This is a genomic window from Photobacterium sp. DNB23_23_1 (assembly GCF_052873815.1).
This window is the reverse complement of record NZ_JBNNXT010000015.1, coordinates 1-57,671: the sequence shown is the minus strand read 5'-3', so window position 1 is coordinate 57,671 and position 57,671 is coordinate 1. Positions and strand designations below refer to the sequence as shown.

The window sequence follows — 57,671 nt, the reverse complement described above, 5'->3', positions numbered from 1 at the left end:
TAAACAGATTGTTAAATTTTGACTGAGGTGTAAGAAATAGTGTCATGACGTTTTTTAAGTAATTCAATGCTATAAATAAGCTAAAAAACATTAAAATTCAAAATTAAACACTAAGCAGATGGCGAGTTGCGACACTAAATATGGATTACTATCTTCCACTTATATTGTTTTTCATTTTGTGACTGGCATAAAAAAACACCCAGTAAAACTGGGTGTTTAGGAAGAGATACAGCGTTAATGCGATATGACAAGAAAGATAAACTACTCTATTGTCGTTAGCACTTTTTCTACTTTTACTGCAGCCACTTTAAACTCAGGAATCTTGGCATGCGGATCTGTCGCGGTGCCAGTCAACTTATTTGCTGCCGATTCAACAAAGTGAAAAGGAACAAAGACGACACCTGGCTGCATTCGCTTGGTAACAAACGCTGGCGTTTCGATAGTTCCGCGACGAGTAGACAGTGTGAGCATCTCACCATTCCCAACACCTAGACGCTCAGCATCAGTTACCGAGATCATCGCTCTCGGGCCAGCTAGGTTATCTAACCCTTTCGTCTTACGAGTCATAGTCCCCGTATGGAACTGCTCCAACAGACGCCCCGTCGTCAATATCATTGGGAACTCATCGTCAGGAAGCTCAGCGGCATAGCGGAATGGGATGCCCACCATTTCAGCTTTCTCACCTCGGATAAAGTTCTCTTGGTGCATGATACGGGTGCCAGGGTGATTTTCATCTCGGCATGGCCACTGCAAACCATCTTTACCAACACGGTCCCATTTGATCCCAGCGTATTGAGGTGTCAGTTGGGTGATCTCTTCCGTGATGTCTTTAACCGATTGGTAATTCCAGTCACTACCCATCGCGTTGGCAATAGTCTGGATAATTTGCCAATCTTCACGAGCCTGACCCGGCGCTTTAATCGCTGGATTCAGGCGCTGAACACGCCGCTCGGTGTTGGTGAAATGACCAGCCTTTTCCGCAAAAGAGTAGGATGGCAAGACAACATCGGCCAATTGAGCGGTTTCGGTGAGGAAGATATCTTGCACCACCAAGAAGTCCAATGCCTCAATCGCTTCCAGCACGTGCTTTTGGTCAGGATCACTTAACACTGGGTTCTCACCCATGACATACAGACCACGAACTTGCTTGTGGCATGCCGCATCAATGATTTCTGTCAGTGTTAAACCAGATTCCGCAGGCAGATCCGGTCGGTTCCAGGCTTTGGCATACTTACTGTGGATCTCTGGGTTATAGACTTTCTGGTAACCAGGGAAGTAATTCGGAAGTGCCCCCATATCACAAGCGCCCTGTACATTTGATTGGCCTCGTAACGGGTTGATGCCCCCGCCTTCAATACCGATATTGCCACACAGCAGCTGAAGGTTAGCAATAGAACGGACGTTATCGTGTCCAGTCGTATGCTGGGTGATACCCATTGAGTAATAGATAGCCGTACGCTCGGCTGTACCAATCAACTCCGCCAACTTCAGCAAATCAGCTTGTTTAACCCCAGTAACGAGCTCAACTTTTTCAGGTGAATAAGCATCACTCATAACCTCGGATTTGAGTGCTTCGTAGCCCTCAACTCGCGCATCAATATAAGCGTGATCCTGCCAGTCATTCTTAATGATTTGCTGCATAATGCCGTTCATCAACATTACGTCAGAGCCCGGTCTATGGGCAACATACAATTCAGAATGATCCGCAATATCCACTTTTTTCGGATCAGCAACAACCAAGCGTGCAGTCCCTTTACGGATTGCCTGCTTGATGTGCGAAGCGATGATTGGGTGAGCCGAGGAAGTATCCGAACCGATAATAAAGATCAGATCTGAATGAGCGATACTCGGAATATCATTGGTCATCGCACCACTACCCAACGAGGCTTCAAGGCCTGTAACGGTTGTAGAGTGGCAAAGACGCGCACAGTGATCGACGTTGTTAGTGCCCAGCTCACGGCGAATAAATTTCTGGAACGCAAAATTATCTTCGTTGGTCGTTTTAGCTGACGAGAAGCCAGCAAGTGCATTGCCGCCCGACGCTTGCTTAATCGCCGAGAACTTATCGGCAATCAAGGTAATCGCCTCATCCCAACTTGCAGGCTGTAGCTTACCGTCTTTACGGATCAATGGCTGGCTTAGACGCTCTTCACTCTGGATAAAGTCAAATCCAAAACGCCCTTTCACGCACAGCATACCTTGGTTGACTGGTGAGTCCTTCGCGCCTTGAACGTAACGAATTTTATCCGTCAATTCGTCTACATACATGGTGACCTTACAGCCCACACCACAATAAGTACAAATGGTATCAACTGGCTTGAGCATCTCAACACGGCCTTGCGACTTATCGCGAGAATCCGTCAATGCTCCGGTCGGACAAACCTGCACACAAGCGCCACACTGCACACAGTTTGAATCACCCATGCTGTAACCTTTGTCAAAACCTGGGCGGCACTCTGGACGCTTGGCACTATTACCATCAGCATCTTTCAAGAAACCAAGTGCACCGTGAACAGCTTGTTCGTTACAGATGTCGACACACTGGCCACAGCTGATACAGCGGTTGGCATCAAAAACAATAAACTCGGAACTGTCATCAACGGCAAATTTCTGACAGTCAGACATATCCAAGTCATCTTTTTCGACCTTGTATTCAGTTGCGAAGTCACGCAATTTACAGTCGGTATTTGCCTGACAACCACACTCTAAGCAGCGGGCAGCTTCACGCATTGCTTCTTCGTTAACAAAGCCAGTTTCTACTTCAGCGAAGCTAAGTTCACGCTGCTCACTGGTAAGCTCTGGCATGATAGAACGCATGGCCTTCTGGATCCCTTCGAATTGCTTGGGATCAACCTGCTTTACCTTAGCGGCTTTTTGTGAGTTATATGGCTTGACGGGAATATGTTCCATATCGCCATTAAAGAAACGATCAATCGCTTCAGCCGCAACACGGCCATCAGCCACTGCTTCAATGGCTGTGGCAGGGCCACGACGGAAATCACCGATACTAAAGATATTCTCCACACCGGAGTGCATAGTATCGTCACTTGACTCAAGCGTTAGCCAGCGGGTAACAGGAAGTTCGATGCTGTCATTGTCCAAGAACGACAGATCTGGCTTTTGCGATACAGCTGAGATGACTGTGTCGAAATGCTCGACAAAGTATTCTCCCGTCGCTTCTGGACGACGACGGCCTGAAGCATCCGGTTCGCCAAGTGCCATTTTCTCAAGCTTCACATCCGTTACCCGGCCATTACTGTCAGCAATGTTTTCGACTGGATTGGTCAAGAAGTGGAATTTGACACCTTCGTGCTCAGCTTCAACAATTTCATAGTCTTCCGCTGGCATTTCATCGCGAGTACGACGATAGATAAGTGTGGTATCGGCACCATCTCGAACAGCAGTACGTGCACAGTCAATAGCTGTGTTACCGCCACCAATCACAGCCACTTTCTTGCCGGTGGTGTAATTTTGGGTGGTAACGTAATCTTTCAAGTAATCAACACCGAGGTAGCAGCCATCTTGATCACTACCCGGATAATTCATTTCAACCGCTTGGGATGCACCAACGGCTAAACATACAGCATCATACTGTTTAGTTAACTCTGATAGCAGGAAATCTTTACCCAAGGTCGTATTGGTTTCAACCTTCATGCCATTACGGCAAATCAGCTCGATTTCTTTATCAAGAATGGCTTTTGGCAGACGATACTCTGGAATACCGTAACGCAGCCAACCACCAGCCTGAGGCATGGACTCGAAAACAGTGACATTGTAACCTTCATTACTTAGGTAATAGCCACAGCTCAAACCACCAGGGCCACTACCAATGACAGCGACGTTCTTGCCTTTATCGGCTTTGCGCGGTGGGACATATTGCTCTTGGGCTTCAAGGTCAATATCCGCCGCATGACGTTTCAATTGGCGGATCGCAATCGGTTCGTCAACAATACCGCGACGACATTCTGTCTCACAAAAAGCCGGACAAACACGACCAATCGACAACGGCATTGGCAAGGTTCGTTTAATCACCTCTACCGCTTTCTGATGGTCGTTTTGGGAAATGTGGTACAGGTAAGACTGAATATCGACACCTGCAGGACATGCGGTTTGGCAAGGTGCCTCACAGTCTGCATAGTGATCTGACATAATGCGATTTAGCGACTCACGGCGACGTTCAGAAATAACATCGCTTTGCGTGGTGATAACCATTTCAGGTGCCGCTGTAACTTCACAGGCACGATGAATGCCTTGGCCTTCAATATCTACCACACATAAATCGCACGGTACTTTTTCGCCATTTTTATTTAGCCCACACAGTGATGGGATTTCAATCTCGAACTGTTGAGCGAGTTCAAGGATTGACAATTGACCGTCAGTAGCCAGAACCTGACCGTCTATCGTGACATTACTCATAGTTGCCTCTTTCTGTTGCTGGCGCTGTGCCTTTATTGTGAGTTTCAGGCTCTATATATCTAACTTCATGTTCATGGGAAGAAGCCGCACAACGCTCAGGATGATAACCAGTCGATTATTGATTTAGGTTTAGTCGATCATCTTTTTTTGTTATCAGGGCAGATTATCTGGCTACAGAATCAAATTCCTTGATTTGGAACATTTTGGATATTTATTTTGAAAAAAATTCATAAGAGGCAGACTAGCGAACAAACCTTGTCGGTGATAAAGCTCGCCCAAAGCTGGGCGAGCTATCTGACAACATACCACTAACGTATCCATTTAATGCAACCAAAGTGATCAACAATAGATAAGGCTAAAATGGAGCAGTGAGACTTTCATTAACAGTTCACACCAAACAATCTCACTCATTCTCATTGCCCCATGTTTTCTGACCTATGGGCTGCTGGCCTTCTCGTTGTTGTGAGTTGGAATATATATGCTGTTCAGTATCAATCGATTGCCAACTTTCATCCCAAGCGTAAAGGGTTTCACCCCCTAAGATATCTATCTTCTGTGCCGAGATATCATCTGCCCTAACCGTCAACTGCATAGTCAATAGCAAGGTGATGAGGAAGGAAAGCACCCAGCTTGGTGCCTCTTCTTTGACCTTCTTTCTTTGTTGTTCAGTCATTCCTTAACCCCTTAATGGTTTTGTGCCGTACTGACATTGTCACTAGCGCTACGCAAGGTCACTCTACGGTCGAAGAAATCACCTTCAAAGTTCTGCTCGCCTCTTAGTGGCACCTGATCACCGTATGCTGCTGCGTAAAGCTGAACACCCTCTACACCATGTGATTCCAAGTAATCACGTACCGCTTCCACGCGTTGCTCCGACAAATTTAGATTCCGCTCTGTGCTACCACGTCGGTCCGAGTAACCAGCGAGCTCCCAGCGAATATCTGGTGCCTGCTTCATGATTTCAGCAATCTCATCCAACTGGGCTTTAAATAGCGGCTCAATATCGGCAGAACCAGTTCTGAAATGCACATTCATTTCCAATGCCAAATCAAGCTGGCGCTCTTTGTGGTTCATCAGATCATACTTGTCTTGCTCAAGACGCGCGATTTCAATCTGCGCTTGGTTGTATTTCTGGCTGATACGTTCAAGTTCGGTATTACGGGCGACCAGCTCACCCAGTTCTTCATCTTGTGCCTGAATTTGGTTGTCTTGCCCAACAGCGGTACCAACAATACCGCCAACCATGGCGCCGACTACCGCGCCGATAGGGCCTCCGACAACGGCACCAAGCGCGGCACCAGAGCCGAGACCAATGAGTGATTCTTGCTCACCAACACGGTAGCTGTCGTTCAAGTTGCTATCGTTCGGAATGTCATTTGCTGTAGCTATAGGAGAAACCAGAGAAGCTATAAGCGTTGTTGTGATCAGTGTTGAGATAAGCTGCTTTTTCATTTTGATGTCCTCATCAATGTCATTCAGTTTTGATTTGCCTTGTTACTTAACGATTTCGTATGGGCTGTTTCGTTTCGATGAGGTTATTAAAGCAAGCCGATCTGGCAAATCTGAGCGCAAAAAAAGGCAATGTCATGATCAATTGTGGCAAAAAAATGGCAATTGCTCCGATTCTGTCTGCAAGCCTTTTCTATCAGCTAGATTGTTGTATAGTCAGCATCATTAACACGCTGTATGGGTTCTAAGCCATGAAAAAAACAGGTACTAGCTCATGAAAAAAATTGTCATTGTCGAAGATGAAAGAGCCATCCGTGAAAACTATATCGATGTACTAAAAAAGCATGGTTACGATGTACAAGGCTATGACAACCGCCCTGATGCGCAGGCTGCTTTTGAATCAGAGCTGCCAGATTTGGCCATTATCGATATTGGCTTGCAGGATGAGATAGATGGCGGTTTTACCTTATGCCAATCACTCCGTGCGCTATCACCGATCTTGCCGATCATTTTCCTCACCGCCAGAGACAGCGACTTCGACACGGTATGTGGTTTGCGTATGGGCGCCGATGACTACCTAACCAAAGATGTCAGCCTGCCCCATCTGATTGCCCGTATTGCGGCACTATTTCGCCGTAGCGATCTGATGCTGCAACCCACCGAGAAAGTAGAGCTTATTCAACACGGTGATCTTTCCATCGATAAAAACAAAATGCAGGTCTTTTGGCAGCAGCACCTTGTTGAATTAACTGTCACCGAGTTTTGGATGGTATATGCACTAGCTAAGCGTCCAGGTCATGTTAAAAGTCGACACGACCTCATGGACGAAGCGCAAGTAGTGGTTGATGACAGTACGATTACCTCCCATATCAAACGAATCCGTAAAAAATTCATGCAGTTCGATAACAAGTTTGACTGTATCAACACGGTTTATGGCATGGGCTACCGCTGGGGGGCTTAATGCAAAAAAATTTATTACGAAAGCTCTCAGCTGTCGACCTTAAACGACTAAAGCCAGTCTGTGGCCTACGCACAAAAATCACCTTAATTGCCTGCTTATTACTGACGCTCCCTTGGATTGGCTATAACTACATCCTCGAAATGGAAAAGCTCTTGCGCCAGGGCCAAGAGCAAACCTTAGTGGGAACCACAAGGGCCGTCGCCACTGCGCTGAATGAGCGCCCTAACCTATTTACCGACCAAGCCAGTTTTTTGCAATCGGTGCAAAAAGGCCGTGATCTTTATGCCTACGAACTAAGATCGGCAATCAAACTCGACGGACAGCTCAATGACTGGTCAGATTATTCCGAACAAGTTGTGCATTATGGTAGAGAGTATGTTCAGTTCAGTCGCTGGCCGTACCAACGAAGCAACCTTCGCTTCAACCATATGGTCGGAAAATACGATGGTTATCTATACGCCATGTTTGAGGTGAAAGATAACAAACCCGTTATGCGCCGAAAGGGCTCAGCACGAGTCGATAGAAATGATCATCTGATCATCGCAATAACCACACCCAGTGGTGAATTTCATCGCTATGTCATTTCCGTCTATGAAGACGGATGGTTCAATGCCTGGCAAATCAATGGAGACATCACTAACCCGGCCGATTTAGCCCTTGAAAGCCAAATCCAAGGGTATTGGCATACCACCGACAACGGCTACAACATTGAACTGCGTCTTCCTTTAGACATGCTGGGCAGCAAACTGGGTTTTGCCTTTTATGATGTTAATAACACCAGCAACCGTGAGATTGACACCATTATTGGCACATCGAACACCAACCAAATGAGCAAGCTCGGCACCGTACTTATCCCCTCACCAGAAATTGAAAATATCCTCAAAGGGATGGGACACACCAGTTCACGTATTTGGGTCATTGATCGACACCAGCGGATCTTGGCCCAAACTGGTGATATTCAGGAGTCAAACGGTGTGTGGTCGTCCTCCGTCAAATATGGCGATGAAACTGATTCGTGGTGGGCATCGCTAGAGCAAAAATGGCTCCACCCGTTGTACTACCGCTACCTTATCAATGAGCCCACCGCATTTCATGATGCGCTCAAAGATGCGGCCAAGGTTGAAGGGGTGCATATATACCAGGCCCTTCAAGGCCGTGGGTATTCGCTTTGGCGCCGTTCTAATGACGGCAAAGCCATGATTTTAGCGGCCGCCTACCCTATTTGGTTAGGTGACAACGTAATGGGTGCTGTTGTTGCTGAAGAATCGACCATTGGTATTCAAACGTTACGTAACCGTGCCCTTGAGAAGTTACTCAATGCACTCATCGCTATTATTGTGGTTGGCACCCTAACCCTGTTCTTATTCGCCTCTAATATCTCAAGAAGAGTGAGAAAGCTTAGTAATGAAGCCGAGAACGCCATTGATAGCCAAGGTAAAATTCAGCACACTATTACTGCATCGACCGAGAGCGATGAAATTGGCGACTTAAGTCGCAGTTTAACGGGTATGGTCAGCCGATTGGGTCAATATAACCATTATCTTGAGAACCTCTCGTCTCGCTTGTCGCATGAGTTACGCACACCGGTTGCGGTCGTTCGTTCTTCTATCGAAAACCTGTCAATGCAAGATCAAGATGAAGATTCTAAACGCTACATAGAACGTGCACAGGAAGGAATTCAACGTCTAAATACGATTTTATCGAGCATGACAGAAGCCACCCGCATAGAACAAAGTTTGCAGGGTGCGGAAAAAGAGGTATTCCCGCTCAATGAACTGGTTGAAGGGTGTATGCAGGGGTATCAGATGGCCTATGAGAACCAAAGCTTCAGGGTCGATACAGGTAACGCCCCTGTACTGGTTGATGGTGCACCAGATTACTTGGCACAGATGCTCGACAAGCTGATTTCAAACGCCGTCGACTTTAGCCAGAATGAGCAGCCTGTTCAGGTGACATTGTCACAGAGAGATTCTCAGGTTTGCTTGATGGTCAGTAATGAAGGTCCACTTCTTCCTGATGATATGGGCGATCAGCTACTGAACTCTATGGTATCCGTTCGTACTCAAAGCCAACAAGACAAACCACACTTAGGGCTTGGGTTGTTCATAGCACGCTTGATTACCGACTACCATCAAGGAAAGATTCTGCTTAGAAATCGCAAAGATAAACAAGGTGTTGAAGTCTGCGTCACGTTTCCTGTTGCGACGCCAAAAGGAGCATCAAAAGACTAGGCCATAACAGCAGCGGTAAACAAACCAATTGCCGCTGCTATTGCTACGATCGCTAACACGATCTCGAATAACATTTCTCGCATATTTAATTGCTCACGAACAAACAATGGAAACTTAGTCAAATATTGCCGCATAACCATATAACTCATAAGGTTTAATGAAAGCAGAATAGATTCATCAGCATGATGAAGAATAACCTAGCTATCATTAGTTGATAAACTCACCTTATAGATAGTACGCCTACCGGCTAAATATAAGCTGAACAGTTGAATGACGAGCCATTGATTTAGCGAATATCTGAAACAGAAAGCAAAACACTTAAGCCATTGTTTTAATGTCATTTAAAGTCAAATACAAACGCTTCAGCCAGGACACTGAAAAAGAACATAGTAATAAAAAATATGAATGACACAACCTGACAGCTTTCATTCAGCAATGAATAAGAAAAAACATAGACCAAAAGTCGTTACAATAAAATATAGAAAATAACCTCATCAATATTATCTATTAACAGAGCTTATTAATTTATTCATTTGCTTCATTCAATGAATCAGCATTCTTTTCCTCTTCCCGCCATACGTCACTTTTTGCATCACTTGTCTTAGCAAAAATTTCCAACTCTTTTTGCTCTATAGCCTGATATTGTTTTTCGCAGACTGAACGCGTGATCTTGTCTGTACCATAGGAAGACATACAACGGTCCATATACTCATCAAACCCCATTAGGAAAGATTCCGCAGAGATGCTGAACGAGGTTATCATCATCAAAGCAACTAGTGATACTGGGCGCTTGTGGAAGTGAGTCTTATGGACATTACAATTATTCATATCAACCTCAGCTGTATTGGCTGTGCCTTTCCTATAGCAAAGTTGATTTCTGAGTATTTTTCCAACCAGACTTTGAGATAAATAAAGGAGCCAGTATGGCTCCTTTATTTATCAATAAAAAACTCATTTTATATCAATACATTATTGATATTATAATTATTTAACCACGGTAATAGTTCTGAGGAACAAAGGGCATTTTTTCTACTGTCATCGGTAATTTCTTGCCACGAACTTCAGCAAAAATTTCAGTGCCAATCACAGCGAAATCAGTTTGAACATAACCCATTGCTACTGGTGCCCCTTTTGTTGGGCCAAAGGTGCCTGAAGTCACAATACCAATCTCATTACCATCAGCATCAAACAATTTGCTACCTTCACGCACAGGGGCTTTAGACTGACCCTGTAAGCCAATACGTTTACGAACAATATCTTTCGTTTTAATCTGCTCAAGAATGATATCAGCGCCAGGGAATCCACCAGCACGTTCACCATCAGCTCGACGTGGCTTACTAATACCCCATAGCAAGCTTGCTTCTACCGGTGTTGTCGTTGTATCGAGGTCGTGACCATACAAACACAGGCCACACTCAAGGCGTAGTGAGTCACGAGCACCAAGGCCGATCCATTCCACTTCCTCCTGACCCAATAACTCACGCGCTAGCTCTTCAGCTTTGTTGGCAGGCACAGAGATCTCATAGCCATCTTCACCGGTGTAGCCTGAACGGCTAACCAAACACTCAATGCCTAATAGCTCAACCTTGGCGGCATCCATAAAGACCATGTCACTAACAACAGGGTTCAAGCGTGCCAGCACTTGCGCAGCTTTTGGACCTTGCAATGCTAGAAGTGCGCGCTCTTCAATAATTTCCATAGTGACATCATCAGGAAGATGCGCTTGGATGTGTGCAATATCTTGTTCTTTACATGCCGCGTTAACAACAACGAACAGGTGATCACCAAAGTTGGTTACCATCAAATCATCAAGGATTCCGCCCTGCTCATTGGTGAAGAAGGCATAGCGCTGCTTTCCTGCCGGAAGATCAATAATATCGACAGGAACTAGCGACTCGATAACTTTTGCTGCATTTTCACCATGAAGACGCAATTGCCCCATATGGGAAACATCGAATAGACCAGCCGACTCACGGCAATGGATATGCTCTTTACGTACACCCAACGCGTATTGCACTGGCATATCATAACCAGCAAAAGGCACCATCTTGGCCCCCATTTCAATGTGAAGTGCGTGTAGTGGTGTTACCAGTAGTTCTTGTGACATATGATTTTACTCCATACACCGCGAGCAAAGCGGCGATACTCCATATCAGCTGTTACAACCATGTTAGACATGGTTTCTTATAGTAAACAAAGTTTCCTATCATTCAACCGTGCAACATCACACATTTGAACCACAGGTTAAAGTTTCTCGAATTAACATTTTTTCAAAACAAGAGGAACCTATTGTTAAGTTCCTCCTTTCGACTTGCGGCACATCAAATGTTAAAACCATCAATAGCGTTAACAATCAGAGCATCACTATATGACCCTGAAAAACCGAGACACTGGCAGCTAAACAAGCTAAGAACAAGATGTGTTTACTGCTCTGAACAGATTCGGGCCTCACCCAGCCCGTGACGGCGTCACTTATGAGGCGGTCACCCACAATATCAAAGCATCGTCCTCGCTAAGAGAAGTCAGCATGTGTCCCATATTGGCATCGTAATAAACTGAGTCACCTTGGTTTAATGTGACCGGTTCATAAAACTCTGAATAAAAAGTAATATCCCCTTCGAGTACCAACAGAAACTCTTCACCATCATGACGGATCCAATCGCTGTAGTCTTCAAAAGCCCGTGCCCGTACTTTTGATTTAAAGGGCATCATCTTTTTATTGGTCAACTGAGTAGCCAAAAGCTCATGTTCATAAGTTGTGGTTGGGTGCGGCTTACCCTGCTCTTTTCGAGTAATATCCCTGCGTCCTGTGGCTTTCAGTTGCTTAGGTGGAGCAAAAAGTTGTGGAATATCAATCTCCAACCCACTAGCGAGCTTTTGCATCGCCTGAAAGGTTGGTGAAATTTGCTCATTTTCAATCTTAGATAACGTAGAGCGAGCCAATCCAGTCCGCTTACTGGCTTCTTCAAGCGTCAAGCCATGCGCCATACGGATTTCCTTGAGCCTTTTTCCTAATTGCATTGGCTCAATTTTGTCTGCCTTTTCAGATTCAAACTCTTTCACGACGGTCATAGATGGGTATACATCAACCTGTTGTTCGTCACTCATTACGTCCCTCCCTGGTAACGGCGTTCATTTCATTCTGGCATAGAGGTCCGGAAACTTAAAAGCTCATCGGTAAAAAAAATATGACCAATGCATCATATTTGAAATTTAGTTTCCTAAAGGAAACAGGCCGTTTTTCAACCAGTCACACTACCCAATCTCGCAAAGATACACTCACAATCAGCCAGTTCACACACCTATTTGTAAATGCTCTGTAGAACGTCTCGACCCCATGCACAACAAGGAATAAGACACACATTTAACTTTTTTGCCACAGTGAATCATTCAGTATTCTTTAGAAAAAAGTTAACACCATATTAGAAATTTAGTTTGCAAAAGGCAAACGTTTGCGTAAAATTATGACCATTAAAGTACATGATATTCCACTATTGGAAATTTTCGTTTAATCGGCTATTTATAGTAAGGCATGTTATGCAGTTGTTAGGGGTGATGCGGTACTCAACACGTATTACCGATAAATAGCAACGTTTAACAAGGACTATCCATAACAACGATATACGCTTTGGCTCGGAACAAGGGATACCTTTAAGAGCGCGATTAGAGGATAACGCGAAATGAAAGCTTCATACCAAAACCACGATTTAGAAGTGTTCTTCTCAACCCACCTTGCTGAGGTTGATGGTGCAGTAAACGCTGGCATTGCCGCCGAACTAGCCCGCCAAAACCAGCAGATTGAGTTAATTGCCTCTGAGAACATTGTGTCAAAAGCGGTCATGCAAGCCCAAGGTAGCTGTCTAACCAACAAGTATGCCGAAGGTTATGCGGGACGCCGTTATTACGGTGGTTGTGAGCATGTCGACGAAGTTGAACGCATCGCTATTGCCCGCGCCAAGCAGCTTTTCCAATGTGAGTACGTTAATGTTCAGCCACACTCTGGCGCACAAGCCAATGGTGCCGTAATGCTGGCCCTACTTCAGCCAGGTGACACTATCTTGGGTATGTCCTTGGATGCGGGTGGCCACCTAACACACGGTGCGCGCCCTGCTCTCTCTGGCAAATGGTTTGATGCTGTTCAATACGGTGTCGATAAAGAAACTTGCGAAATTGATTACGCGCAAGTGCGTCAGATTGCTATCGAAAGCAAGCCGAAAATGATCATTGCCGGTGGTTCGGCCATTCCTCGTGTAATCGATTTTGCTAAGTTCCGTGCCATTGCCGATGAAGTGGGTGCTTTTCTCATGGTGGATATGGCCCATATTGCTGGCCTTATTGCTGCTGGCGAACATCCTAGCCCTATTCCTCATGCCCACGTTGTTACGACGACAACGCACAAAACATTGCGTGGCCCTCGTGGCGGCATGATCTTGACCAACCACGAAGACATCAATAAGAAGATAAATTCAGCGGTATTCCCAGGCCTTCAAGGCGGCCCGCTAATGCACGTTATTGCGGGTAAAGCCGTTGCTCTAGGTGAAGCGCTAGAGCCAGAATTTAAGTTATATATCAAGAATGTGATCAGCAACGCGAAAGTCTTGGCCGAAGTCCTGCAAGCTCGCGGTTGTGACATTGTGACTAACGGAACCGACACCCACCTGATGCTTGTAGACCTTCGTCCAAAAGGCCTTAAAGGTAACCAAGCAGAGGAAGCGCTCGAGCGTGCCGGCATTACCTGTAACAAAAACGGTATACCTTTTGATCCTGAAAAACCAATGGTGACATCGGGTATTCGTCTAGGTACACCTGCTGGCACAAGCCGAGGCTTTGGTGCTGACGAATTCAAACAAATTGGTCAATGGATAGGCGATGTACTTGACGGTTTGGCAGCAAACCCTGAAGACAACAGCGCTGTAGAGCAAAAAGTGAAGCAACAGGTTCAGAAGCTTTGCAGCCGCTTCCCTCTTTACCAATAAGTTAACAAGTACAATCTGTTTTATTGACCTCGTTTTTTGACCTAGCGGCCGGCACCGACCGGCCACTGAAACAATTAATAAAATCTGCGGAAAGATTGCGCAAGGAGTTTTTAATGGAAAATACACTGAAGTTCGCTGAAAGCCACGAATGGGTACTAGACAATGGTGACGGCACTATCACTATGGGTATCTCTAACCACGCTCAAGGCCTTCTAGGTGATGTTGTATTTGTTGACCTTCCAGAAGTTGGCGATTCAACAGAAGCAGGCGAATCTTTCTCTCTTGTTGAGTCAGTCAAAGCTGCATCTGATATCTACGCACCTGTTACAGGCGAAATCGTTGAAATCAACGAAGAGCTGGAAGACAGCCCAGAGCTTGTAAACGAAGAACCATACGAAGGCGGCTGGATTGCTAAAATCAAAGTTCAGGATGTAGAGGAACTCTCTAAACTGATCGACGGCGAAAAATACCTTGCGACCATCGACGAAGACTAATTGAGCCGGGCTTTCAGGTTATTTCACCTGAAAGCCCTCATAACATGTAATAGCTCAACTACTCGATGACCATTAACTATTGCAATATGCTCAATGCAATAGGTAGTAACTGTTCAGGAAAGAACCATGACCGACATGACTCTTCTAAATGCATTAAGTGACGATATGGAATTTGCAGGCCGCCACAATGGCCCAGATTCGGTACAACAAAAAATCATGCTGGAAACCATCGGCGTATCAAGCGTTGATCAGCTAATCGATGAGACGGTTCCGGCAGCAATTCGCCTACCTGAGCCTATGCAGCTCGACCTGCCTCAAAGCGAAGCGGATATGCTGGCCTCACTTAAAGCTATTGCCAGCAAGAACATCATCAACCGCAGCTATATCGGTCAGGGTTACTACAACACCTTTACTCCGAACGTTATTCTACGCAACATATTGGAAAACCCAGGTTGGTACACCGCTTATACGCCTTACCAACCTGAAATTTCCCAAGGTCGTCTTGAGTCACTGCTTAACTACCAGCAAATGATCATGGACCTGACCGGTATGGAGCTAGCCAACGCATCCCTATTGGATGAAGCAACCGCAGCGGCTGAAGCGATGACTTTGTGCCAGCGTGCTAGCAAAAACAAGAGCAAGGCGTTCTTCGTTTCTAACGAATTGCACTCGCAAACCGTTGACGTTGTCCTGACTCGTGCTGGTTACATCGGTATTGAGATCATCCGCGGTGATATTCAAGATCTCGATAAACACGACGTATTCGGTGCTTTGGTTCAATACCCTGGAACAACCGGTAATATTCAAGATCTGACTGATATTATCGAAGCCGCACACGCCAAGAAGACCTTAGTGGCGGTGGCATCAGACCTTCTCGCACTTACCCTACTAAAAGCGCCGGGTGAAATGGGCGCAGATGTCGTGATTGGTTCAGCACAACGCTTCGGCGTACCGATGGGCTTTGGTGGCCCACACGCTGGCTTCATGGCAACGAAAGATAAACATAAGCGTACAATGCCTGGCCGTGTTATTGGTGTGTCTAAAGACTCCCGTGACAACCAAGCACTTCGTATGGCAATGCAAACCCGTGAGCAGCACATCCGCCGCGAAAAAGCGACATCGAACATCTGTACCGCTCAGGCTCTGCTTGCCAACATGGCTGCATTCTATGCGCTATACCATGGTCCCGAAGGCCTACGTAAGATCGGCCGCCGCGTACATCACCTAACGGCAATCCTAGCTGCTGGCCTGCGCAACTCGGGCATTGAACTAGCAAACGACAGCTTCTTCGATACCCTAACTCTGAACACGGGCAAGAAAACCACTGAGTTCTACAACAAGGCACTTGATGCGGGTATCAACCTACGTAAGTACCCAACTTCTAATGAAAATAGCGGACAGCTAGGTATAAGTATCGACGAAACCACAAAAGTGGCTGACATCGAAGACCTATTGGCAATCTTCAGCGGTGACAACCTGAAAGCATCCATGTTCACTGCAGACATCGCCAGTGACGAATTTGCTGCTATCCCAGAAAGCTGCCGTCGTACCAGCCAATACCTGACACACCCAGTATTCAACCAGTACCACAGTGAAACGCTTATGATGCGTTACATGAAGAAGCTGGAAAACAAAGATTATTCACTGACCCACGGCATGATCCCGCTGGGCAGCTGTACCATGAAGCTAAATGCTGCAGCAGAGATGATCCCGGTCACTTGGCCTGAATTTGGTCAGCTGCACCCATTCGCACCAGCAGACCAAGCCAAAGGCTACGCTGAGCTAGCCGATAACCTATCGAAAATGCTGTGTGAAATCACCGGCTACGATGCGTTCTCACTACAGCCTAACTCTGGTGCTCAAGGTGAATATGCCGGTCTTATCGCTATCCAGCGTTACCATGAAGCCAATGGCGATGCACACCGTAATGTTTGTTTAATCCCAAGCTCTGCTCACGGTACCAACCCAGCATCTGCTGCCATGGTATCGATGAAGGTTGTGGTTGTTGGCTGTGATGACCAAGGCAACATCGATGTTGACGATTTGAAAGCGAAGATCGAAAAACACCGTGATAACCTGTCATGCATCATGATCACCTACCCTTCTACCCACGGTGTCTATGAAGAAGCCGTACAGGAAGTGTGTGAGCTTGTTCATGAGGCTGGCGGTCAAGTGTACCTAGACGGTGCCAACATGAACGCACAGGTTGGCCTAACTAGCCCAGGGTTCATTGGTTCTGACGTTTCTCACCTGAACCTACACAAGACCTTCTGTATTCCACACGGTGGAGGTGGCCCAGGAATGGGACCTATCGGTGTTAAATCTCACCTTGCCCCATTCCTCCCGGGTCACGTTGAGAACACAGAAGCAGAGCAGCAACAATACGCGGTATCAGCCGCAGATCTTGGTTCAGCGTCTATTCTACCAATCTCTTACGCTTACATTGCAATGATGGGTGAAACGGGACTGACTGAAGCAACCAAGCTAGCGATTCTGAACGCTAACTACGTGATGGAGCGTCTACGTCCGCACTACCCGGTTCTATACCGTGGTACTCATGGCCGTATTGCACACGAATGTATTATCGATATTCGCCCAATCAAAGAAGCGTCAGGCATTTCAGAAGAAGATGTTGCCAAACGTCTGATGGACTACGGTTTCCACGCGCCAACCATGTCGTTCCCTGTTGCAGGCACGCTAATGATTGAGCCAACGGAATCAGAAGACATTGCCGAGCTAGATCGCTTCTGTGATGCGATGATTGCAATCCGTCATGAAATCGCCCGTGTACAAGACGGCGAATGGGATCTACAAGACAACCCGCTGGTTAATGCGCCACACACTCAAGTCGATATCATGGACACCGAGTGGAACCGCAGTTATAGCCGCGAGCTTGCTTGCTTCCCATCGACGCAAACCAAAGACTCGAAGTACTGGCCAACCGTAAACCGCGTTGATAACGTGTTCGGTGACCGTAACTTGGTATGTTCTTGCCCAAGCATCGAGAGCTATATCGAAGACTAGGGTTGTTGATCATGTCATATCAAGTTGGATAACAGCTTATACCAATCTGGATAAGTAATTGATCAAGTACTTGCACTGGAAAAATCGTTGTTATCAAGGCAGATATTGCAGTAACTAGTGGCTCTAATTACAAAATATCTAACGTAGAGAACAGCGATTTTAACCTGCAAGACTGATCAAATATTTATGTAGGTTGGTATTTGATAAGAGCAGAAGAACAAAAGCGAACCCAAGTAGGTTCGCTTTTTATTTTCAATTTTTTCCTTTGATGAAAAGAGGCTGAGAAATTCCAGATAATCTCTGCCATTGCAAAGCAACCAATTTACCGACAAAGTAGTGGCCAACTTAACCCATCTATTATATAAACCTTCCCTCTTTAGTACATCAGGGCCCTTAAATGTCTATATCTGACTCCTCTACGAATGAAATAATTGATACTTTTGTGGCACCCGAGTGTCTGGCTAGGGTAAAGATCCTTTATCAAGATAATGATATTTTATTGATTAACAAGCCGAGTGGTTTGTTAAGTTTATCGGGTAAAAACCCGCTTAATTGGGATTCAGTGCATTACCGTTTAGTTAACGGTCAAGACGCTACGCAGACTAAAAAAGCAACGCCTGCTTTTGAGGATGCTAAGTTGCCACATCGGCTAGATTTAGGAACTTCTGGCATTATGGTGGTGGGGCTTAACCATGCTGCATCTAAGAATCTGAATAAACAGTTTCAAGCACGGACGGTACAAAAGCGCTATCTGGCTATGTTAGCGGGGTGGGTTGAAGCTGACGGTGGTCAAATATCTGCCCCCATTGCTAAAGATAAAACGTTGTTTCCCCGTGTAAAGATTTGCCACTGTACGGGGAAAAGTGCCATTAGTGACTATCAGGTAATTAGTCGATTGGGTAATCCCCCTAGAACGTTAGTGCAATACACCCCCCTTACAGGTCGCACCCATCAATTGCGGATCCATAGCCTTGAAATTGGCCACCCTATTTTAGGTTGTGATCTTTATAACAGCCCTAATCTCAGCAACAGCTCTGAAGCTAATGACGTCTCACAGCGCTTAATGCTCCATGCCAGCGATATTTACTTCACTCATCCAGTTACAGGCGAGCCTATCCATGGTCATAGCCCAAGTCCATTTAAGTGATAAATGTCACGTCTACACTTATTTCGAGTTTGTGCGCTCAAATTTTCAGTGTTCCGAACTTATGCGCAGATAAGATAACGTATTAATATTAAATCAAGTTATCCAGAACATTTATTCAAAAGCGCTATCAAACACCACTTCTACTCGCCATCCATCGTTTGATTGTATGGTGTGATACTGCCATCCGTATTGGGAAATAAGCCGCTGGGTAAGCTCTAACCCAAGGCCGAAGCCCAAGTCATCCTGCACTTTTGGCGCATTAAAATTGTGATTAACAATAGAAATTTGATTACCGTTCTGTTCAATGACAACCTCACCATGGTGGGTGTGTTGAAAAGCATTGCGAATAAGGTTTGTCATGACGATACGATAAAGTCCTTCAGGTAACACCATTTCAGTCTCATCAACGCTGATATGAACATCCACCAGCTTGCCCTGAAGTAGATAATGAAGCTCAGATTCAATTTGCGTTATCAACTCGCCCACTTTAAGGCTGCGACTCGGTAGCACCTTGCCCTCATGGCGATTTAACCAAAGCAGGGTTTCTGTTAAGTCAGTCATCGTAAAAACGGCCCGATCGATCCTATCTAGTACCTCTAACTGCTTATCTGGTGCAATTTGCTTGGTAATCATCTTACGTAGCAGTTCACTATTAGTGCGGGTAACCGCGATAGGTGTTCGCAGTTCATGGCTGGCATAACCGAGAAAGCGCTGCTCCCGCTCCAAGCTTTCTTGTACTGAGCTCAAGCTGGATTTAATAAGCCCAGCAAGGGAGTTAAGTTCGCTGTAATGAAAATTTGGTACAGGCTGAGTTAACTGCTCTTTGTCTAACAATTTCGCCCAATCTCTTAAACGTTCGACTGGTGAAGATATCTTTCTTTGCACCACTAGCAGTACCAGTGCAAAAAAAACAATAGCAGCCAATCCGGTAAGGATAATGTAGAAGAACGGTGGTACCTCTTCATTTAAACGCTTATGTGTCTCAAAATCATCCAGCACTAATGAGATAAAGCGGACTTGTTCCTCTCTAACCACTTTCATCACAAAGTAGCCAAATTCAGGCGGCGAAAAAATGGCTGTGCCTCCTATTTTTTTATGCAATTGACCAGGATCCAGATCATCAGCGTGCCAGTTATCCTGGATCTGTTGCGGTAGGTCTTCCCACTTTGATGCAATGGTTAGTTCATCCATTTGTAACGGCGTATTTTTTTCACCTAGTGGTAGCTCGGAAACCTGAGAGCGAAAAAACTCCGTCATGGCGGAGTCCATGCCGGAAAAGAAGTACCTAACAGCTGTAACGGTAAGAACGCCAATAGTAACCGTACCAGTGAGCAGCATAGCTACCAAAAAGTAGATCCGAATACTTGGCCTGATTCTCATTACTTGTCACTCACTCTATTTCAGACTTTTTCAACGCAAAGCCATGGCCGGTTATGGTGTGTATTAATTTATTCTCAGCGTTGGCGTCCACCGCTTTTCGCACATTGAACATATGTACTTTCAAGCTATTACTGTCGGGTTGCTCATCTCCCCATACGGCTTGCATCAATGTCCCTCGAGAGACTGGATTAGGGCTATCCCGCATTAAGCACTCGAGTAACTTAAACCCAATAGGTGAAAGCTTTATGGGCTCCCCGGCCTTGGTGGCCCTTTTTTTCTGTAAGTCGAGCTCTAGATCTTCCACTACAAGCTTGCTAATCTGCCCGCTACGGCGGCGAGCAAGTACTTGTGACCGAACAATCAGCTCTTCCATGGCGAACGGCTTGACCAAGTAGTCATCCGCACCTTTCGAAAAGCCGGTCAGTTTGTCGTCTAGGGTATCGCGGGCGGTCAACATCAGTATCGGTACATCGATCCCTTGAGCACGAATACGCTCACACACTTCAAGGCCATTCATCTTGGGTAAGTTGAGGTCCAATACCACAACATCGTAATGGTTGGACGTAATAAGCTGATGACCGGACAGTCCATTCGCCGCATGGTCACACTGGATTCCTTCCAGCTCTAGGTAATCAATAACCGCTTTGGCCAAATCTATGTCATCTTCGACCAGCAAGAGTTGCAAGTTATCGGCCATGATGGATTCCCTTGTTAGGCTTTAAATAATGCCCCGCAGTGTAACTACGAGGCTATATAAAGTTGACGGATCAAGCCAATTCCAGCGGTGAGTTATCCGCTTTCATACGACATTTCACTTTGTTAATCAGTTGTTTTACATCATTTTGAATCATCAATAATGATGGTGTTAACATTAAAGTGATCACAGTTGCAAACAAAATCCCGTAACCCAGCGCCGCTGCTGCCGGTATCAAGAACTGTGCTTGCATGATTTGCAGCGACATCTTTTTGGGATGCACCAGTAACATCAGAAAGTCGTTGCCATATATCCAGCTCCCAGCTGACGGTTAGATCAGCATTGTAGCTCTCATTACTTCCCTCGGACTTTTCGCCAGAGAAACCAACCTCTACACTAGGGAGTTGATCAGCATAGTTTACCCCCTTCTGGGCGTAAGCGATTTTTAACGCCATAACACTTTGCTGCAAACTGGGGTTATTCGCTAACGCCAAAGTCAGGTATTGCTCCAGCTCGGGCACATTAATTAGATCGGTGATCAGGTTCGGCGCTTGCTGCCCATCCTGCACTGGTGGCGTTTGCTCTATCCTCTCCATAAGTTGCTGGATGGATATATTTTGGTTGTTGCAAAATCAGCCTCTCCCGTTGTCACACAGCCAAACAGGCCGAACAACATCAGAGAAACCAGTGAATATCGAAACATCATTAATGCTATCTCCCACTACAATGCGGATAAGATAGCGACATGAGGGTTAAAAGGGGGTTAAGGTAGTTTTAATTGTTCGCAAGCGTTAACCCCATTGGATATCTTAATTATCATTCACCGATCGGTGGCCAAGGCCTATGCTGCTCTGAATCAATCCACTCTGTAACCCACTGAGGAAGAATAGGTGTATTAACTGGCGCATCCATCGCTTCGAGTAATTGTTGCGGTGAAACCAAACCACTTTTAGATGTTACACCGGCTCGAATTAACACAGAAGAACACGGTTTTCCATAAACCCACATTGATTGCTCAACATACAACCACTTATCATCCCAGCCTACGCACTGTGAGTACATTTTCACTTTGTGAAACATATGAATACGTTTGCGATAACGCACTGAACTGCCTGCCACGACCAAAGCCCAACGCTTTTTCGCCAGTACCTTCATCAACCCACAGCGAATTCCAAGTTCAGTACGCCCCAAATCATAAAGGGTGAGGACTCGACCATTGTTCATTTCATTAAAGATATCGAGGTCCCATGGGTGGCATGAGAATGAAATTTCATTTTTGTCAGTTAGGTGAACCGGGGAACTGCGCTTGGCTTGCCATAACACTTTTGCTAAACGTAAAAACGGGTACATAATCAGCTTTTCCTTAAACTGTTATCTTTATTTTTTAGTCTACTGACATATTTCATTATGGTAATGAAAGTATCATCTATACACTATAGAGCTAAAAATCTAAACACAAGGGATAAGACTAAACTGTCGGTAAACAATCACTCATATATACATAAATAGCCAGAATAATGAAGAACACCAATACACTAACGTATAGTGGTGGGCCTCGAACAACTTTACAGGAAAATAACTATTGAAAATTTTATGGCGCAATTCATTTAAAATAATGAACGTTACAACCTAATTCACAAGTATTTCTCTATCGGAAATAACTGCAAAAAGCGTGATTGAAGTTGTTCCCACTGACCAGCCTCTGGTTCGCTGCTCCAACTTTCTGAGCCGGAATACCAATAGATGTCACCTTTATCTAATTTCAATCGCCAACTATTATCTTCGTCCATCGCCTGCTCAATATCATCAGCCAGACGTTCAGCGATGCGCTCATCTTCAACCACCAGAATCGATTCTGTATTGAGGTAGGTTGAGCGTAAGTTGAAATTAAAAGAACCAATTACAGCCACTTCCCTATCAAAAACAACAGACTTCGCATGTAAGCCATAGGCCGTTTCTGGTGCACATTTTGATTCATCTCTCGTCGATTCCACACACAATTGCGTATCTGGTTTTAACTCAAACAGCTTTAAACCGTGATCAAGCATATCTTGTCGGCGGCCTGCATAACCAGAATGGTTAGTGACAAGGTCATTAGAAACCATTGAGTTAGTGATAACTTTAATCTCGGTGCCATTATTTGTTATTAACTGCAGCTTATCCAATTGACGATCATCAAATATCAGATATGCCGATTCCACTAGCATTTCTTGCCTAGAAATATTAGATAATTTGGCCAACAACCTAGCCGTATCCTTTGGCTCGCTGGTGTTACCGACATCAACAGGTACAGGCTGGTCAGAAATATAGCGAGCTTGAACCCAAGTCATCTCGTCCATTGTGTGCTTTAAGAAAGTTTTTGCTACATCTCTTCCCTCAGGTAAAGCCGGGTATTCCTTATAACGGGGAACTAGAATCGTATTTAATTCTGGTAGTTCTGTTGAAGCTTCCCCACTCAGCAAGCTAACAGGGTATGACCAGCGGCTATCCCAGTACTCACCGAAGCTCGCTTGGATTTCGTTTACCACCGATCCCATTACCAGTACATCACGGTCACGGAAGTTGATTTCATCAGACAGATCAAAATATTCATCACCAATATTACGTCCCCCAACAACCGACACAGCACCGTCAACAGTGAATGACTTATTGTGCATACGGCGGTTTAAGCGATCAAAATCACCTAAAAAGGTAAGCCACTTTGTTACTCCACGACGAGTGGGGATCGGATTAAATATTCGGATCTCTATGTGAGGGTGCGAATCTAGTGCTTCTAATAGGTCTTCTCGTTCATTGAGGTTAATATCATCAAGCATTACACGTACTTGAACGCCGCGATCAGCAGCCACTATCAGGCGTTTTGCCAAGTATTTGCCCGACACGTCAGAATTCCATATGTAATACTGAATATCGATACTGTGTTCAGCTGTTTCGATGAGTGCTAATCGCTGTGCCAGTGCATCCCAACCAGTATCCTGCAACAGTACCGCACTCGTTCTTTGCTTAGGCTGCTCTGGTCGATATGTGTCTGTCAAGTTGGACAATGTGCTCGTTAATGGGGAGACCGGCGGTTCAGGTAGATGTTCAATTTCCTTGGGGAGGGACGTACAACCGTTAATAATTGCAACGAAGAACATGATTACACTAATGCGTTGGAGCACTGGCATTTATATCCTTTCCTTTTTATTATCCATTTCATTTAGTCCATATCAAGACGGCAAGGTTTGATTATAAGCGGTTAGTTAACCCTCGTCTTCTGTTATCTCTTTCTTATCATTAGTGATTTCTGCCCCTTCACTCTCAGATTCCACCCACTTCATAAAGACCTGATAACCAGCAGAAAGAAAAGCAGCACCAATAAACATACCTAATATACCGCCTGACATCATGCCTCCGATAGCACCTATCAACACAACAGGCATCGGCACCTCAAGCCCTCTGCCAAGGATCATTGGTTTTAAGAAGTTATCGACCAAACTGGCCGCAATGATCAACACGGTAAAGATCGAATTGTGCAATGTCGATGAATCACCGCTAGACCAGAGTATTGCCACGACAACAAGCGCCACAATCGTTACCGGTAGCTGCATAATGGCAAAAATTAACGCAATGAGAGTGAACAAAGCTGCGGCAGGTACACCAGATAGCGCGACAGTGGCCCCAAAAATTATCGCAGTCAAAAACGCGATACCGATGATACCTACAGCCACCTGCCTAATTGTCGCAGTGGTTAATGTGTGTAATTCAGGCCCTCTAACATTATCGGAAAAGCTGATGAAAATACGCCGCATAGAATGGCTGCCAGGCTCCGCCCAAGCCAACATGATACCAGCAATGATAATCGCACCAATCAATATGAAAACACTTCTTGCCGCTCCACTAGCTCTTTCAAGAAACCAACTCGATAAATTCTTAAGCTGCGGCTGCCGTTTTTCGACAAACCTCGGTAAATCAGCAGCTGCTTCATCCCAAGCATCATGCATTTTTTCACCAATCAACGGCCATTCTTTAACACTTTCCGTAGGTTTCGGAACGACCAGTTCCCCAGCTTCGTAAGACTCATAAGTACCAAAAATTTTAGATGCAAATGAATTCCCGACCATTGCGGTGGGAACACCTAATAGCAGAACACCAACAATGGCGATTAGCGTCGATGCCCGTGCGGCTGACCAACCAAGTTTTGCGCCCAAAAATTGTCGAACGGGATAAAGTGCAATGGCAAGGACCAGTGCCCACATCAGGATAGGAAGAAACGGCATGAATGCCCAGAAACAAACCAAGACAATAAATGCGATTACGGAAAAATGTATCAACGAAGCCGTAAATGCTTTGGTCAGTATTTGCTTTAATTTTTCATTATCGTTTTCCATCATTCTACCTTCTGGATGAGTAAGATCTTTATTCAAAGACGAATATTCTTGCTAATAAACTATATACCCAATCGGCCTTTTTTCGTTTTTACAATATTGATTGTTTCAATTCCCTACCCACTCAGACAAAGAAAACCTAGCAACACTTTACCTGTACTCGTCAACTACTTCACACTTTAACCAATTGATTGTTATTCAGTATTGCTGTCTAAGTAGCTAGACGGCATGGTAACTGACAGTTTTTTATACATCTTTCAGGCTTATTTATGACAACTAATGACCATCTGCACTTTTATATTGGCACCTACACGGATACACCGAGCACTAGCGAAGGTATTGCGCACATCACATTAGACCCTAAAACGGGTCAGCTATACCGACAGGAAGATTTAGCATATTTGCGAAACCCTACTTACCTAGCGTCTACAGAGGATGGGATCTATAGCTTTAGTGAAATATCACAACAAGAAGGTGCTGCACTCTACTTCAAATCAAGTATTGGCAATATTTATCTACCTATTTCTGGGGATTACCCTTGCCACATTGATGTTAAAGCCCCTTACCTCGCCGTTGCAAATTATGGTTCAGGTAATGTGTCTGTATATCAACTTGATGAAGCTGGTAGGCCTATACAAGTGATTACAGAACTCTTTGAGCAAGGTAGCGGACCTCATACCGAACGCCAACAATCCGCCCATGCGCATCAAGTTACTTTTTTAAAGAAAACGAACCATTTGGTTTCAGTTGATCTAGGGACGGATAGTATCCATTTTTATCACTATGATAACCAAAAAGACACGCACAGCTTTACCTTAGACCAAAGTGTCATCATGCCAGCAGGCTCTGGGCCTCGCCATCTTGTCTTTAACCAAAATGAAACACGTGCATACGTGGTATGCGAACTAAACGAAACACTTGTAGTCCTAACCCAAAATAACGGCATTTGGGATGTTTCATATGAATGCTCGCTGTTATTGAATGAGGTAAATGGTGAAGCAGCCTCCGCAATACGGCTATCACCTGATGAAAAATTTATTTATGTATCTTGCAGATCTCAAAATCTAATCAGTATTTTTAAGGTCTCAGGTGATACCCCTTCAAGACTCAATGCATTTGATTGTTTAGGGAATCACCCAAGAGACTTAACTCTATCTTCTGATGGCAATTGGTTAATCGTGGCCAATCTATTCTCTGACAATATAGTCAGCTTTCATCGAAATACAGAGACAGGAGAAATAGCGCCAACGGGATATCAATGCCGCATAGATGCCCCCATTTGTTTGGCTGAAGTGACTAATTGAAGTGTTAAATCTTGTAGAAACAGGGTGAGCAAATAGGAAAGTGCCGCTGTGGAATCACAGAGGCACCAATATTTAGTTATGCTGTTTTCAACTTAGCAAGTACTTCGTGAAGAGAAGGGACAATCGCATGGCCGAACTGGCGTACTTCGGCACAAGGTTCAACCAAATCAGGGATCTGGAACGTCATCATGTTCGCCGCAACGGCCGATCGTACGCCATTATTAGAGTCTTCGAAGGCAAGACAACTTTCAGGCTCAACATTTAAACGACTAGCCGCCAGTTGGTAAATCTCTGGGTGAGGCTTACCATTTGCCACTTCACAACCTGTTGTCAGGTTATCAATGTACTTTGTCAGGCCTGCCAACTCTAACTTTATCTTAGCAACTTCATGAGCAGTAGAGGTCGCGACAGCGACAGGTGTTCCTTGAGCTTTCAACCACTCCAAAAGCTCTATCACACCCTCTTTTACAGGGATTGCTTGATGTTTGACCACAGCATTATAGCGCGTACGCCATTCCTCATGCAGACGGCCCAAGTCATCGCCATAAGCTTTACGAAAGATAGCCTCGATGCCAGCAGCATTACGGCCAATGATTGAAAGGTAAATATCTTCATGGAAGGGAAGGTTTTGTACTTCGCAAGCTTCTTTAAAGATACGCATACAAACGCGTTCTGTATCGAGAAGCAAGCCATCCATATCGAAAATAGCAGCTTGATAATTCATTACTTTACAGACTTATTGGTGGAGACAGCGCATTCTGACACAAGACAAGATGATTTACCTATAAAAATGGTTCGAGAAACAATTCTATACACAATCCCTCTCAAAGCACTCTGGTGGCCTTTTTATCATTAGTTGCTGTTTCGAAGGCTATTCATACGCATTATTTCAGTTACATACTACAACAAAGGTGCGATAATCTTGACCTCTGTATCCCGACAATAAGTCTGTATACAACAGAACATTGATTCAAAAGTAATTTAATCAGTAGGACCCCCTTCAATGCGCGCCTTTGTATTACGAGCCAGATCCGCTCCTACCGACAGCCAGCAACTACTGGCTTCAGTTGGCCAAGAAGCTCATACCGAAATTTTGGCCCACACCCTAATGAATTCTATCTTTGTCGCGCAATCGCACCGCGAAGATGTCATCGTACACTTGGTATTGGAAAGTACGCAGGACTTCTCTCGAACAGTGACTTTTGTTGCCAATGTGATGACCAATATTGGTGGCTTCCATGAGCAAGCCTTGCTCGCCAAGGTTGCCAAAGCATTGGACGCTTCACGTGGCATGACCAAAGAGCAAGAGAGACAAGTTGAACCGGGGATCACCGTTCAAACCAAAAGCTTCGAAAAGTTAGTAAAAGAACTCGCTGAAGATTACCAACTTTATATGATGGACAAGAAAGGCACATCGATTCGCGAACAAGAGTTCAGCGGTAACTCTTGTTTCTTGTTGACCGATCATATCCCAATGCCGAAGAAAACCTATAAGAGCCTGGAGCGCCTTGGTACACAAAAGATTAGCCTTGGGCCAAAGATGATTTTCGCATCACAGTGTGTGGTACTGATCCACAATGAACTGGATCTTTACGAATAATCTTTACGATAAATCTTTGCAAAGATTCTTTGGTAACAAGTTCAATAAGTCGCAATTAGCACTTAAAAAGCCCGAATTAGAACTTATAAGCATCAATAGGTTCAATTCGGGTTTTTCAATATATTCAGTTGGATTGCTTGTACTTGTGCAACAGATCTAACGGAATATGGCAGTAATCATTAGGAAAATGCGTTAGTCTGTCTTGGTGCTCTTCATCACTCTTAACGTAATTTGTTAGCGGCATGACCTCAACAACGATACGCTCTCTATCCTTACGCGAGTCGATATATTCTCGGACCTGAACAAGATGTGATGGGTCCTTGCTATACACGCCAGTACGGTACTTTTTCCCTACATCTTCACCCTGTTTATTGACGCTGTATGGGTCAATGATCTCAAAGAAAAATGCCATCAATTGCTTAACTGTCACGGCTTCAGCATTAAATTGAATCAAAACACACTCGGCGTAGCCATCGTAATCGCTTTGGGTCGTATCGGCTGTCCCATTGGCACGACCGGCTTCGGTAGTTATCACTCCGGGTAAGTGCTTCATAAATTCTTGAACGCCCCAAAGGCAGCCACCAGCAAAATAAATTTGTTCCATTCCAGTCTCCTGAGTTCTCGAACGGATTATCTAATTACAAAGAGCACAAAAGCAATAAGAACGCTGGTATTACCTGAACGATAAATCTATTCGACTTTGTTCACCACCTTTCCAACCCCTTCAATAGCGACCGAGACTACATCGCCTTTTCTTAGCGCTTTAGTTCTACCGGGCGTTCCCATGAAAACCAAGTCTCCGGGCTTAAGGGTAAAGTAATGGCTAAGATAACTAACCACTTTCGCTGGTTTATGAATCATATTCTTCGTGCTTTCCTGCTGGACAATTTCACCGTTCAAGCGGGTTGTTAGCACGACATTGTTATAGTCGACCCCAGTAACGATTTCGCCACTAATCGGCCCAAAACCATCGCTAGCTTTAGCTCTCATCCACTGCAAATCTTGTCCTTGCCAATTACGCTCAGTCAGGTCATTACCAGCAAGCACTCCGAAGATAGCATCACTGGCATCTGCTTCTGACGCACCTTTTAGTTCCTTGCCGATAACCAATACCAACTCTCCTTCAAAATGCACATTGGACGCATCATTTGGAAAAACAATAGACTCGCCGGTAGCAATAAGTGAGGACGGTAGCTTCAAAAATAAAGGTGGTGGGGAATCATAATCGGACGAAATATGGCTCGCGAAGTTCATTCCTACTGCAAACACTTTCTCGGGAACCGTGGGGAGTAATATCTTAACTTGGCTACGATTTACAACCTCTCCATCGGGTATATTATCATCAAATATCGAACCTTTTAGAGGCTGAATAGAGTCACCTTTTACCAAACCATACTTGACGTGGTTTTGAAAAGCGTAACGAACATATGAGTCAGCCAAAGCACTTGAACTAAATGGAAGCAACAATACACAAACCGTAAACAGTATTCCTTTCATGCAACATCCTTTTAATGAATAACCTCAACCATCAAAAGTGTAGACTTAATAACACGCTAAAAAGAAAAAAGAGCAACCGAAGTTGCTCTTTGCTCTATTCTAAACGGTCTACTCACTCGCTTTGCGTTTTGGCTTAAACTGCTTAATGCTTTTCTTAGCCTGACTACGGCGGTTAGCTTTTTTATCGCGTGGTGGTCGTTTTCGCTCGGTATTTGTTGTCTGTTCGGCAGGTTTATCCGTCACAGGGAACCCTTCCAGATCAACGGTCTTCATCGAGCGACCTGTTAGTTGTCGAATAGACTTCAACGCCTCGGCTTCGCCATGACAAACTAATGAAATGGCTAAACCATTTTGGCCCGCTCGAGCAGTCCTGCCAACTCGGTGAACATAGACTGGAGCATTCTCTGGAAGATCAGCATTGATCACCACAGGCAACGCATCAACATGAATACCACGGGAAAGCAGATCGGTTGTGATTAACACTCGAGTGTTAAGCGATTTAAAATCAGCTAAGGTCTGTTCACGATCAGACTGCTCTTTATCACCATGCAGTGCCGCAACGCTAATACCGGCTTTAGTCAGACGTTTTGCTAGCGTATCTGCAGCTTTCTTTTCGCTCACAAAGACAAGTACTTGCTGCCAGTCGTTTTGCTTCAACAAGGCAATCAACGCTTGAGGTTTACTGCCCTTGTTAACTAAATAGAGCTGCTCTTTGATGTCTTCGACCACACTGTTTTTGGAATTGGCAACAATACGTTCAGGCATATACATTAGCCCTACCGCAGCCGCTTCAAGTGACTCTGGTAAGGTTGCAGAAAACAACAGCGTTTGTCTTGCGGCAGGAGCAAAAGAGATTATCTTCTGAACATCAGGCCAAAAACCCATTTCTAACAGTCTATCAGCCTCATCAAGTACCAATAGCTTCAACAGCTGTAGCGACACAAACTCTTTGTTAATAAAGTCCAGTAAACGACCAGGAGTGGCAACGAGTACGTGAGTCCCCCGTTCTAATTCGGTTTGTTGAGTGTCAGGAGAAACACCACCACTTAACATGACCACTTTAATGCCTAGCTTACTGGCCACTTCCTGCAGAGAGGTGGTCACCTGTGAGGCTAACTCGCGCGTTGGTACCAGAATTAAACTTTGGATCTCGTTTTTCCCAGCATCAATCTTCTGCAACATCGGCAAACCAAAAGCAAACGTTTTGCCACTTCCCGTTTGCGCCAACGCCAACACATCTTTCCCTTGAATAACGGCAGGGATGGCGAGTCGCTGTATGTCAGTCGGAGTGGTCAGTTGGCTTGGCAATGCGCTCAACATCATCTTATTTAATTGCAATGAAGCAAAAGTCATGGGCATTAACTGTCAGGATAGAAAAATGGATGCGCAGTCTATCAGTCCATCCGATCATTTTATAGAGACCAGAGACACTTACTTGCCGTCTCAACGGAGAAAAACCGGCTTGGCTGTCATTCATTTGCCACCGATCGATTAACGAAGCTCAGTTGTTGATACAACGCTTCCGTCCTTGGCATATCAACCCCCTGCTCTGCCGCCATATCCAATACATTTTTATACATATACTGTAATTCCATCTCGCGACCATTGCGTCTGTCCAATAACATACTGGTCAAATAGGGTTTCATTTGGGCAGTATTGTTCAACATGATATCGATTAGGCTTGAATCAAGAGTTGAGCCTGTGGCTTTCGCAGCAATACACACCTCTTTCATGATGGCTTTAACCAGTGAAACCGTTTCACCGCAAGCCATGATTTGTGCCGTATCGGTATCTAGTACCGCTGATAGTCCATTATAAGGGACATTCCACAGTAGTTTTTTCCAGCGGGCATCTAGAATGCTATTTTCAACATCGACCTCAACCCCACAGTTGTGAAAGTCGTTGGCAACACTCGTTAATGCAGGCATACCCAACTCACCGTATACGCCCAATGTTAGCCGCCCGTAATCGATATGGTGAATATGACCCGGCCCGACTTTGTTCGAGCAGATAAAACACAACCCACCAGCGGTATATTCAATATTTAACAGTCTGGTAAGCGCCTGTTCGCCACCAATACCATTTTGTAGTAGAAGAACAAGTGTGTTTGGTGTAAGTAAGGGACGAATCAAGGTCTCAAGCTGATGGTTTTGAGTGGTTTTCAGAGCAACAATCACAACATCAGCTTTTGGCATTTCTTCACTGGCGTTATACGCCTTGATAGCATCGGCTGGTATTGAATAGTCGCCGTAATGAGAGTCAACCTTCAAGCCATGCTGGCGAACAAATTGATAATCGCTATTAAGCAAGAAGTGTACATCGTGGCCACCATGATGCAGCCTCGCACCGTAATATCCACCAATCGCACCGGTTCCGATAACGGCATAGATTTTCTGATCCATTCCTTTTGCTCTCCTGTCCCTTTCTTATAACTCGTTAATATACCCAAGTAACTGAATGTTGCTTCCCTCAACGAGAATAGCTTGGTTATAAATGTACAGGATTCACCCAACACAGCAAGGGCAATGGTAAGCAAGAAAACTGATGGTTTTTATCGTTCGCATTTTTATTAAGCAACTGAATCGGCAAGAATTCAATTTTTTCGTTAACCACTGTAATATACCGCACACGGCTATATGAGCTCGTTTGAGATGTCGAGTCTTAGACCTTGACGTTAAGATAACTAACCTTAAAACAACGTTGCTCTTTTAGATAAAAGGTGATGGCAATCAGCCTACACTTTGCTGATAATAAAAGAACAACAGCACGAATAAGATGAAATTATGATCAATGAAGATGATGTAATCACCAACCTAGACGAACTAGAAGCATTTCTGCTTTCAGTAGAAAATGGTGGACTGGGCCTAACAAATGTTGCTGGCATTGCTTTAGCAACCAACAATGCAGATGGTCGCCACTTTGTTGCTGTTCTTGATGATAAGCACCAACTTCTGCTTGGCCGCTGGGTAACTGACGATGTATATGAAAACGGCAAAGATCTTGTCCGCAATGGTCCCCAAAAGCCACTTCACTAAGATAAAAAGCGCTGTGGTTTAAACCATTAGGATTAAACTACAGCGGTAGAATTTGTATGCCACCAATCCGCCATTGGTGGCTTCTGCGAAATTGATTTTCAATAAACGGCTCAAGCTGACTACGTTATCAAAGATTTCGGCTTTAAATTTTATCATACACACCGCATTCCCTTACCTTTACCAACCTTAAGCAGAACACACCGGCAAACATACACTGGCAACATACAGGTGATTAATATCCCAATTCAGCATTTTTAATCAGATTTTCGTGACGCCAGTCACGTCATATTTAATGCAACCTCACAAGTATATGCTATGATTTTCATAAAATAACAATAGCTTTACTTAAGACGTTGCAGTAAACAGGTATCCGCAAACGTACTGATCTTAACATGTTTATATAAGGTTGATTTATGGATCAAGCGGACAAATTACGAAGCATTTTCGCCAAGCAGTCGGCAAAAGAGCAACTTATACAATGTATAAATAAATTGCGAGAAGCCATTAAAACTGGCAGCCATGAAGACATTCATTTCTTAATGGAAGAACTTGAACAAGCACAATCTTATTTCGAGGAAAACCTAGTAAACGAAGACGTTAATGATCAGCTCTAGTTTACAATCTAATTATCAATAATTATAAATTATTAGCTTCCTAACAACTGCTCCCCAATCCGCCAGCCTAGATCTAGAAATTCCCTCCTCAAGGCACCTATACTAGATAACACCAGTAAAATTAATACTCTGTGTGTAGTGGTACGGTGATAGGTGAACAGATACAGCAAGGTCAGTTGGTTCCACTGATAATGACTGTTAATGCCAGCACTATCATTGCGCTGATTTCACATTTTATGGTGAGATACTAAGTACTGCTATTAGAGAAAACTTCATTCCTCTAAAATGCTCACTTATCTGAATAAGCCCAATAGACTCGGTGATGCCCTTGAGCAGATGAAGACTGCCGTAAGCAGTTTGTCAGCTAAATCGACGCGACAGGCATGGATTGAGATGCGAGTGGTCGATTATGTACGAAAATATTTTCGAGCAAGGTCGCTGCACCTATCATATACCCCCCCATTAATATCAACTGCCAAATACGGGTATAGAAGTTCACATCTATCAACTTGCTATCACTGGCGACAACAGCGCCGAAAATAACCATTAGCGCCGAAAACACACTAGCATAAATGGGTGCTTTCACAGGATCATGATAGATCTTATTGGCAAATCTCAAAGTAAAGAAGGTCATCATGGCAGCCAAAAAGGGGAACCATGGTACGGTCACTAGCAGTTCATAAGCGATGATAGCCAGTAAACCACCAATAGTATTCGTCATTAATAAAAACACACTGATCTTGACACTCTTTGGGGCGGTTATCTGTAGCGACAAAATTCCGACAAACATCATGGTGAGAATCGCCCCTGTCATCTGGTAAAAGTAGCAAAATGCGATGACAGGAAAACTAATCAACAACGCTTTGTATGACTCCTCCATTCTCTTTTGCTTTTCTATCCGTACATCCTCTGATGTTTTAGCATCCGCCGACTTCACATTCTCTTCCAATGAAGCCCCACGAGTCGATGTTGGAATAAGCCAGTGCATCAAGCCATAAACAACCACCGCCCCTCCACCCGCAATCATTAAGGCTTTACCTACCTGCAAAGCAATAATAGGCTGCATTAAACCCAGGTAGGGTAATAACAGAGCTGAAATCATTAGCATCGTCGCGAAGAAATTCCAGTTAGGATCTTGGAACAAGTAGTAAGCCCATAGCATCATCACTCCCACCAACGCCAACATGATAAGTGGATATTGAGCCAAACCATTAGTCACCGTTAAGGCAATCAATACGGTAACCACCATGGATCCCCCTAGCTCAGTCATAACCTGCCTATCCGCTACAGGTTTGTCGACCAGCAACTTGGCTACAAATACAGGCATAACGTATGCCAGAGTCCAGTTTAAGCTATAAGCAAGGAGCAACGACAACATAACGCCTACGACATAACGAAGAATATTTTGCTTGAGCTCTGAGCGCATCACTCTCACCTCTGCTGATATTAGCGAATATAAGAAAACCAAGTGATCACTCTGATCCACACTTTGCCAAACACATTCATTACGGAGCTATCTTCGGTATACATCATAATGTCGGCTTGCCCCCCCACCCTCAAGCTGCCCTTAGGCATTGCCTGATCAAAACGGATCATCACAGGAAATCGCTGGGTTTGACGCAACCAACCCGACTGATTCGCTACGTTAGCAAGCTGGCCCGTTTGCTGGGTCTGTCCCCAATCCACACCATAATCAATACTGGTTACCTCACCTGAATACACTTCGCCCGGTACATTATCGAGAGCTATTTCCACTTTATCACCCGGTTTAACATTGCCTAAACTGTTTTCACGGTAATACGCCTCAACCCAACTTTCATCACCTGAGACAAACGTCATCAAAGGCTGACCTTTGTTAGCAAAGATACCTTCATCCAAGGTAAAGTTTGTCACTACGCCAGGAGATGGTGCACGGATAACCGTTCGTTCCAAGTCCAATTGAGCCTTTTGTAGTGCAAGAATCGCAGCTTGAATCTCGGTATTTTCATCACCTATTGCACCCAATTGCTTTTTGGCCTGATCAACAGAGGCTCTCGCTTGATCAACTCGTGCACTTGCTTGTGCCAAAGCTGCATGGGTTTTGTCAGCATCCGCTTGAGTCACAATGCCTTTTTTAACCATCGCAAATATTCGGTTCGCCTGGCTTCGAGCATTCTGTTGATTAGCAATAGCATCACTTAGCTGTGCTTGTGCTGATTCAACCGAAGCCGTTTGTACTCCAACTTCCTTTCCTGCTTTTTCTAAGTTCTCTTCCGCTTGCTTGAGAGCAATCGTGTAATCGGTTTTATCAAGCTCAATCAGCGGCTGGCCAGCCTCAACAATATCGTTAGGCTCAACAAACACTTTGGTTACTGGGCCACTGACCAAAGGAGCAAGGGGTACAACGTTTGCTCGTACCCTCGCCATGTCTGTCGTGGGGATCAGCCGGTCAGAGATCAAATAGAAAAGGAATAACCCTGCGCATAGCAGTAAGACAAGAAGCGTGGCACGCCGTGGATCACTAGCTTTTGGCTTACTGGTTTCCATTGTGCTTTCTTCTATAACCGCAAGATTTTTTCCTGATTTTAATTCAGTGTGCTCTGCTGATACTTTACTTTGCTTGCTCATTACAACCTCATTGTAGACATACAATTAGTTATTAACTTCAATGCCTGCATTGTAAATTTTAATGCTTATAATTCTTATCAATTCACGCCAGCGAGCAATTTTCGCAATTATTCAATTTCCACATAGACAAAAGATGATTAAGCTCTGATTATCTGAACTAACTTGCCTATAAAATGTAATTTAACTTGAACTTTTGGAATCGATATCACATATTGTTTCTATTGATGATTTTATTAAAGTAGTGATTGGCCCATTTAGGTCATACCATGGATGTAATCGGTATAGTAGCAACTTAGATGATTGAATTTCCAAAGATACAGCTTGATCCTGATAATACGTTTGCTTCTGACTTTGGCATACTGATCCACGACGAATTCAAAATTCTCTATATGGATGAAAACCTATGCAACATCATTGGCGTAGGTAAGGTTCCAGACAAAATGTCATTGCCTAACTTGCTAAGTTTGATTGTGGATGTAAACCCTGAACAAGCCTTAGCCCATCATCATCGGTTAATGGAAGGGTCGGTAAGACCAAGGGTACAAACCTTCAAGGTTACTAAACCCTCGGGCAAAGTCGCCCATGTGTTAGTTGCAGAGTCCATTGTTCAATGGCAAGGTGAAACAGCAATCCAACTGGCTATTATTGATATTACAGAGAAGTACAACGACTTTTATCAACTGGAGCAACAGGCCTCTATTGACTCCCTCTCAGGTTTAACCAACCGGAACCGTTTTGAAACCATACTCAGTAACGAGCTAACTAAAGCACAGAAGATAGGCTATCCCATATCATGTCTTTACATCGACATTGATGACTTTAAGCTCATTAATGACGCCTATGGCCACCAGGCTGGCGATGACGTTATTCGTACCTTCGCAGATTGCTGTAAATCCAGCATCCGCCAATCTGATTTTATTGGTCGCTGGGGCGGAGAGGAGTTCATCATTCTGCTTCCCCATACCTCCCACCAATTTGCCCTGCTTTTAGCAGAGCGCTTACGTCGGCGCGTGAGTAAAAGCCACATAGACATGCCAGATGGAACGATTAACTTCACTATCAGCATTGGAGTCAACACCCTTTGGGGTGATGTTATTTCTCCTTCAGCTGTATTGCATCAAGCTGATCAAGCACTCTCTCATGCCAAACGTCATGGCAAGGATCAAGTCGCTTCGTATGAAAAAATAATCACAGCACATAAAAATTAAGCCTTTTCGTCCAAAAACTTAATCTCAGATTGATATGATTTCTCTTATTGCTGGCGCGAATTGATAAATCATTTCCGTTCGTTTTTTATACACTTCAACTCGTCCAATAAACAACGAGGCGACGATAAAGTGAAAAGTATTTGGAATAAAATTAAGTATTTTCTAACGACACCCTATGGTAAAGCTTACTTAGTATTTATTACCCTCACCAAGTTATATTTTGTGTACCAGTGGGCTTGGGAGCATGTGAAAAACTTCGGCGGTGATGTATTCGACTTTATTGACGCATCGGTTCATTACGGTGAATCCTTAAGCGCCATCACCTTTACTGTGCTATGTGGTTATTACACTGTAAAAGCAGTGGTTAGTATACTCAAATCTCCACCAAAAACAGCGACTGCATAACGCTTAGAACAATAAAAGGAAGCCGAAGCTTCCTTATATTTTCAGTGTTAGACCGAGCGAATTAATACCGGAAAAACGACAACTGCTTACGTTGTTGCTCTGCCAATTGTGATAGCTCTTCACTTGCACTGGCACTTTGACTGATACCGACTACGTTTTGATTAACGAGCTCAGACATATTCACTACGTTTTTATTGATGTCTTGTGTCACCATCGACTGTTGCTCTGCCGCGGTCGCTACTTCAGTATTCATATCACCGATAGATGTAATAGCATCAGTGACGCCTTCAAACACTTCATTGGCTAAACCGGTTAGTTCTTCTGACTCTTTCAACATCAGCAACGACTGCTGCATATCATCATTGGCTGTGGCTGACTGGCGCTGAAGGTCTTCAATGATCGCCTGAATTTCTTGAGTAGACTTTTGCGTGCGTGCAGCCAGCATACGAACTTCATCAGCCACAACAGCAAAGCCACGACCAGATTCACCAGCACGTGCCGCCTCAATCGCTGCATTCAATGCCAGCAAGTTGGTCTGCTCGGAGATAGCCTGGATCACTTCAATCACCTTGCTGACCTGAGCAGATTGTTCTCGAAGATGCATCACCACATCAGCAGCTTCAGACATTTTTCCTGATGTCTCCCGATTAGACAGCTCACTTTGGGTGAAAACATTACGACCTTCATTCACCATCTTCTGGCTCTGCTTCGCACAGGTGTCGGCATCTTGTGCATTACCGCTTACATTATCAGCAGTGCTTGAGAGCTCGTTGACTGCAGAGGCAACCTGTTCAATTTCGGCCAGCTCTTGCTGGGCATTGGCTTGAGCACTATTCATCACCTCAGCCAATTCCGTGGATGCCGCTGCAACTTCTTCACTGATGCGATTCAGATGGAAAATGGTATCTTGCATCTTATCCAGAGTGTTATTTAGGTCACTGCTCAGTTCAGAAATTTCATTGGAACCAGAAACCTGAACCCGTCCAGTTAAGTTGCCTTGGGATAACTGTTTCAAGGTCTCTCGAACAGCCATAATAGGCTTAACCATACGGCCAGATACTATCCACGCAATCACCAGACCACTCACTACCATTACAGCCATAATGAGCATAACACCTTGCATCATTTGACGATATTCTACTTCGACAGCTGAAATTTCTTCTGCAACATATTGGTCAATGGCCTCGGTCAAATCGTCAGATGATTGAATCAACTCATTCCCTATCACTCTAAAGTTGGCAGCGAGCATTTCTGACTCTTGAAGCGTAACACCAATGCTATTTTTACGAGCAACGAATGGCTTTAAATCATTGTTCAAAAATCGCTCATAGTTTGCCATTTTGTCTTTAACTAAATTGACATGGCTAATAAGTGCTGCGGTTTGAGATAGCTGATTAAGTAATACTCTGCTTTGATCAAATTCTTGGTTCACAGCAATATCCAAGTTCTGGAATGCTGAGGAGTCATAGAGTGCATAAATAGCACTAACTCGTGCATTAAAACTATTTTCAAGTATCTGCTGGGACAGCGTTTTTTGCGCTAAAGCCGAAACAGTCGTTTCATTAGCCTGAGCACGCTGAGAGCGGGATTCTTTGGTTACGAAAGCAAAAGCGATCGCCATAATAACGCATATTAACAAGACAGGAACGAGCACCTGCTTCCGAACAGAAATATTATTGAGAGTAAAATGCATGAGTATAAATAAGAAAATCGTAATAGGAATGTAACTTTACCATGAATCAGCACTGCTATTTTGATTTTTATCAACACGATCATGCCGTTAAATTATTGACGGCAAAACGTCAATAATTCATCCCCCTACCCCATTAATAAAGGCGGTGTTTATACACCGCCAATTTATTACCCCTGCTTAGAGTTTTGATCCATTGCATTTTTTGTTGAAGTGATAACCTCATCAAAAAACTGCATGACTTCATCTCTATTAAGCCATTCAGGTTTAAACCGGAATTCACTCCAGTTACTGACTTGCTTCAAGGTATTGTCAAACGATGGCCCATGAAGGTACAAAATTGCTATCAGCAAGCACTGGAATGCACTAATAAATGGATTTTTTGGTGAGAACACTTTCATCGCAGAGCCAAATGATAATTTGAGTCGACGATTTGCCAAATCAACGCTGTAAAGTTCGTCGAGCGAAAGATGCACAACACCACCAAAAAAAATAAAGACGCCGGATAACCAAGCAGTGATATCACTGTATCCGAGCAGGAAGACTAGCCAAACAGTGAATAGTCCTGCAACAGCAATAAAAGCCAATGAATGACAACAACCTCGGTGGATCGTGATTTTTTCTAACGATGACTTAAAATTATAGCGGATGGTTAAGTAACAGAACCCGCTATAAACGATCAACTCCAGCATCGACACCAACTGATAAATATGGCCGACAAAACTGAAAGTGATCAAACCACCAAAGAAACGGAAAAGAGTGCTCATTGACGTCGAGTTGTCGGAATCAATATCCGGCAACAGACCGCCAATCGTGCCTAACAGCATTAACCATAATGCTGTGATCGGCACAATGTGCCCTGCTGAAAGCAGAGCTGTAGCCGCCAAACTACTCGTAAGTGCGGCTGTTCCAAGATGTGTGTTGAAATTAGCCACTGTAATCACATATACAAGACAGTTCCATCACCCAATTACCAGGTATTTTTACCCACATTATTCATTGTAATCTTAGTGTGTAACTGCCACTGTCTCGTTAACTGGATAAATAAACAGTATACTGTATTACAAGGCGATCACTGTACCAAAAAACAATGTTTTAATGCTTCAAACTAATCACATGATCACTTTTTGCTCATTTTTGACATCGGCCTGACACTTAATCATGCATCCGCGAACGATAAATCAAGCGTTAACTGATAAAATGCAAGGTCTAACCAGCGTTCAAATTTATAGCCTGCACTCTTAATAATGCCCACTTCTTCAAAACCAAACTTTTGATGTAGCCGTAAACTAGCAATATTTTCTAGATCTATCGCACCAATTAATGAGCGATAACCTTGGCGAGAAGCCAATACGATGATGGTTTTCATCAACTCCATCGCAACCCCTTTGCCACGAGACTCATTTGATACATAAATACTATGTTCAACAGTAAACTGAAAAGCCGGTTGCTCTCTGAATTTACCAAATGATGCAAAACCCATTAGCCGACCGGAATCATCAAACGCCCCAACTACCGGATAGTCACCTTCAGTTTTTGACTCAAACCACAGCGCCATCACTTCCATCGTCCGTGGTTCATATTCATAAAGAGCCGTCGTATTCAAAATGGCGTCATTAAAAATGTCCAGCATCTCGTGTGCATGTTGGTCGAACGCGCAGTATCTAATATGCATTTCACTTCCTATATTCCAGGTTCTTCTTGCTCAACCAAGCACCTTGGCGTTAATTGGATACAAAATTACCTATCAAGATCACAAGACGCTAGCTTTATTTGTAATGGTTTAGTGAAGAACACCGATATGCTGACTCTATCCAGAGGCAAAAATGGTTTCCTAACCCTTTCTTTTTCAATTATATAGTGAGAGGTGCAACTTGCTGGTACAAGCATTCTTTGCTGAATTAGGTATACTATTAGCCATTCTCCAAAAGCATTACGGATCAAACGATGGAAGCCGAACAGCTGGAAATTCTCAATTTTATCAGCCAATACCCCCCTTTTAAGGTACTCCCGGAAGAGTCATTAAAAGAAATAGCCCATAGCATTGAAGTCGCATATTACCGTGCCGACACAATGATTTTGAATTTCGGTGACGAAATTCATGATCTCTTTCTCATCAGAAGTGGGGCTGTAGAGATATACCGGCGTAAGGGTGAGCTGTATAACCGAATTGATGAAGGTGATTTGTTCGGTCAAATGGGGTTGTTGATGAACAATAAAATCAGGATGCCAGCCCGAGCCATCGAAGATACTCTGGTGTATTGTATTCCTGAGGACATCTTCAACAAATTGTGTGATGAACACGATACCTTTGCTGATTTCGTTGAGTTAGAAGATAGTGCAAGATTGCGCAATGTCGTTTCTACCCAAGAGAAAGAAAACGACCTAACCACGTCCAAGGTTCGCACCCTGCTGACGCGCGATCCTGTCACAACCAGTCGAGACGAGAGTATTCAAACTGCCGCAATCACCATGGCGGAAGAAAACATTTCAGCAATGCTAATTGTTGAACCAAGCGATAATGATGACGATGATGATTACGACCCATTGGTCGGTATCATCACTGATCGTGATCTTTGCGCTCGAGTCATCGCGAAGGGCTTAGATACCTCAGCGCCGGTCTCGGAAGTCATGAGTACAGAGTTGATTTCGCTTGATTACAATGCGTATGTTTTTGAAGCCATGCTCACTATGCTTCGCTACAATGTACATCACCTTCCGGTGTTAAGAAACAAGCACCCGATAGGTATCATAGGCTTAACTGATATCGTCCGTTATGAATCTCAAAACAGCTTATTGTTAGTCAGTACTATTTTCCAACAGCAATCTGTTGAAGAGCTGCAAGTCGTCTCCGAAGAAGTGAAGAACTGTTTCGTCCGTATGGTTAATGAAGACGCTAATGCCCATATGATTGGCAGTGCACTGTCCGTTATTGGCCGCAGTTTCAAACAACGTCTAGCCGAATTAGCTCTGGAAGAGCTTGGCCCAGCCCCAATCCCATTCTGCCTAATGGCTATGGGCTCGATGGCAAGGGACGAGCAGCTGATTGTGACTGACCAAGATAATGCCTTGATCCTCGATGATAGCTACGATGAAGCCTTACATGGTGAATACTTTGAGAAGTTCGCCCAGTTTGTTTGTGACGGCCTTGCTGCATGCGGTTATAGCTACTGTACCGGCGATATCATGGCGACCAATCCTGAATGGCGAAAAACACGCTCACAATGGGAAGAATGTTTTGCCGAGTGGATTGATAACCCTAAACCACAAGCCCTACTTAACAGCTCCATCTTCTTTGATCTATCTGGGGTATGTGGTCGCGAGAAATGGGCGGAACAATTAAATAGCTTCGTTGTTCGACGAGCACGTAAAAATAACCGCTTCTTGGCGTGTCTAGCCCGTAATGCGATTAGCCGAACACCACCGTTAGGTTTCTTCAAAGACTTTGTGATGGAAAAAGATGGCAGGCACAATAACTCTATCAACCTCAAACGTCGTGGTACTGCCCCGCTGGCTGACCTGATCCGTGTTCATGCCCTTGCTGTCGGTTCCCGCTCACAAAACTCATTCGAGCGATTGGACGATGTAATAGAAGCAGGTATTTTACCTAAAGGTCGTGGACAGGATTTACGCGATGCTATGGAGTTGATCTACATGGTTCGTATCCGTCACCAGGCATTAGATATTGAAGCGGGGATTGACGCTGATAACAGTATCGAGCCAGAAAATATGTCTGACTTTGAGCGCCGTAACCTTAAGGCAGCATTCCAAATTCTGAGCAATGCTCAGAACTTCATTAAATTCCGTTACCAAGGTAACCGTCGGTGATAAGCAGCATGGCATTTAACAAACCCAAACAACACCGACAACTACTGAATACACGCAGTACACCGGATTGGCCAACGTTTTTTCAGACCCTTCTCGATAAGACTCGTGATGAAAGACTAAAAAACTTCTACTCCACACCGATGATAAGTGGTGATACCCCACTTAGCGAAGTGCCCTTCGTCGCACTAGATTTCGAAACAACGGGGCTTGATCCCAAAAAAGACGAAATCATCAGTATTGGTCTCGTGCCATTCACTCTACAGAGAATCCGGTGTCGAGAATCTGCAGAATGGATGGTGAATCCTCATCGGCCTCTTAACGAAGAATCGGTGATCATCCACGGCATTACCGACTCCGATTTAGAGAATGCCCCTGATCTACTGAAAGTCTTAGAGCGAGTACTCAATGCCCTAGCGGGTAAAATTGTGGTGGTTCATTATCAAAAAATCGAACGTGAATTTATGAATCAAGCTCTGATCAGCCGATTAGAAGAAGGCATACACTTCCCGGTCGTCGATACCATGGCAATTGAGATGGCAGTTCAACAGCGCTTTAACGGCGGGCTCATCAATCGTTTAAAAGGCAACCGACCTGGGTCAGTACGGCTTGCGCGTTCAAGACAGCGTTACAGTCTTCCGGATTACGCCCCTCACCATGCAGTGACCGACGCCCTCGCCACTGCGGAGTTACTACAAGCTCAGATTGCCTATCACTTCACACCGGATACGCCTATTTCAGAAATCTGGCTATAAAACCCAACCTAAATAAGTATTTGATCAGTTTTCCTGCGTAATACATAGGTCAATTACTTATCCAGATTGGTATAACGCTTTTCCCAATATCAAGATATAAAAAAACGCCGCCATGATGACGGCGTTTTTGTCTCATCGAGAAATGTTTTTATTTCTGATACTTCTCAGTGGTGAAGCCCATGACAAGGCTGACACACATTAGCAACAGAATGAATACGAACGGTAGTGCGGTTGAAATTGCACCCGCTTGAAGCGCTTCGATAGCTTCAGTACCACCTACATAAAGTAGAACAGCAGCAACAGCACCCTCGATAAATGCCCAGAAGATGCGCTGTGGCATTGGTGAGTCAATCTTACCACCAGCCGTGATGTTATCAATAACCAGCGAACCGGAATCGGAAGAGGTGATAAAGAACACCATAACCAAAATAATGGCAGTCACAGACAACAAATTACTTAGCGGCAGAGATTCAAACATTTCAAACATCGCTAGCGGCACTGAAGTCAGACCGTTCTCACCAAGAGCACCGATGCCGTTAATGACTTGATCAATGGCTTGTCCACCAAATACTGACATCCACAGTGTAGTCACCAGCGTAGGAACAATTAGTACGGCAACCATAAACTCACGGACAGTACGCCCCTTTGAGATTCGCGCAATAAACATGCCTACAAATGGAGACCAAGAAACCCACCAAGCCCAGTAGAAAACCGTCCAGCCGTGCAACCATGCTTCATCTTCTCGGCCATGAGGGTTACTCAATGAAAAGAAGTTTTTCGCATAACCCGCCACTGTTGTCGGTACCGTCCCCATTGAAATAGCAAAACCGGCAAGAGTAACAAATACCAACAACGCCAAAGCGATAAGCATGTTGATATTACTTAGCAGCTTAACACCACCGTCAATACCACGAGCAACAGAAATCACCGCAAGCAAGGTCACAACTACGATAACAGCGATTTGCAGGCCAATACCACCAGAGATACCAAACACGTGTTCAATACCACTTGCAGCTTGTTGTGCGCCCAAACCAAGGGATGTTGCCAGACCAAACAAGGTGGCGATTACCGCGAAGATATCAATAATATGACCAGGCCAACCCCAAACACGATCGCCAAGTATTGGGTAGAAAATTGAGCGAATCGATAGCGGTAGGCCTTTATTGTAGGTAAAAAACGCTAGAGAAAGCGCTACGACACCATAAATAGCCCAAGGGTGCAGACCCCAGTGGTACATAGTCGCGCCCAAAGCAAGCTCAACAGCAGCAGGCGTATTCGGGTCAACATTAAGAGGTGTACCGAACCAGCCAGTGTAATAGGCCACTGGCTCTGCCACACTCCAGAACATCAGACCGATACCCATACCGGCAGCAAATAGCATTGCTAGCCATGACATACGCGAGTAATCAGTTTCAGCTTCTTGACCACCGATACGGATTTTACCGAATGGCGAAAAAATAAGCCCTAAACAGAAGATAACAAAAATATTACCCGCCCAAAGGAATAAAGCATCAAAGTTGTTGATGATGCCGTTTTTAACACCATCTAAAGCCGCTTTCGCTGACGTTGGGTCACTCACAAGAACCGCAACGATAAATAGAACGATTAAACCAGCACTGGTTCCGAATACAGGGTTATGAACATCAAAACCCCACTTCTGGATGTTATCCTGACCTACCGTATAATCCGTATTATCTATACTGTATCTATCAACTTTTTTCATTGTATTTCCCTAAAACTGCACCGAAGCCTTTCGGAAGCATTATCTGACCTACCAATAAGGTTAGCTTGGTAGGCAAGATAATGTTTCAGTAAAGTCGCGCCGCAAAATAGTTAGCCCTGTAAATAATAAGGTGATGTATAGATCAAACCATTTCCACCCCTAGAGTGTCAAGTTTTGCTATAAATCAACGACTAAAGCACAAAAATTAACCACAATATGTTAGTTTTATGCTCACCAATAGCATACCGCGACAACCAATTTATTTTGTGAACTAACCTTTATTGCTCTATGGGTCATGCTTTTACTTGCAACCAAATGGGCAACTTGTTTGATACTAATATTTTAAAAGCTGCTTGTTATACCAATCTGGGTAAGTCGTTGATCAAGTATTTATGTAGGTTGGTATTATAAGCAAAGGTTGTACTCCCCCTATTCCCAAACAACACTTTGAATTCAGTAGCGCTAATAACGCAAAAAGCGGCCTTGAGGCCGCTTTCGTCGATGCGCTTTCTATCCGTATTAGATAAATAATAGATATGCGAGGAACATGGCAGCCAGAGAATAAATCACCGGGTGAACGTCTTTGCCTTTGCCAGCAACGACCATAGAGAACGCATAACTCACAAAGCCCATTGCCATACCATTCGCAGGAGAGAATGACAAAATGGTAAACATAATCGTAAAGAAGGACGCGATTCTTACTTCAATCACATCCCAACGGATCTTCGCAATTCGTCCAATCATGTAGATACCGACAACGACCATTGCAGGGGCAACCATAGCAGCCGAAAAAACAGAGAATATTGGGTAGAAGAATAATGAAGCAAAGAAAAGTCCTGCAGCAACAACAGCACTCAAACCGGTTTTCGCGCCTTGAGACGAGGCAATACCTGATTCAGAGAACGCAGTTACAGAAGTTGTTCCTAATACCGCACCGACGACCGTACCACCAGCATCAGCAATTAGCGCAGATTTTGCGTTAGGCACTTTACCATCTTTATCAATAATGCCCGCATCGCGCCCAACTCCAACAATGGTGCTGAGACCATCAAAAAAGTCGACAATCAAGAAAACCAACACAACAAACACCAGATCAAATACTTTTTCAGGTGTAAACCCTGAGAAATTGAATATTTGACCAAAGGTCGGTGCAATGCTCGGTGGCAGAGAAACAATCGAGTCAGGTATAGGGGCGTTATTCGTTCCCATCAACACATCTGCAACCACGGTAAGTACAATCGCAGAAATGAAGGCAAAGAAAGTTGCCAGCTTAATGTTACGGATCATACAAGCCAGAGCAATGAAGATAGAGATATAGGCAATCGCAACTTGCGGGTCTCGTATATCACCAAGGCTAACCAGAATGATAGGGTTAGATACGATAATTCCTGCATTCTTCAGACCGAGAAACGCAATGAACAGGCCAAGAGAAACCGAAATAGCCAGTTTAAGATCTTCAGGGATAGCTTCAATCAAACTCTTACGGAGTGAAGTCAGACTAAGCAGAAGGTAAATGATACCGGAAATGAAGATACCCAACAGTGCTTCGTGCCATACAAGAGCGATTGCACCACTTAACAAGATACCTTTAAAGAAGCCGTTCATGCTCATGCCCGGCGCTAACATAACAGGGTAATTTCCCCAAATCCCCATCACTAATGTTGCGATGCCAGATGCAATCGCGGTTGCTGTGAAAAGCGCGCCCTTATCCATACCAGGGATATCCCCTAAAATGGCAGGGTTCACTGCAAGGATGTAGCTCATCGCTAAAAAGGTAATAAAACCTGCATACATTTCGGTCGAAACAGTTGTCTTTCGCTCAGAAAGTTTAAATATCTTATCCAAATTCACAACAAATCCCTAAGGGTAAAAGCACAGGAAAGACATTATTAAATAGATACTTAGAGTAAGACATCTGAACCAAGGTGTATAACTAACTGGCTACAGATAAATTGTAGTTTCAAGAATAGGTCCTGAAGTAGAAACTTTTGGTCCGTCTCACCAAAAATATACAATTTAATAATTCTTGGGCGCGGATTTTAATGATCTAAGTTTTGAATTCAACGTTGTAATTTTAAATAAGCGCCCTCTGAAACACTTTGAAACAATTGAGGGCAAACGTTTGCGGTGGTGCCGATTAATTACTTTCATTACGTAAAGCGATGTTCACCAAAATGATACATTTCTGTCACAACCGGTCGTTAGCATACAGGCAATAATATGCATGACAGCCTTAAATGCGATAATAAAAAGGAAGCAATAAATGACCGCCAAAACGGATTATTCTCAACGAGCAGAGCCAGAATTTAATCTAATCATCGAAAAAGGCCTGAACCGCCGCCAGTTCCTAAAAGCCACGTCGGCAGCAAGCACTGTTGCTTTTTTTGGAGCCACCCCGCTTTCTAGCGCCATTGCGGAAACAAAAGACAACAACGGTCTTATTGGCTTTGAGGCTATCTCCGCCTCAACTGAAGACAAAGTGATCGTTGCCAAAGGTTATCAGGCTGATGTGCTTATTTCCTGGGGTGATCCTTTATTCAAAGATGCCCCTGCCTTTAATCAAAATGCGGATAGCAAGGCACAAGCTCGTCAGTTTGGTGATAATAACGACGGTATGACCTTCTTCCAGATCAGCGATGATCGTGGTGTCCTATCTATCAATAACGAGTACACCAACCATGAATACCTGTTTACCCATCAGGGCAAACAGATGTCTGCTGACGACGTACTTAAATCACAAAATGCACATGGCATCTCTGTCGTTGAATTACAAAAAGTGGACGGCAAATGGGAAGTCAATCTTAATGGTCGTTTAAACCGCCGCATTACTGCCAACACCGAAATGGAATTAACCGGTCCTGCCGCTGGTGATGATCGATTGAAAACGGCGGCGGATCCTAAAGGTACCAACGTCCTTGGCACCTTCAACAACTGTGCAAATGGCGAGACGCCATGGGGCACTTACCTTACCTGCGAAGAAAACTTCAATGGTTTGTTTGGATCCAAAGAAAAACCAGCACTAGATAGCAACTACGCACGCTATGGTTTAAAAACAACGGATTCGGGCTATAACTGGTACAAGCACGATGACCGTTTTGACTTAGCGAAAACCCCTAACGAACCTCATCGCCATGGCTGGGTCGTTGAAATTGATCCGATGAACCCAAATTCAACACCGAAAAAACGCACTGCGCTGGGCCGCTTCAAACATGAAAACGCGGCTTTAACGGTCAACAATGACGGTTATATAGTGGTTTACTTAGGTGATGATGAACGTGGCGAGCACCTTTACCGCTTCGTCTCTAAGAACAAATACGATGCCAACAATCCAAGTGCCAACCGTGACCTACTTGACGAAGGCACACTATACGTTGCTAAGTTCAACGCCGAAGAAGGTGAACTGCAAGGTAAAGGGGAATGGGTTGAGCTGACGTTTGGTAAAAACGGGTTAACGAAAGAAAATGGCTTTAACAGCCAAGCTGATGTGCTGATTTTTGCCCGTAAAGCGGCAACGCAAGTCGGTGCAACCACCATGGACCGTCCTGAATGGGTTGCTGTAAATCCCAAAAACCAACACGTTTTCTGCACCTTGACTAACAACAAGTACCGTGGTGTTAAAGCTAACCAGCCGGTTGATGCAGTCAACCCACGAGAAAAGAACCCATATGGGCACATTGTACGCTGGATGCCTTCAGGTCAAGATCACACCTCAAATAACTTCGACTGGGATCTGTACCTCATTGCTGGTAATCCGACCGTACATGAAGGCCTGATGGCGGGTAGCGACAACATTAATGCCGATAATATGTTTAACAGTCCTGATGGCATCGGCTTTGATAACGCAGGTCGTTTATGGATCCAAACTGACGGTAAGTATTCCAACACAGGGGATTTTGCCGGCATGGGTAACAACCAAATGCTGTGTGGGGATCCTAACAGCGGTGAAGTTCGCCGCTTCTTAACCGGGCCCATCGCTTGTGAAATTACAGGTCTGACGTTCAGCCCAGACCAGAAAACCATGTTCATCGGCGTCCAGCATCCTGGTGAAGATCTAGCGCCTTCTCACTTCCCTAATGGCGGTAATACAATTCCACGCTCTTCTGTCATTCGAATCACGCGTATCGATGGCGGCATTATCGGCGCGGCTTAATATAAAAAGAACCATAGCTCACTAGCTCTTTCGGCGGATCATCGGATCCGCCTTTTTTCATCAGCTATCAGGATAATACAGACCTTTACTCGCCTGCTCGATGATCTGTCTTTTTTCAGCATTGACATACATCCCGAATCGAGACAAAAGAACATGTAGTTTAGGGGCAATTTGACCTTCACAGAACGGCCGCTCAGGGTGATTGAAATAGTACCCCTGTTTCTCGTCCTCACAGGGAGTAAACGACCCTGCCTCCTCAACACCTGTTACCAACTGTTCAGAAAAATCCTCTTGATGAAGTGCTATCGCTTCAATTGCTACCAGCCTCTGTGACTCCGTGTAGGTGTATATTGCAGATGGATAACGGCAACGAAGTGGGTGGCTTGAGGTCGCGTGATGAGTGTGTAGATGAACACCGACTAAAACCGATATAGAGAGAGTAAGCGGATCGTATTCTACCAGAACGGCCTCATAGCGATCATAACCATTACCCGCACTCATCCAGCCTTGCTCTGCTGATATTACTCCATCAAGGGACTGGAACACGGCTTCCATGCACCAGTAGCAACTGCCCGAAAAACCAAGCTGCAGTGTTTTCATCATATTAGATATACACCTTCAGTCTGTTTCACAAACGAAGTGTAGCTTGGTATTAGACTTTAAGCCGTTTCGCTGCGGCAATACCTTGCTCATAGCCCTTTTGCAATTTTTGACTGTTTGTTGTAACTCGGCCGACCTCAAACTCCACCGGCGGTACAATAACATTAATACGGCAGTCTTCAGGTGGGTTATCAATAAAGTCAATGGCCTGATTATACGTGTCTGCACGCTTCATCATTGCCTCAGCCAGACAAGGGGTATCGTTTAACAGCTTTCTCACTAACCACTGAATTTTGGGCGCCTTTTTCCGATAACCATGCGGGCGCGAAAGCACCACGGTAATGTCCCGAGCCCCCATTTCATAAGCTTTAATGACAGGAATAGAGTCAGCCACACCACCATCGGTCATGTGAAAACCATCCATTTCAGGATAGTGACGATAAGCGATAGGAACAGCACAAGATGCTTTTAATAATTGATTAAGGTTTTGCTCTGTCGCCTCAATGTAATGTGCCTCTCCAGTCGCCACATTGGTTGTGACCACAAACAGAGGTATCGGTTGCTGCTCTAATTCCCAGCCATCAATTGGAATTTCATCAATCGTGATATCCCAAAGCCAGTCAATGTCCAACCAGTGACCACCACGGAAAAATCTCGGCAAATCAATGAAAGGCTTGCGGCAAGAATAATCGGTAATAACACGGTGTGAACGGCCAGGCTGGTTTGCCAACCATGCGGCTAAATTTGTCGAACCGGCTGACACACCGATGCAGAAATCAAATGGGCGGTGCTCTATCTCAAAGAAATGGTCGAGCACACCAGCGGCAAAAATACCGCGCATCGCCCCGCCCTCTACAATTAAAGCTGACTTTACCCCAATGCTTCCCTCTATGAGCATACTGTCTAAAATTCCTTTTTTTCAGGCAGTTTAGGACAAAATAATCTAAACAAAAACTGAAGCCAAGCAACTCTTCGCGCAACATGAGAATGCTTTGCTTAAAATTGGATCTCTGCCAAAGTAAATCGACTCATTGGGTTTTGGTATTCCGCATTGTCTGGCTGAAAGAAAGATGGTGGCATACGGTTTTCATAACCTAACTTGTGGAGCTTTTGCAATTCACAACGTGACAGGATCACGTATTCCAAATGTTTATCTAAAAGCTTCCCTATCGCTTCTACCGTCAATTCATCATCGCGAACTAATGTTTTGAGCTTCCCTGTAAGTACGGATAACGGAAGTACCAATTCTTTAATGGTCTCTTTGCGCACCAAGCATGCTTTCGCTTTAAGGGACCCCTTGGCAAAGGTGAATAACTGCTGCCAGTCCGGCTTTCCTTGTCGAGTCACCAGATTATGTCGATAACAGTAGTATGCCTCAAAGTACTGCCCCAGGGAGTAATAACGTTCGCTGTGTGCTTCTAGGTAGATGTGCTGCAGCTCAATGTTGGCATTAAATTCGTTCATTTTCGACATATCGCTATGATTTCCCACTATTCTTTTTCATGGCCAGAAGAATACTTACTTTGGTTTAAACACGAACCGTTGTTACACCGTATTTAACAAGATAAGCCATAGGCTGAGTTCGCTGACCTTACTCGTTTTAGTAACGAAATCCCACTATATCGTGAAATTTATCGGTAAGTGGCTAGGTCTACTTGTTTAACATCATCTTTGATAAAGGAATATTCAATGCTCATAAAGAAACCCTCACCGCTGTCTTTGAGTGAGAACGAGGCCACACCAGAAGCTATCTACAAGCAAAGAAGGACCATTTTAAAAGCATTGGGTATTACTGCGGCAAGCTTACCCCTTGCACAAACCGCCCAAGCAGGCCTTTTTGATGGCTTTGGCAAGAAAGAAGCGCCAGTTGATAAACGCCGAGCACTGACTTCACGCTCTTCATCCTACTCCAATACGTCGCTATCACTGACTCCTGAAAACAAGGTACTGGAATACAATAACTTTTATGAATTTGGGACTGACAAGTCCGATCCTGCCGAAAGAGCCCAAAACTTCAAAACCAACCCATGGAATATCGACATCGGCGGTTTGGTCAGTAATCCGATCACATTAGGTTATGAAGATATCTTTAACTCTTTTCCTATCGAAGAACGAATTTATCGCCTGCGCTGTGTTGAAGCTTGGTCGATGAATATTCCTTGGTTAGGCTTTCCCCTCGCCTCGTTGTTAAGAAAAGCAGGGCCACTCAGTAGCGCGAAATATGTCGCCTTTGAAACCCTTTACGACCCCAAACAAATGCCAGGGCAAGCCTCCCGTCGCTTAGGTGGTGGTATTGATTACCCATATCTAGAAGGATTACGGCTGGATGAAGCCATGCATCCACTCACTCTCTTATCCGTAGGTCTTTATGGCAAAACGTTGGCACCACAAAACGGTGCGCCGATAAGACTGGTCGTGCCATGGAAGTACGGCTTCAAAAGTATTAAGTCTGTGGTCAAGATTACCCTTACAAACAAACAGCCACCAACGACATGGAATATTCTGGCACCTAACGAATATGGCTTCTATGCCAACGTAAATCCAAGAGTCGATCATCCTCGCTGGAGTCAATCCAGTGAACGTTTTATTGGTGAAGGCAGCATCTTTAGTAGCCGCCGAGAACCTACCAAGATGTTTAACGGCTATGAGACACAAGTCGCCTCGCTGTATAAAGGTCTGGATCTCAAACGTAATTTCTAGACATCACTTTAATTATAGATATTAGGCAGGAGAACATGATGCCATCACAAATGACGACTCAATGGCGATTAAAGATGACGCCACGCCAAGTGTTTTGGCTCAAAGTACTGATACACGGTGTGTCACTGATCTTTATCGCACAACTTGTGTACCTGACATTGACTGGCGGCTTAGGTGCTGACCCAATACAGGGGATCAGCCACTTCACCGGTAAAGCAGCTCTGAATACCCTGCTACTGACTTTGTGTGTATCGCCCATAGCCAAACTCCTGAAAGCTGGAATGCTTGTTCGTGTTCGTCGCTTATTAGGCTTGTACTGCTTTTTCTGGGCCGTGCTTCACCTGATAGGTTATGTGGTACTTGATTTAAATTTCAACTGGTCATTGGTGCTCGACGAAATTATAAGCAGGCCATACCTCACTATCGGTGCTGTCAGTTGGGTGATTTTATTCGCCCTTGCAGTCACCTCTACCCAAAGCATTCAGCGACGTATGGGTAAGCACTGGCAAAAACTGCATAACTGGGTGTACCTCGCTACCTTGCTGGTACCCATTCATTACATCTGGTCGGTAAAATCAGGTCTCATCGAACCCATGATCTACCTTTCTATTTCAATCGGGCTATTGGCTTTTCGCTACAAAGCGCTGACTAAAGGACTTACTGCTAGGTTTAATCTGGTTCGTGTTAAATAAGTCACTGTTTTACACTCACTAAATTACTGATATTAGGTGCTGTTCGCTATTTTTCTGATACGATATATGAATCGACGTCCGAACAGGACTTTTAGACTGGAGAAATAGGTTTCCCACTCCAGTCATGTTGTGAGCTAGTGGGGCAACCTTGTTTTCTGAACAACTAATTTCTGATTACCTTTCAACAAGTATCGAGCAGTTTCAACAGGACTGCTCAAAGCTTTGTGCGCAGCATTATCCAACGGTCCACAACCGTGGGATGCGTGAAAATCATCTTGGTATGGCACTGTGTCGCAGGATCATGGCAACCCTGCAACAAGCAGGACTCGACGCTCACTTTTCGCAACACAAAAATGACGAACAAGTTTCTCAGCCTGTTTTCGTTATCGACACAACAGAGTTTTCCATTGCTGTTATTGCTCACCGTTTGCTCAGTGCTAACAAGGCTTGCAGGCAAGGGTTGATTAAGACTATTGCGGATGTAAGAACCACTCTTACACCGGCAAAACCAACCTACATTGTCGTCGTTGCCGATCATTGGTTTGACCGCAGCAAAGCCAGTAAAGAGATCCCTGCTTGGTGGTTAGGACAATTACCTAAAAATGTTGAAGAGTACATCACTGATGGTATCAAGCTACTAAGTTCAACCGACAGCTTAGCGGAGCAGCTACATGACGGGCATCATATATCCCACGGTGAGTACCACCTCCACCACCCTCTAAAACGTGAAACAAACGATAAGACAGTACTTAAATATCTCTTATTGAGTGCCTTTATACCTTTGCATAAGTAGTCAACCATGTCATCAGCGTCACACCTATCCTTGAAGGACGACTCGATCGGGCGCCTTTTCTTGCGTTATACCATTCCCACTATTGCCGCCATGCTGGTAACCGGGATCTACGTCGCCATTGACGGCATGTTTGTCGGTCATTTCATCGGCGAAAATGGCCTTGCCGGCATTATGCTCGGTTACCCTATCGGTTCGGTCCTATATGCGCTTGGTGCCATGGTCGGCATGGGAGCCTCGGCGTTGGTGTCGATAAAATTAGGTCAAGGCAATGAACAACAAGCTAAGAATATTGTAGGTAATGCCCTATCACTGTGTGTCGTGATATCTTTAATCGCCTGCTCTATCGGTGTGCTTTACGGTGATGCCTTACTTCGCTGGTTAGGCGCGGAAGGGGAAATATTAAAGATGGCATCGGACTATCTGTTTTGGTATTTCAGCCTTGGTGCGTTCCCTATCACCTCAATGGCTTTTTCGGCCCTGTTACGAAATGACGGACAACCCAAACGTGTTACTTTGATCATGATCCTTGGCGGTGTACTTAATGTCGTGCTGGACTGGTTATTTATTGTTGTTATTCCCTGGGAGCTTACCGGTGCGGCCATCGCTACCATGCTCTCACAACTCGCAACAGCCGTACTTTGCCTTCAGCACTTTTTCTCAGATAAGAGCCAACTGCGAATTACTTGGCAAACACTTCGTTTGAGGTGGCACGATGTAGGTCAAATTTGCCAGCTCGGCTTTTCCAGCTTATTGATGTACTTATACTTGTCTGTGGTGCTTACACTGCACAATAAAGCCTTTCTATGGGTAGGCAAACCAATCCATGTCGCGGCATACGGGATTGTGAGTTATACCGAAGCCTTCTTTTATCTTATTTTTGAAGGAATAGCATTAGGGATCCAACCGATCACCAGCTACAACACTGGAGCAGGTCGACACGACCGAGTAATCGCCATAAGAAACCTCGCCTTTGCGACAACGCTTGGTTTTGCGCTCATCGGTGTCGCATTTATTTACAGCTATCCCGATTGGCTAGTGTACGCTTTTGCCGGTGATAACCCCGCCCTACACCCGGTTGCAATTAACGGTATTCAGCACTATTTCTGGGGCTTGCCAACGGAAGGTATGCTGCTGGTAGGTGCGACCTATTTCCAATCGATCAACCGTGCTCGAGAAGCCTCCATGCTGTCCGGCGGCAAACTTATCCTGATCAGCCTGTTCATTTTTAGCTTAGCGAAACTGCTGGGTGTCGACGGCGTCTGGATAGCTCTACCACTATGTAGCAGTGTACTGACAATATGGATGGTATATGCGTTACGCAAGCAACATATAAAACAGACATAAACACTCAGAACGGGGCGACGCAAACGTTTCGCCCTGTCACTTTCGCTTCTTTATTCTTCGCTTTGTAAATAATCACCCGCCAAACAGTGACCATGCTCACAAATTGCCATTAGAGAATGTAATACTAATTTTCAATACATTGCTATTAGGTATTATCTGCGCAATTTCATTGATGCCTGGTAATAATCATGTTCAAAAAAACGCTTATAGCCGTTTCTCTTGCTGTTGCTTGTCTTGCTAGTGCAACTAGCGTAGCCGCTGAAAATGTCGACTTACTCATCAAAAACGCCACAGTCCTCACCATGGATGAAGACAAAAACGTTTATGAAAATGGTCTTGTTGCGGTTAAAAGAAATAAAATTGTCGCAGTAACTGACGGCAGCGATCTTAAAGAATTTGAGGCGAAGACAATTATCGATGCTGATGGCGATATTGTCATACCGGGCCTTATCAACACCCACACCCACGTGTCCATGACGGTCTTCCGCTCGCTTGCTGATGATGTGCCAGATCGGCTACACCGTTATATATTCCCGTTAGAAAAGAATCTGGTTTCTCGCGATATGGTACGCATCGGTGCTCAGCTAGGTAACGTCGAAATGCTGAAAGGTGGCGTAACCACCTATGCCGACATGTACTACTTCGAAGATGAAGTGGCAAAAACAGTTGATGAAATTGGTATGCGTGCCATCTTGGGTGAAACAGTAATTATGTTCCCAGTCGCCGATGCAGCAAATGCTGATGAAGGCATCAAATATGCCGTTAACTTCATCGAGGAATATAAAGATCACCCTCGAATCACGCCGGCATTTGCTCCGCATGCACCCTACACTAACACCACAGAGACATTGAAAAAGATCACTGAATTGTCTTTGAAGTATGACGTACCTGTTTTGACCCACCTTGCAGAATCTGATCGTGAAGAGGAAGTTATCGCTGAACGTAGTGGTGGAATGTCTCCTGTTGAATACATGGCAGACATCGGTGCCCTAACGCCAAAACTTGTTGGTGCCCATGTCATCCATGTTAGCGATAGCGACATTGAACTACTGAAAAAGCACGATGTTGGTATTGCTCACAACATGAGTGCTAACATCAAATCGGCAAAAGGTGTTTCTCCAGCAATGAAAATGCAGGAAGAAGGCTTACGCATCGGTCTAGGTACTGATGGTCCAATGTCTGGTAATACCATTTCAACCATTGATGAGTTTAATCAGGTCGCCAAAGTCCATAAGCTAGTAAACCAAGATCGTGCTGCAATGCCACCAATCAAAGTTATTGAAATGGCAACTATCGGTGCAGCCCGTGCCCTTCATATGGAAGATACCATCGGCTCGTTGGAAGTAGGCAAGCTAGCAGATATCATTGTTATCGATACCAAAGCACCTAATATGGTACCAGTTTACAACCCATACTCTGCACTGGTTTACTCAGCTTATGCGCCAAATGTAAAACACACTATTGTTGACGGTAATATCTTGATGAAAGATCGCACCATGACAACCGTTGATGAAGATAAGATCCGTGAAGAAGCGCTTGAGTTTGCGGATAAAGTACGTAAAACCGTTATCGAAAGCGGTGAAGTGGTTCAGTGAAGTGGCATAGTTAATTTGGCCACCTGATTAGAGGTGATATCATCACCTCGGAAGTTAACAGGTGACACAATGACAAAACGTATTAGAAGAACATTTAGCCCCGAGTTTAAACTTGAAGCTGCGCAGTTAGTTCTTGACCAAGGCTACTCGGTAGCTGAAGCAGCCAAGGCAATGAATGTCGGTAAATCCACCATGGATAAGTGGGTTCGCCAACTCAAAGAAGAGCAACAAGGCATTTCACCGAAAGCTTCTCCGATGACGCCAGAGCAAATTGAGATCCGTGAATTGAAGAAGAAACTGGCTCGCCTCGAAGAACATAATGAAATATTAAAAAATGTATGGTCTGCTCCGATTTTGCAAGGAAAAGCTCATTGTCAGAAGTCGTTTGCGTCAAT

General features: G+C 44.5%; 48 protein-coding genes, 2 pseudogenes and 1 riboswitch. Of the genes and pseudogenes, 21 read left to right on the top strand and 29 right to left on the bottom strand.

Annotation, left to right across the window (positions count from 1 at the left end; all coding sequences use genetic code 11):
• Positions 1-261: 261 nt before the first annotated feature.
• From fdhF to pdsO, 3 genes are all read right to left on the bottom strand, one after another.
• A complete protein-coding gene (gene fdhF / locus ACVA53_RS11645; RefSeq protein WP_446505191.1) occupies positions 262-4,416 on the bottom strand; it encodes a formate dehydrogenase subunit alpha in 4,155 nt (1,384 codons plus the stop codon).
• Positions 4,417-4,819: 403 nt separating this feature from the next.
• The gene (locus ACVA53_RS11640) at positions 4,820-5,089 is read right to left on the bottom strand and encodes a hypothetical protein (RefSeq protein WP_446505190.1); all 270 of its coding nucleotides are present in this window, start codon (positions 5,087-5,089) and stop codon (positions 4,820-4,822) included.
• Between the two features lie 11 nt (positions 5,090-5,100).
• On the bottom strand, positions 5,101-5,868 hold the full coding sequence (gene pdsO / locus ACVA53_RS11635; RefSeq protein WP_446505189.1) for a sortase-associated OmpA-like protein PdsO: 768 nt from the start codon (positions 5,866-5,868) through the stop codon (positions 5,101-5,103).
• A gap of 271 nt (positions 5,869-6,139) precedes the next feature.
• Here pdsO and pdsR point away from each other — a divergent pair, with 271 nt between their 5' ends.
• The gene (pdsR, locus tag ACVA53_RS11630) at positions 6,140-6,826 is read left to right on the top strand and encodes a proteobacterial dedicated sortase system response regulator (protein ID WP_446505188.1); all 687 of its coding nucleotides are present in this window, start codon (positions 6,140-6,142) and stop codon (positions 6,824-6,826) included.
• On the top strand, positions 6,826-9,057 hold the full coding sequence (gene pdsS / locus ACVA53_RS11625) for a proteobacterial dedicated sortase system histidine kinase (RefSeq protein WP_446505187.1): 2,232 nt from the start codon (positions 6,826-6,828) through the stop codon (positions 9,055-9,057). The genes pdsR and pdsS overlap by 1 nt, the downstream gene beginning before the upstream one ends.
• A 525-nt stretch (positions 9,058-9,582) precedes the next feature.
• On the opposite strand, the gene ACVA53_RS11620 is transcribed toward pdsS, so the two are convergent.
• From ACVA53_RS11620 to ACVA53_RS11610, 3 genes are all read right to left on the bottom strand, one after another.
• Positions 9,583-9,750, bottom strand: a complete 168-nt coding sequence (locus ACVA53_RS11620) for a hypothetical protein (protein ID WP_255040452.1) — start codon at positions 9,748-9,750, stop codon at positions 9,583-9,585.
• A gap of 295 nt (positions 9,751-10,045) precedes the next feature.
• Positions 10,046-11,164, bottom strand: coding sequence for a glycine cleavage system aminomethyltransferase GcvT (gene gcvT / locus ACVA53_RS11615; protein ID WP_446505186.1), 1,119 nt, complete (start codon positions 11,162-11,164; stop codon positions 10,046-10,048).
• 365 nt (positions 11,165-11,529) lie between these two features.
• Entirely contained in the window at positions 11,530-12,165 is a 636-nt protein-coding gene (locus tag ACVA53_RS11610) for a helix-turn-helix domain-containing protein (RefSeq protein ID WP_255040449.1), read from the bottom strand.
• Between the two features lie 572 nt (positions 12,166-12,737).
• Here ACVA53_RS11610 and ACVA53_RS11605 point away from each other — a divergent pair.
• The 4 genes from ACVA53_RS11605 (at position 12,738) to ACVA53_RS11590 (ending at position 18,698) form a co-directional block, all read left to right on the top strand.
• A complete protein-coding gene (locus ACVA53_RS11605) occupies positions 12,738-14,033 on the top strand; it encodes a serine hydroxymethyltransferase (RefSeq protein ID WP_446505185.1) in 1,296 nt (431 codons plus the stop codon).
• 113 nt (positions 14,034-14,146) lie between these two features.
• Positions 14,147-14,527, top strand: a complete 381-nt coding sequence (gcvH, locus tag ACVA53_RS11600) for a glycine cleavage system protein GcvH (RefSeq protein ID WP_255040447.1) — start codon at positions 14,147-14,149, stop codon at positions 14,525-14,527.
• Between the two features lie 126 nt (positions 14,528-14,653).
• Positions 14,654-17,551, top strand: a complete 2,898-nt coding sequence (gene gcvP, locus ACVA53_RS11595) for an aminomethyl-transferring glycine dehydrogenase (RefSeq protein WP_446505184.1) — start codon at positions 14,654-14,656, stop codon at positions 17,549-17,551.
• A 397-nt stretch (positions 17,552-17,948) separates the two neighbouring features.
• Positions 17,949-18,698 carry an RluA family pseudouridine synthase gene (locus tag ACVA53_RS11590; RefSeq protein ID WP_446505183.1) on the top strand — a complete coding sequence of 250 codons (750 nt, stop codon included), beginning with the start codon at positions 17,949-17,951 and terminating at the stop codon, positions 18,696-18,698.
• Between the two features lie 111 nt (positions 18,699-18,809).
• On the opposite strand, the gene ACVA53_RS11585 is transcribed toward ACVA53_RS11590, so the two are convergent.
• The 7 genes and pseudogenes from ACVA53_RS11585 to ACVA53_RS11555 form a co-directional block, all read right to left on the bottom strand.
• Positions 18,810-20,078: a sensor histidine kinase gene (locus ACVA53_RS11585; RefSeq protein WP_446505182.1), complete on the bottom strand. Its 1,269-nt coding sequence runs from the start codon at positions 20,076-20,078 to the stop codon at positions 18,810-18,812.
• 10 nt (positions 20,079-20,088) lie between these two features.
• Positions 20,089-20,775 (bottom strand): response regulator transcription factor, encoded by a 687-nt coding sequence (locus ACVA53_RS11580; protein WP_255040443.1) that lies wholly within the window; start codon positions 20,773-20,775, stop codon positions 20,089-20,091.
• 70 nt (positions 20,776-20,845) lie between these two features.
• Positions 20,846-21,025 (bottom strand): annotated as a pseudogene (locus ACVA53_RS11575) (hypothetical protein); the annotation flags it as partial.
• 34 nt (positions 21,026-21,059) lie between these two features.
• Positions 21,060-21,368: pseudogene (locus ACVA53_RS11570) on the bottom strand (TolC family protein); the annotation flags it as partial.
• Positions 21,369-21,588: 220 nt separating this feature from the next.
• Complete coding sequence (locus ACVA53_RS11565; RefSeq protein WP_446505181.1) at positions 21,589-22,122, bottom strand: acyl-CoA thioesterase; 534 nt, start codon at positions 22,120-22,122, stop codon at positions 21,589-21,591.
• Between the two features lie 284 nt (positions 22,123-22,406).
• Entirely contained in the window at positions 22,407-23,939 is a 1,533-nt protein-coding gene (locus tag ACVA53_RS11560; protein ID WP_446505180.1) for a phospholipase D family protein, read from the bottom strand.
• A gap of 75 nt (positions 23,940-24,014) precedes the next feature.
• The gene (locus ACVA53_RS11555; RefSeq protein WP_255040587.1) at positions 24,015-25,142 is read right to left on the bottom strand and encodes an AI-2E family transporter; all 1,128 of its coding nucleotides are present in this window, start codon (positions 25,140-25,142) and stop codon (positions 24,015-24,017) included.
• 266 nt (positions 25,143-25,408) lie between these two features.
• Between ACVA53_RS11555 and ACVA53_RS11550 the strand changes: the two genes are divergently transcribed.
• A complete protein-coding gene (locus ACVA53_RS11550; protein WP_446505179.1) occupies positions 25,409-26,443 on the top strand; it encodes a lactonase family protein in 1,035 nt (344 codons plus the stop codon).
• A 76-nt stretch (positions 26,444-26,519) separates the two neighbouring features.
• Here ACVA53_RS11550 and ACVA53_RS11545 read toward each other — a convergent pair whose 3' ends face one another.
• Positions 26,520-27,167 carry an HAD family hydrolase gene (locus tag ACVA53_RS11545; protein WP_446505178.1) on the bottom strand — a complete coding sequence of 216 codons (648 nt, stop codon included), beginning with the start codon at positions 27,165-27,167 and terminating at the stop codon, positions 26,520-26,522.
• Positions 27,168-27,446: 279 nt separating this feature from the next.
• On the opposite strand from ACVA53_RS11545, the gene trmY reads away from it, so the two are divergent.
• Positions 27,447-28,043: a tRNA (pseudouridine(54)-N(1))-methyltransferase TrmY gene (gene trmY / locus ACVA53_RS11540; RefSeq protein WP_446505177.1), complete on the top strand. Its 597-nt coding sequence runs from the start codon at positions 27,447-27,449 to the stop codon at positions 28,041-28,043.
• A 124-nt stretch (positions 28,044-28,167) separates the two neighbouring features.
• Here trmY and ACVA53_RS11535 read toward each other — a convergent pair whose 3' ends face one another.
• The 4 genes from ACVA53_RS11535 to ACVA53_RS11520 all read right to left on the bottom strand — a co-directional run bounded on the left by ACVA53_RS11535 (position 28,168) and on the right by ACVA53_RS11520 (position 31,942).
• Positions 28,168-28,647, bottom strand: a complete 480-nt coding sequence (locus ACVA53_RS11535) for a peptide-methionine (S)-S-oxide reductase (protein ID WP_255040435.1) — start codon at positions 28,645-28,647, stop codon at positions 28,168-28,170.
• Positions 28,648-28,733: 86 nt separating this feature from the next.
• Positions 28,734-29,540, bottom strand: coding sequence for a fumarylacetoacetate hydrolase family protein (locus ACVA53_RS11530; RefSeq protein ID WP_446505176.1), 807 nt, complete (start codon positions 29,538-29,540; stop codon positions 28,734-28,736).
• A gap of 108 nt (positions 29,541-29,648) precedes the next feature.
• Positions 29,649-30,893, bottom strand: a complete 1,245-nt coding sequence (locus tag ACVA53_RS11525) for a DEAD/DEAH box helicase (RefSeq protein WP_255040433.1) — start codon at positions 30,891-30,893, stop codon at positions 29,649-29,651.
• 116 nt (positions 30,894-31,009) lie between these two features.
• Positions 31,010-31,942, bottom strand: a complete 933-nt coding sequence (locus ACVA53_RS11520) for a putative 2-dehydropantoate 2-reductase (protein WP_255040432.1) — start codon at positions 31,940-31,942, stop codon at positions 31,010-31,012.
• Between the two features lie 381 nt (positions 31,943-32,323).
• Between ACVA53_RS11520 and ACVA53_RS11515 the strand changes: the two genes are divergently transcribed.
• Positions 32,324-32,575 (top strand): hypothetical protein, encoded by a 252-nt coding sequence (locus ACVA53_RS11515; protein WP_255040431.1) that lies wholly within the window; start codon positions 32,324-32,326, stop codon positions 32,573-32,575.
• 18 nt (positions 32,576-32,593) lie between these two features.
• Here ACVA53_RS11515 and ACVA53_RS11510 read toward each other — a convergent pair whose 3' ends face one another.
• Positions 32,594-32,731 carry a hypothetical protein gene (locus ACVA53_RS11510; RefSeq protein ID WP_274125034.1) on the bottom strand — a complete coding sequence of 46 codons (138 nt, stop codon included), beginning with the start codon at positions 32,729-32,731 and terminating at the stop codon, positions 32,594-32,596.
• 257 nt (positions 32,732-32,988) lie between these two features.
• On the opposite strand from ACVA53_RS11510, the gene ACVA53_RS11505 reads away from it, so the two are divergent.
• Positions 32,989-33,189 carry a hypothetical protein gene (locus tag ACVA53_RS11505; protein ID WP_255040430.1) on the top strand — a complete coding sequence of 67 codons (201 nt, stop codon included), beginning with the start codon at positions 32,989-32,991 and terminating at the stop codon, positions 33,187-33,189.
• Positions 33,190-33,553: 364 nt separating this feature from the next.
• Here ACVA53_RS11505 and ACVA53_RS11500 read toward each other — a convergent pair whose 3' ends face one another.
• The gene (locus ACVA53_RS11500; protein WP_255040429.1) at positions 33,554-34,615 is read right to left on the bottom strand and encodes a DUF2955 domain-containing protein; all 1,062 of its coding nucleotides are present in this window, start codon (positions 34,613-34,615) and stop codon (positions 33,554-33,556) included.
• Between the two features lie 20 nt (positions 34,616-34,635).
• Complete coding sequence (locus ACVA53_RS11495; RefSeq protein WP_309243476.1) at positions 34,636-35,796, bottom strand: HlyD family secretion protein; 1,161 nt, start codon at positions 35,794-35,796, stop codon at positions 34,636-34,638.
• 296 nt (positions 35,797-36,092) lie between these two features.
• Between ACVA53_RS11495 and ACVA53_RS11490 the strand changes: the two genes are divergently transcribed.
• Together ACVA53_RS11490 and ACVA53_RS11485 are read left to right on the top strand one after the other, a co-directional pair.
• Positions 36,093-37,004, top strand: coding sequence for a GGDEF domain-containing protein (locus tag ACVA53_RS11490; RefSeq protein ID WP_255040428.1), 912 nt, complete (start codon positions 36,093-36,095; stop codon positions 37,002-37,004).
• Positions 37,005-37,133: 129 nt separating this feature from the next.
• A complete protein-coding gene (locus tag ACVA53_RS11485) occupies positions 37,134-37,409 on the top strand; it encodes a hypothetical protein (RefSeq protein WP_446505175.1) in 276 nt (91 codons plus the stop codon).
• 61 nt (positions 37,410-37,470) lie between these two features.
• Here the strand turns inward: ACVA53_RS11485 and ACVA53_RS11480 are convergent, their stop codons facing one another.
• From ACVA53_RS11480 to ACVA53_RS11470, 3 genes are all read right to left on the bottom strand, one after another.
• Positions 37,471-39,030, bottom strand: a complete 1,560-nt coding sequence (locus ACVA53_RS11480) for a methyl-accepting chemotaxis protein (RefSeq protein ID WP_446505174.1) — start codon at positions 39,028-39,030, stop codon at positions 37,471-37,473.
• A 239-nt stretch (positions 39,031-39,269) separates the two neighbouring features.
• The gene (locus ACVA53_RS11475) at positions 39,270-40,034 is read right to left on the bottom strand and encodes a metal-dependent hydrolase (protein WP_255044572.1); all 765 of its coding nucleotides are present in this window, start codon (positions 40,032-40,034) and stop codon (positions 39,270-39,272) included.
• 224 nt (positions 40,035-40,258) lie between these two features.
• Positions 40,259-40,732, bottom strand: a complete 474-nt coding sequence (locus tag ACVA53_RS11470; protein WP_446505173.1) for an N-acetyltransferase family protein — start codon at positions 40,730-40,732, stop codon at positions 40,259-40,261.
• Positions 40,733-41,046: 314 nt separating this feature from the next.
• On the opposite strand from ACVA53_RS11470, the gene ACVA53_RS11465 reads away from it, so the two are divergent.
• Together ACVA53_RS11465 and ACVA53_RS11460 are read left to right on the top strand one after the other, a co-directional pair.
• Entirely contained in the window at positions 41,047-42,927 is a 1,881-nt protein-coding gene (locus ACVA53_RS11465) for a DUF294 nucleotidyltransferase-like domain-containing protein (RefSeq protein ID WP_255044574.1), read from the top strand.
• 8 nt (positions 42,928-42,935) lie between these two features.
• A complete protein-coding gene (locus tag ACVA53_RS11460) occupies positions 42,936-43,679 on the top strand; it encodes a 3'-5' exonuclease (protein WP_255044575.1) in 744 nt (247 codons plus the stop codon).
• 148 nt (positions 43,680-43,827) lie between these two features.
• On the opposite strand, the gene ACVA53_RS11455 is transcribed toward ACVA53_RS11460, so the two are convergent.
• Together ACVA53_RS11455 and ACVA53_RS11450 are read right to left on the bottom strand one after the other, a co-directional pair.
• Complete coding sequence (locus tag ACVA53_RS11455) at positions 43,828-45,402, bottom strand: BCCT family transporter (RefSeq protein WP_255044576.1); 1,575 nt, start codon at positions 45,400-45,402, stop codon at positions 43,828-43,830.
• 519 nt (positions 45,403-45,921) lie between these two features.
• Positions 45,922-47,253 (bottom strand): NCS2 family permease, encoded by a 1,332-nt coding sequence (locus ACVA53_RS11450; protein WP_255044577.1) that lies wholly within the window; start codon positions 47,251-47,253, stop codon positions 45,922-45,924.
• Positions 47,254-47,337: 84 nt separating this feature from the next.
• A riboswitch (purine riboswitch) is annotated at positions 47,338-47,437 on the bottom strand.
• A gap of 228 nt (positions 47,438-47,665) precedes the next feature.
• On the opposite strand from ACVA53_RS11450, the gene ACVA53_RS11445 reads away from it, so the two are divergent.
• Positions 47,666-49,552 (top strand): PhoX family protein, encoded by a 1,887-nt coding sequence (locus tag ACVA53_RS11445; protein WP_446505172.1) that lies wholly within the window; start codon positions 47,666-47,668, stop codon positions 49,550-49,552.
• 60 nt (positions 49,553-49,612) lie between these two features.
• On the opposite strand, the gene ACVA53_RS11440 is transcribed toward ACVA53_RS11445, so the two are convergent.
• The 3 genes from ACVA53_RS11440 to ACVA53_RS11430 form a co-directional block, all read right to left on the bottom strand.
• Entirely contained in the window at positions 49,613-50,155 is a 543-nt protein-coding gene (locus tag ACVA53_RS11440) for a peptide-methionine (S)-S-oxide reductase (protein ID WP_446505171.1), read from the bottom strand.
• Positions 50,156-50,204: 49 nt separating this feature from the next.
• Positions 50,205-51,050 (bottom strand): patatin-like phospholipase family protein, encoded by an 846-nt coding sequence (locus tag ACVA53_RS11435; RefSeq protein WP_255044581.1) that lies wholly within the window; start codon positions 51,048-51,050, stop codon positions 50,205-50,207.
• A 98-nt stretch (positions 51,051-51,148) separates the two neighbouring features.
• Positions 51,149-51,625 (bottom strand): hypothetical protein, encoded by a 477-nt coding sequence (locus ACVA53_RS11430; RefSeq protein WP_446505170.1) that lies wholly within the window; start codon positions 51,623-51,625, stop codon positions 51,149-51,151.
• Between the two features lie 216 nt (positions 51,626-51,841).
• Here ACVA53_RS11430 and msrP point away from each other — a divergent pair, with 216 nt between their 5' ends.
• The 6 genes from msrP to ACVA53_RS11400 form a co-directional block, all read left to right on the top strand.
• Positions 51,842-52,852, top strand: a complete 1,011-nt coding sequence (gene msrP / locus ACVA53_RS11425; protein WP_446505169.1) for a protein-methionine-sulfoxide reductase catalytic subunit MsrP — start codon at positions 51,842-51,844, stop codon at positions 52,850-52,852.
• Between the two features lie 38 nt (positions 52,853-52,890).
• The gene (msrQ, locus tag ACVA53_RS11420) at positions 52,891-53,544 is read left to right on the top strand and encodes a protein-methionine-sulfoxide reductase heme-binding subunit MsrQ (RefSeq protein WP_446505217.1); all 654 of its coding nucleotides are present in this window, start codon (positions 52,891-52,893) and stop codon (positions 53,542-53,544) included.
• A gap of 148 nt (positions 53,545-53,692) precedes the next feature.
• The gene (locus tag ACVA53_RS11415; RefSeq protein ID WP_446505168.1) at positions 53,693-54,337 is read left to right on the top strand and encodes a hypothetical protein; all 645 of its coding nucleotides are present in this window, start codon (positions 53,693-53,695) and stop codon (positions 54,335-54,337) included.
• Positions 54,338-54,343: 6 nt separating this feature from the next.
• Positions 54,344-55,681 (top strand): MATE family efflux transporter, encoded by a 1,338-nt coding sequence (locus ACVA53_RS11410; RefSeq protein ID WP_446505167.1) that lies wholly within the window; start codon positions 54,344-54,346, stop codon positions 55,679-55,681.
• Positions 55,682-55,866: 185 nt separating this feature from the next.
• Positions 55,867-57,276 carry an amidohydrolase gene (locus tag ACVA53_RS11405; RefSeq protein WP_446505216.1) on the top strand — a complete coding sequence of 470 codons (1,410 nt, stop codon included), beginning with the start codon at positions 55,867-55,869 and terminating at the stop codon, positions 57,274-57,276.
• Positions 57,277-57,345: 69 nt separating this feature from the next.
• Positions 57,346-57,671 (top strand): transposase (locus tag ACVA53_RS11400; protein ID WP_446505166.1); only part of this gene is annotated, 326 nt, incomplete at its 3' end.

What these genes read in the sequence shown, in the direction of transcription:
- ACVA53_RS11500 (WP_255040429.1), bottom strand. Translation starts at nt 34,615, where the DNA reads ATGCGCTCAGAGCTCAAGCAAAATATTCTTCGTTATGTCGTAGGCGTT.
- ACVA53_RS11545 (WP_446505178.1), bottom strand. Translation starts at nt 27,167, where the DNA reads ATGAATTATCAAGCTGCTATTTTCGATATGGATGGCTTGCTTCTCGAT.
- ACVA53_RS11520 (WP_255040432.1), bottom strand. Translation starts at nt 31,942, where the DNA reads ATGGATCAGAAAATCTATGCCGTTATCGGAACCGGTGCGATTGGTGGA.
- ACVA53_RS11465 (WP_255044574.1), top strand. Translation starts at nt 41,047, where the DNA reads ATGGAAGCCGAACAGCTGGAAATTCTCAATTTTATCAGCCAATACCCC.
- ACVA53_RS11620 (WP_255040452.1), bottom strand. Translation starts at nt 9,750, where the DNA reads ATGTCTTCCTATGGTACAGACAAGATCACGCGTTCAGTCTGCGAAAAA.
- ACVA53_RS11515 (WP_255040431.1), top strand. Translation starts at nt 32,324, where the DNA reads ATGATCAATGAAGATGATGTAATCACCAACCTAGACGAACTAGAAGCA.
- pdsS (WP_446505187.1), top strand. Translation starts at nt 6,826, where the DNA reads ATGCAAAAAAATTTATTACGAAAGCTCTCAGCTGTCGACCTTAAACGA.
- ACVA53_RS11435 (WP_255044581.1), bottom strand. Translation starts at nt 51,050, where the DNA reads ATGCTCATAGAGGGAAGCATTGGGGTAAAGTCAGCTTTAATTGTAGAG.
- ACVA53_RS11480 (WP_446505174.1), bottom strand. Translation starts at nt 39,030, where the DNA reads ATGGCGATCGCTTTTGCTTTCGTAACCAAAGAATCCCGCTCTCAGCGT.
- ACVA53_RS11610 (WP_255040449.1), bottom strand. Translation starts at nt 12,165, where the DNA reads ATGAGTGACGAACAACAGGTTGATGTATACCCATCTATGACCGTCGTG.
- ACVA53_RS11530 (WP_446505176.1), bottom strand. Translation starts at nt 29,540, where the DNA reads ATGAAAGGAATACTGTTTACGGTTTGTGTATTGTTGCTTCCATTTAGT.
- ACVA53_RS11590 (WP_446505183.1), top strand. Translation starts at nt 17,949, where the DNA reads ATGTCTATATCTGACTCCTCTACGAATGAAATAATTGATACTTTTGTG.
- ACVA53_RS11510 (WP_274125034.1), bottom strand. Translation starts at nt 32,731, where the DNA reads ATGATAAAATTTAAAGCCGAAATCTTTGATAACGTAGTCAGCTTGAGC.
- ACVA53_RS11505 (WP_255040430.1), top strand. Translation starts at nt 32,989, where the DNA reads ATGGATCAAGCGGACAAATTACGAAGCATTTTCGCCAAGCAGTCGGCA.
- ACVA53_RS11535 (WP_255040435.1), bottom strand. Translation starts at nt 28,647, where the DNA reads ATGGAACAAATTTATTTTGCTGGTGGCTGCCTTTGGGGCGTTCAAGAA.
- ACVA53_RS11605 (WP_446505185.1), top strand. Translation starts at nt 12,738, where the DNA reads ATGAAAGCTTCATACCAAAACCACGATTTAGAAGTGTTCTTCTCAACC.
- pdsO (WP_446505189.1), bottom strand. Translation starts at nt 5,868, where the DNA reads ATGAAAAAGCAGCTTATCTCAACACTGATCACAACAACGCTTATAGCT.
- fdhF (WP_446505191.1), bottom strand. Translation starts at nt 4,416, where the DNA reads ATGAGTAATGTCACGATAGACGGTCAGGTTCTGGCTACTGACGGTCAA.
- trmY (WP_446505177.1), top strand. Translation starts at nt 27,447, where the DNA reads ATGCGCGCCTTTGTATTACGAGCCAGATCCGCTCCTACCGACAGCCAG.
- gcvP (WP_446505184.1), top strand. Translation starts at nt 14,654, where the DNA reads ATGACCGACATGACTCTTCTAAATGCATTAAGTGACGATATGGAATTT.
- ACVA53_RS11430 (WP_446505170.1), bottom strand. Translation starts at nt 51,625, where the DNA reads ATGTCGAAAATGAACGAATTTAATGCCAACATTGAGCTGCAGCACATC.
- ACVA53_RS11460 (WP_255044575.1), top strand. Translation starts at nt 42,936, where the DNA reads ATGGCATTTAACAAACCCAAACAACACCGACAACTACTGAATACACGC.
- msrQ (WP_446505217.1), top strand. Translation starts at nt 52,891, where the DNA reads ATGCCATCACAAATGACGACTCAATGGCGATTAAAGATGACGCCACGC.
- ACVA53_RS11525 (WP_255040433.1), bottom strand. Translation starts at nt 30,893, where the DNA reads ATGACTTTTGCTTCATTGCAATTAAATAAGATGATGTTGAGCGCATTG.
- ACVA53_RS11555 (WP_255040587.1), bottom strand. Translation starts at nt 25,142, where the DNA reads ATGGAAAACGATAATGAAAAATTAAAGCAAATACTGACCAAAGCATTT.
- ACVA53_RS11565 (WP_446505181.1), bottom strand. Translation starts at nt 22,122, where the DNA reads ATGTACCCGTTTTTACGTTTAGCAAAAGTGTTATGGCAAGCCAAGCGC.
- ACVA53_RS11585 (WP_446505182.1), bottom strand. Translation starts at nt 20,078, where the DNA reads ATGAGAATCAGGCCAAGTATTCGGATCTACTTTTTGGTAGCTATGCTG.
- ACVA53_RS11440 (WP_446505171.1), bottom strand. Translation starts at nt 50,155, where the DNA reads ATGATGAAAACACTGCAGCTTGGTTTTTCGGGCAGTTGCTACTGGTGC.
- ACVA53_RS11580 (WP_255040443.1), bottom strand. Translation starts at nt 20,775, where the DNA reads ATGGCCGATAACTTGCAACTCTTGCTGGTCGAAGATGACATAGATTTG.
- ACVA53_RS11455 (WP_255044576.1), bottom strand. Translation starts at nt 45,402, where the DNA reads ATGAAAAAAGTTGATAGATACAGTATAGATAATACGGATTATACGGTA.
- ACVA53_RS11495 (WP_309243476.1), bottom strand. Translation starts at nt 35,796, where the DNA reads ATGAGCAAGCAAAGTAAAGTATCAGCAGAGCACACTGAATTAAAATCA.
- msrP (WP_446505169.1), top strand. Translation starts at nt 51,842, where the DNA reads ATGCTCATAAAGAAACCCTCACCGCTGTCTTTGAGTGAGAACGAGGCC.
- pdsR (WP_446505188.1), top strand. Translation starts at nt 6,140, where the DNA reads ATGAAAAAAATTGTCATTGTCGAAGATGAAAGAGCCATCCGTGAAAAC.
- ACVA53_RS11445 (WP_446505172.1), top strand. Translation starts at nt 47,666, where the DNA reads ATGACCGCCAAAACGGATTATTCTCAACGAGCAGAGCCAGAATTTAAT.
- ACVA53_RS11410 (WP_446505167.1), top strand. Translation starts at nt 54,344, where the DNA reads ATGTCATCAGCGTCACACCTATCCTTGAAGGACGACTCGATCGGGCGC.
- ACVA53_RS11550 (WP_446505179.1), top strand. Translation starts at nt 25,409, where the DNA reads ATGACAACTAATGACCATCTGCACTTTTATATTGGCACCTACACGGAT.
- ACVA53_RS11470 (WP_446505173.1), bottom strand. Translation starts at nt 40,732, where the DNA reads ATGCTGGACATTTTTAATGACGCCATTTTGAATACGACGGCTCTTTAT.
- ACVA53_RS11490 (WP_255040428.1), top strand. Translation starts at nt 36,093, where the DNA reads ATGATTGAATTTCCAAAGATACAGCTTGATCCTGATAATACGTTTGCT.
- ACVA53_RS11640 (WP_446505190.1), bottom strand. Translation starts at nt 5,089, where the DNA reads ATGACTGAACAACAAAGAAAGAAGGTCAAAGAAGAGGCACCAAGCTGG.
- ACVA53_RS11560 (WP_446505180.1), bottom strand. Translation starts at nt 23,939, where the DNA reads ATGCCAGTGCTCCAACGCATTAGTGTAATCATGTTCTTCGTTGCAATT.
- gcvT (WP_446505186.1), bottom strand. Translation starts at nt 11,164, where the DNA reads ATGTCACAAGAACTACTGGTAACACCACTACACGCACTTCACATTGAA.
- gcvH (WP_255040447.1), top strand. Translation starts at nt 14,147, where the DNA reads ATGGAAAATACACTGAAGTTCGCTGAAAGCCACGAATGGGTACTAGAC.